Annotated in this window: 51 protein-coding genes (1 of these 51 running past the window's edge); 21 read left to right on the plus strand and 30 right to left on the minus strand. The window is 39.1% G+C overall.

Going from position 1 to position 57,671, the window contains the following annotated elements; all coding sequences use genetic code 11:
* On the plus strand, window positions 1–795 hold the 3' portion of the coding sequence (gene yibB / locus M1F17_RS20205) for a protein YibB (protein ID WP_180312246.1). Its footprint begins 66 nt before the window's first position; the window shows 795 of its 861 coding nt (coding positions 67–861); the start codon falls outside the window, past its left edge; the stop codon is at window positions 793–795.
* Between the two features lie 102 nt (window positions 796–897).
* On the opposite strand, the gene M1F17_RS20210 is transcribed toward yibB, so the two are convergent.
* Entirely contained in the window at window positions 898–2,358 is a 1,461-nt protein-coding gene (locus tag M1F17_RS20210) for a glycosyltransferase family 39 protein (RefSeq protein ID WP_180312247.1), read from the minus strand.
* A 199-nt stretch (window positions 2,359–2,557) separates the two neighbouring features.
* Window positions 2,558–3,838, minus strand: coding sequence for a lipid IV(A) 3-deoxy-D-manno-octulosonic acid transferase (gene waaA, locus M1F17_RS20215; protein ID WP_318837150.1), 1,281 nt, complete (start codon window positions 3,836–3,838; stop codon window positions 2,558–2,560).
* A 191-nt stretch (window positions 3,839–4,029) separates the two neighbouring features.
* Here waaA and coaD point away from each other — a divergent pair, with 191 nt between their 5' ends.
* The gene (gene coaD, locus M1F17_RS20220; RefSeq protein WP_036959128.1) at window positions 4,030–4,515 is read left to right on the plus strand and encodes a pantetheine-phosphate adenylyltransferase; all 486 of its coding nucleotides are present in this window, start codon (window positions 4,030–4,032) and stop codon (window positions 4,513–4,515) included.
* A 10-nt stretch (window positions 4,516–4,525) separates the two neighbouring features.
* Here coaD and mutM read toward each other — a convergent pair whose 3' ends face one another.
* A complete protein-coding gene (gene mutM, locus M1F17_RS20225) occupies window positions 4,526–5,335 on the minus strand; it encodes a bifunctional DNA-formamidopyrimidine glycosylase/DNA-(apurinic or apyrimidinic site) lyase (protein WP_004265140.1) in 810 nt (269 codons plus the stop codon).
* 244 nt (window positions 5,336–5,579) lie between these two features.
* Between mutM and M1F17_RS20230 the strand changes: the two genes are divergently transcribed.
* Window positions 5,580–6,812 (plus strand): O-antigen ligase family protein, encoded by a 1,233-nt coding sequence (locus tag M1F17_RS20230; protein ID WP_318837440.1) that lies wholly within the window; start codon window positions 5,580–5,582, stop codon window positions 6,810–6,812.
* 5 nt (window positions 6,813–6,817) lie between these two features.
* Here M1F17_RS20230 and M1F17_RS20235 read toward each other — a convergent pair whose 3' ends face one another.
* Window positions 6,818–7,798 carry a glycosyltransferase gene (locus M1F17_RS20235; protein WP_180312249.1) on the minus strand — a complete coding sequence of 327 codons (981 nt, stop codon included), beginning with the start codon at window positions 7,796–7,798 and terminating at the stop codon, window positions 6,818–6,820.
* 450 nt (window positions 7,799–8,248) lie between these two features.
* Here M1F17_RS20235 and M1F17_RS20240 point away from each other — a divergent pair, with 450 nt between their 5' ends.
* Window positions 8,249–9,796: a phosphoethanolamine transferase gene (locus M1F17_RS20240; RefSeq protein WP_272515012.1), complete on the plus strand. Its 1,548-nt coding sequence runs from the start codon at window positions 8,249–8,251 to the stop codon at window positions 9,794–9,796.
* Window positions 9,797–9,941: 145 nt separating this feature from the next.
* Here M1F17_RS20240 and M1F17_RS20245 read toward each other — a convergent pair whose 3' ends face one another.
* From M1F17_RS20245 to radC, 8 genes are all read right to left on the minus strand, one after another.
* On the minus strand, window positions 9,942–10,988 hold the full coding sequence (locus tag M1F17_RS20245) for a glycosyltransferase family 9 protein (protein WP_180312251.1): 1,047 nt from the start codon (window positions 10,986–10,988) through the stop codon (window positions 9,942–9,944).
* Window positions 10,989–11,031: 43 nt separating this feature from the next.
* Window positions 11,032–12,042, minus strand: a complete 1,011-nt coding sequence (gene waaO, locus M1F17_RS20250) for a lipopolysaccharide 3-alpha-galactosyltransferase (protein WP_180312252.1) — start codon at window positions 12,040–12,042, stop codon at window positions 11,032–11,034.
* 24 nt (window positions 12,043–12,066) lie between these two features.
* Window positions 12,067–12,864 (minus strand): lipopolysaccharide core heptose(I) kinase RfaP, encoded by a 798-nt coding sequence (rfaP, locus tag M1F17_RS20255; RefSeq protein ID WP_004265130.1) that lies wholly within the window; start codon window positions 12,862–12,864, stop codon window positions 12,067–12,069.
* Window positions 12,861–13,982 (minus strand): glycosyltransferase family 4 protein, encoded by a 1,122-nt coding sequence (locus M1F17_RS20260; RefSeq protein WP_164456230.1) that lies wholly within the window; start codon window positions 13,980–13,982, stop codon window positions 12,861–12,863. Before M1F17_RS20260 ends, rfaP begins: the two co-directional genes overlap by 4 nt.
* A gap of 1 nt (window position 13,983) precedes the next feature.
* Window positions 13,984–15,048 carry a lipopolysaccharide core heptosyltransferase RfaQ gene (gene rfaQ, locus M1F17_RS20265; protein WP_144140344.1) on the minus strand — a complete coding sequence of 355 codons (1,065 nt, stop codon included), beginning with the start codon at window positions 15,046–15,048 and terminating at the stop codon, window positions 13,984–13,986.
* 198 nt (window positions 15,049–15,246) lie between these two features.
* On the minus strand, window positions 15,247–15,414 hold the full coding sequence (gene rpmG, locus M1F17_RS20270; RefSeq protein WP_004265124.1) for a 50S ribosomal protein L33: 168 nt from the start codon (window positions 15,412–15,414) through the stop codon (window positions 15,247–15,249).
* A gap of 11 nt (window positions 15,415–15,425) precedes the next feature.
* A complete protein-coding gene (rpmB, locus tag M1F17_RS20275) occupies window positions 15,426–15,662 on the minus strand; it encodes a 50S ribosomal protein L28 (protein ID WP_004265123.1) in 237 nt (78 codons plus the stop codon).
* A 274-nt stretch (window positions 15,663–15,936) separates the two neighbouring features.
* The gene (radC, locus tag M1F17_RS20280; RefSeq protein ID WP_318837441.1) at window positions 15,937–16,602 is read right to left on the minus strand and encodes a RadC family protein; all 666 of its coding nucleotides are present in this window, start codon (window positions 16,600–16,602) and stop codon (window positions 15,937–15,939) included.
* A 183-nt stretch (window positions 16,603–16,785) separates the two neighbouring features.
* Here radC and coaBC point away from each other — a divergent pair, with 183 nt between their 5' ends.
* The 3 genes from coaBC to slmA all read left to right on the plus strand — a co-directional run bounded on the left by coaBC (window position 16,786) and on the right by slmA (window position 19,256).
* On the plus strand, window positions 16,786–17,997 hold the full coding sequence (gene coaBC, locus M1F17_RS20285) for a bifunctional phosphopantothenoylcysteine decarboxylase/phosphopantothenate--cysteine ligase CoaBC (protein WP_318837151.1): 1,212 nt from the start codon (window positions 16,786–16,788) through the stop codon (window positions 17,995–17,997).
* The gene (dut, locus tag M1F17_RS20290) at window positions 17,984–18,439 is read left to right on the plus strand and encodes a dUTP diphosphatase (RefSeq protein ID WP_094962911.1); all 456 of its coding nucleotides are present in this window, start codon (window positions 17,984–17,986) and stop codon (window positions 18,437–18,439) included. The genes coaBC and dut overlap by 14 nt, the downstream gene beginning before the upstream one ends.
* 217 nt (window positions 18,440–18,656) lie before the next feature.
* Complete coding sequence (gene slmA, locus M1F17_RS20295) at window positions 18,657–19,256, plus strand: nucleoid occlusion factor SlmA (RefSeq protein ID WP_004265112.1); 600 nt, start codon at window positions 18,657–18,659, stop codon at window positions 19,254–19,256.
* A 49-nt stretch (window positions 19,257–19,305) separates the two neighbouring features.
* On the opposite strand, the gene pyrE is transcribed toward slmA, so the two are convergent.
* Both pyrE and rph read right to left on the minus strand, forming a co-directional pair.
* Window positions 19,306–19,950, minus strand: a complete 645-nt coding sequence (gene pyrE / locus M1F17_RS20300; RefSeq protein WP_004265110.1) for an orotate phosphoribosyltransferase — start codon at window positions 19,948–19,950, stop codon at window positions 19,306–19,308.
* A 111-nt stretch (window positions 19,951–20,061) separates the two neighbouring features.
* Window positions 20,062–20,775 carry a ribonuclease PH gene (gene rph / locus M1F17_RS20305; RefSeq protein ID WP_004265108.1) on the minus strand — a complete coding sequence of 238 codons (714 nt, stop codon included), beginning with the start codon at window positions 20,773–20,775 and terminating at the stop codon, window positions 20,062–20,064.
* 123 nt (window positions 20,776–20,898) lie between these two features.
* On the opposite strand from rph, the gene M1F17_RS20310 reads away from it, so the two are divergent.
* The 5 genes from M1F17_RS20310 (at window position 20,899) to M1F17_RS20330 (ending at window position 25,854) form a co-directional block, all read left to right on the plus strand.
* Window positions 20,899–21,762 (plus strand): YicC/YloC family endoribonuclease, encoded by an 864-nt coding sequence (locus M1F17_RS20310; protein WP_036959080.1) that lies wholly within the window; start codon window positions 20,899–20,901, stop codon window positions 21,760–21,762.
* Window positions 21,763–22,261: 499 nt separating this feature from the next.
* Window positions 22,262–23,572 carry an MFS transporter gene (locus M1F17_RS20315; protein ID WP_004906166.1) on the plus strand — a complete coding sequence of 437 codons (1,311 nt, stop codon included), beginning with the start codon at window positions 22,262–22,264 and terminating at the stop codon, window positions 23,570–23,572.
* 48 nt (window positions 23,573–23,620) lie between these two features.
* The gene (locus tag M1F17_RS20320) at window positions 23,621–24,268 is read left to right on the plus strand and encodes an RraA family protein (RefSeq protein WP_094962910.1); all 648 of its coding nucleotides are present in this window, start codon (window positions 23,621–23,623) and stop codon (window positions 24,266–24,268) included.
* Window positions 24,269–24,277: 9 nt separating this feature from the next.
* Window positions 24,278–25,069: a carbon-nitrogen hydrolase family protein gene (locus tag M1F17_RS20325; RefSeq protein ID WP_094962909.1), complete on the plus strand. Its 792-nt coding sequence runs from the start codon at window positions 24,278–24,280 to the stop codon at window positions 25,067–25,069.
* Window positions 25,070–25,230: 161 nt separating this feature from the next.
* The gene (locus M1F17_RS20330) at window positions 25,231–25,854 is read left to right on the plus strand and encodes a GntR family transcriptional regulator (RefSeq protein WP_004906170.1); all 624 of its coding nucleotides are present in this window, start codon (window positions 25,231–25,233) and stop codon (window positions 25,852–25,854) included.
* Window positions 25,855–25,931: 77 nt separating this feature from the next.
* Here the strand turns inward: M1F17_RS20330 and M1F17_RS20335 are convergent, their stop codons facing one another.
* The 3 genes from M1F17_RS20335 to M1F17_RS20345 all read right to left on the minus strand — a co-directional run bounded on the left by M1F17_RS20335 (window position 25,932) and on the right by M1F17_RS20345 (window position 28,987).
* Window positions 25,932–27,188, minus strand: coding sequence for a nucleoside permease (locus M1F17_RS20335; protein WP_004906171.1), 1,257 nt, complete (start codon window positions 27,186–27,188; stop codon window positions 25,932–25,934).
* Window positions 27,185–28,102, minus strand: a complete 918-nt coding sequence (locus M1F17_RS20340) for a DMT family transporter (RefSeq protein WP_180312254.1) — start codon at window positions 28,100–28,102, stop codon at window positions 27,185–27,187. The genes M1F17_RS20335 and M1F17_RS20340 overlap by 4 nt, the downstream gene beginning before the upstream one ends.
* Before the next feature lie 66 nt (window positions 28,103–28,168).
* Window positions 28,169–28,987, minus strand: coding sequence for a purine-nucleoside phosphorylase (locus M1F17_RS20345; protein WP_094962905.1), 819 nt, complete (start codon window positions 28,985–28,987; stop codon window positions 28,169–28,171).
* A gap of 318 nt (window positions 28,988–29,305) precedes the next feature.
* Here M1F17_RS20345 and M1F17_RS20350 point away from each other — a divergent pair, with 318 nt between their 5' ends.
* Together M1F17_RS20350 and thiM are read left to right on the plus strand one after the other, a co-directional pair.
* Window positions 29,306–30,379 (plus strand): ROK family protein, encoded by a 1,074-nt coding sequence (locus M1F17_RS20350; RefSeq protein ID WP_257468757.1) that lies wholly within the window; start codon window positions 29,306–29,308, stop codon window positions 30,377–30,379.
* A gap of 77 nt (window positions 30,380–30,456) precedes the next feature.
* Window positions 30,457–31,227, plus strand: coding sequence for a hydroxyethylthiazole kinase (gene thiM, locus M1F17_RS20355; protein WP_004906177.1), 771 nt, complete (start codon window positions 30,457–30,459; stop codon window positions 31,225–31,227).
* 67 nt (window positions 31,228–31,294) lie between these two features.
* On the opposite strand, the gene M1F17_RS20360 is transcribed toward thiM, so the two are convergent.
* The 7 genes from M1F17_RS20360 to fdhE all read right to left on the minus strand — a co-directional run bounded on the left by M1F17_RS20360 (window position 31,295) and on the right by fdhE (window position 40,573).
* Window positions 31,295–31,999 (minus strand): lipopolysaccharide core heptose(II) kinase RfaY, encoded by a 705-nt coding sequence (locus M1F17_RS20360; RefSeq protein WP_180312255.1) that lies wholly within the window; start codon window positions 31,997–31,999, stop codon window positions 31,295–31,297.
* A gap of 189 nt (window positions 32,000–32,188) precedes the next feature.
* The gene (locus M1F17_RS20365) at window positions 32,189–33,355 is read right to left on the minus strand and encodes a nucleotide sugar dehydrogenase (protein WP_318837152.1); all 1,167 of its coding nucleotides are present in this window, start codon (window positions 33,353–33,355) and stop codon (window positions 32,189–32,191) included.
* A 44-nt stretch (window positions 33,356–33,399) separates the two neighbouring features.
* Complete coding sequence (locus M1F17_RS20370) at window positions 33,400–34,401, minus strand: NAD-dependent epimerase (RefSeq protein WP_036959200.1); 1,002 nt, start codon at window positions 34,399–34,401, stop codon at window positions 33,400–33,402.
* 226 nt (window positions 34,402–34,627) lie between these two features.
* Window positions 34,628–36,289 carry an LTA synthase family protein gene (locus M1F17_RS20375; RefSeq protein WP_110592776.1) on the minus strand — a complete coding sequence of 554 codons (1,662 nt, stop codon included), beginning with the start codon at window positions 36,287–36,289 and terminating at the stop codon, window positions 34,628–34,630.
* Window positions 36,290–36,358: 69 nt separating this feature from the next.
* A complete protein-coding gene (gene selB, locus M1F17_RS20380; protein ID WP_180312256.1) occupies window positions 36,359–38,227 on the minus strand; it encodes a selenocysteine-specific translation elongation factor in 1,869 nt (622 codons plus the stop codon).
* Window positions 38,224–39,615, minus strand: coding sequence for an L-seryl-tRNA(Sec) selenium transferase (gene selA / locus M1F17_RS20385; RefSeq protein ID WP_144140294.1), 1,392 nt, complete (start codon window positions 39,613–39,615; stop codon window positions 38,224–38,226). The genes selB and selA overlap by 4 nt, the downstream gene beginning before the upstream one ends.
* Before the next feature lie 22 nt (window positions 39,616–39,637).
* Window positions 39,638–40,573, minus strand: coding sequence for a formate dehydrogenase accessory protein FdhE (gene fdhE, locus M1F17_RS20390; RefSeq protein WP_112308441.1), 936 nt, complete (start codon window positions 40,571–40,573; stop codon window positions 39,638–39,640).
* Between the two features lie 750 nt (window positions 40,574–41,323).
* Between fdhE and M1F17_RS20395 the strand changes: the two genes are divergently transcribed.
* From M1F17_RS20395 to M1F17_RS20405, 3 genes are all read left to right on the plus strand, one after another.
* Window positions 41,324–41,494: a helix-turn-helix domain-containing protein gene (locus tag M1F17_RS20395; protein WP_112308442.1), complete on the plus strand. Its 171-nt coding sequence runs from the start codon at window positions 41,324–41,326 to the stop codon at window positions 41,492–41,494.
* Window positions 41,495–41,508: 14 nt separating this feature from the next.
* Entirely contained in the window at window positions 41,509–42,153 is a 645-nt protein-coding gene (locus tag M1F17_RS20400; RefSeq protein WP_094961968.1) for a hypothetical protein, read from the plus strand.
* A 210-nt stretch (window positions 42,154–42,363) separates the two neighbouring features.
* Window positions 42,364–43,974 (plus strand): metallophosphoesterase, encoded by a 1,611-nt coding sequence (locus M1F17_RS20405; protein ID WP_318837153.1) that lies wholly within the window; start codon window positions 42,364–42,366, stop codon window positions 43,972–43,974.
* A gap of 121 nt (window positions 43,975–44,095) precedes the next feature.
* Here the strand turns inward: M1F17_RS20405 and uxuA are convergent, their stop codons facing one another.
* A complete protein-coding gene (gene uxuA / locus M1F17_RS20410) occupies window positions 44,096–45,289 on the minus strand; it encodes a mannonate dehydratase (protein WP_094961970.1) in 1,194 nt (397 codons plus the stop codon).
* Window positions 45,290–45,306: 17 nt separating this feature from the next.
* Window positions 45,307–46,053, minus strand: coding sequence for an FCD domain-containing protein (locus M1F17_RS20415; protein WP_004906196.1), 747 nt, complete (start codon window positions 46,051–46,053; stop codon window positions 45,307–45,309).
* 282 nt (window positions 46,054–46,335) lie between these two features.
* Between M1F17_RS20415 and manD the strand changes: the two genes are divergently transcribed.
* The 4 genes from manD to M1F17_RS20435 all read left to right on the plus strand — a co-directional run bounded on the left by manD (window position 46,336) and on the right by M1F17_RS20435 (window position 51,537).
* A complete protein-coding gene (manD, locus tag M1F17_RS20420; RefSeq protein WP_318837154.1) occupies window positions 46,336–47,550 on the plus strand; it encodes a D-mannonate dehydratase ManD in 1,215 nt (404 codons plus the stop codon).
* A gap of 24 nt (window positions 47,551–47,574) precedes the next feature.
* The gene (locus M1F17_RS20425) at window positions 47,575–48,597 is read left to right on the plus strand and encodes a Zn-dependent oxidoreductase (RefSeq protein ID WP_094961972.1); all 1,023 of its coding nucleotides are present in this window, start codon (window positions 47,575–47,577) and stop codon (window positions 48,595–48,597) included.
* Window positions 48,598–48,659: 62 nt separating this feature from the next.
* The gene (locus tag M1F17_RS20430; protein WP_004906200.1) at window positions 48,660–50,069 is read left to right on the plus strand and encodes an MFS transporter; all 1,410 of its coding nucleotides are present in this window, start codon (window positions 48,660–48,662) and stop codon (window positions 50,067–50,069) included.
* Entirely contained in the window at window positions 50,050–51,537 is a 1,488-nt protein-coding gene (locus tag M1F17_RS20435; RefSeq protein WP_318837155.1) for a mannitol dehydrogenase family protein, read from the plus strand. The genes M1F17_RS20430 and M1F17_RS20435 overlap by 20 nt, the downstream gene beginning before the upstream one ends.
* Before the next feature lie 61 nt (window positions 51,538–51,598).
* Here M1F17_RS20435 and M1F17_RS20440 read toward each other — a convergent pair whose 3' ends face one another.
* The 4 genes from M1F17_RS20440 to oxc all read right to left on the minus strand — a co-directional run bounded on the left by M1F17_RS20440 (window position 51,599) and on the right by oxc (window position 57,620).
* Window positions 51,599–53,332 carry a nitrilase-related carbon-nitrogen hydrolase gene (locus M1F17_RS20440; protein ID WP_180312259.1) on the minus strand — a complete coding sequence of 578 codons (1,734 nt, stop codon included), beginning with the start codon at window positions 53,330–53,332 and terminating at the stop codon, window positions 51,599–51,601.
* 202 nt (window positions 53,333–53,534) lie between these two features.
* Window positions 53,535–54,791 carry a formyl-CoA transferase gene (gene frc, locus M1F17_RS20445; protein ID WP_110592769.1) on the minus strand — a complete coding sequence of 419 codons (1,257 nt, stop codon included), beginning with the start codon at window positions 54,789–54,791 and terminating at the stop codon, window positions 53,535–53,537.
* A gap of 75 nt (window positions 54,792–54,866) precedes the next feature.
* Window positions 54,867–55,811, minus strand: a complete 945-nt coding sequence (gene yfdV, locus M1F17_RS20450) for a transporter YfdV (RefSeq protein ID WP_094962016.1) — start codon at window positions 55,809–55,811, stop codon at window positions 54,867–54,869.
* Between the two features lie 105 nt (window positions 55,812–55,916).
* Entirely contained in the window at window positions 55,917–57,620 is a 1,704-nt protein-coding gene (gene oxc, locus M1F17_RS20455; RefSeq protein ID WP_318837156.1) for an oxalyl-CoA decarboxylase, read from the minus strand.
* Window positions 57,621–57,671 lie beyond the last annotated feature (51 nt).

The raw sequence follows: 57,671 nt of genomic DNA on the forward strand, positions 1-57,671 counted from the left end.
AATGGCTATTCCGATAGACTAGAAAGAACTGTAGACACTTATTTTTCTTATTTCACTCAGCTAGCGAAATTAAATAACGAAATAGTTGTGTTCACTTCACCTGATTTGAAGGAGGAAATCCTTAAAATTAGAAAAGGAAAACCAACACATGTCATTACCATTAATTTATCTAATAAATTCAAACATATAATCAAAAAAATCTCAACCCTACAGCATAGCGAATCGTTTAAAAAATTAATCAAACCAGAACAACTAAAAAATCCTGAATATTGGTCTGCTGAATATGTCTTAATTAATAACTTAAAACCTTTTTTTGTTAATAGGGCTATTAATATGGGACTAACTAATAGCAAGCTTTTCGCTTGGGTTGACTTTGGCTATGTTCGAAATGAAAAAACACTTTATGGGATAAACACTTGGTATCATCCTTTTGATAAAGATAAAGTACATTTTTTTACTATCAAAGATACTTTGGACTTATCAAATGAAAAAGCTGTATTACATGCTGTTTTAAATAATGACCCCCATATTATTGGAGGCGTACTCGTTGCGAGTAGGGAAAAATGGCCTGAGTTTTATAAACTCGTATCTAAAACACAAAAGGATTTTATAAAATCAGGCATTATTGATGATGATCAAGGCATTTTTTTAACCTGCGCAAGTCGAAATGCTCATCTTTTCCAACTAAATTTTCTAGGACGAATGAAATGGTTTAGGACTTTTAGATTATTCCATAAAGGCTCAAAAATTAATTACTTAACACGCTTAGGTATCTTACTAAGAATAATTAAATAACGAAATATGAATGGCTTATGAAAAACCACCTAGAAAATTAATGAAGTGACCCCATAAAGTTGGACAATCAATTACTGGGAGTCACTTCACTAAGCGGTATTTCTATTTCTCTGGCGCAATAAACCCAAAGCACATAGTTTCAGGTTCTGCATCTGGCTCAGAACGATAAATCACATCTTCTTTTTCTATCGTAAACTGTGGCCAGAACTTACGAACCTTAGCGAAGTTTTCATGGGCACAATCATCGTATTTTTTACCCAGTAATAAAGCACCATGTTGACGAATTTCAGCTTCCGTAATCTCACGGTTATACACATTCGGTGGCATATGCTTTTCCATAGACCAAGGCTGAATGACATGTGGTCTGTCCTTGCCATAAATAATAAACCATTGATACTGATTATCTTCGCCACCGACATATTTTACAGGTGTGTTATAACGTTCATACCAACGCTGTTCCCCATCTGCAATTAAGGTTTTAACACCAATAAATTTTTGCCCCGCTCCACGAATATTCGCAGCCTGAACGGTAATATAACCAACTACCACTAAAACACCAAAAATTGCAAAACCCACTAATGACTTCTTAAACGGTTTTCTTGGCATTTCTATTATTGAGCCAACAAATAGCGGTGCGCTGATAGCCATAAATGGCTGCAGCCATTCAGTTATTCGACCACCATCGTGGAAAGAGAACCAGCCATATATCACCACTAATGGAAATAAAATAATGAAGTTAGCCATGCGGTTAGGCAAAGCTTTAGGCCACCCTAGCTTTCCACCACAGCTATAAACGACAATCGCCGCAATCACTAATGGGTAAAACACGCTTAGTGCCGCTTGTGTGGTGTGAAGATTAAACCCAGGGTCGATTTGTGAATCCACCCATTTGAAAGCCGAAAAGTCCGTTGCCATCAACCAAAAGAAATTTGGCAATACCAAAGCAAACCACAATGCAATCGCAAGGTAAAAAACAGGATGACGGTAACTTTGGCGAACTTGTTTCACAAATATAGTTAACAAGAAAACAGACCCAACTAGCGCCAATGTTGAATATTTTCCCATTGTTGCAAGGCCTGCAAATAAGGCAAATGGTAACCACCATACTGGGTTATCATCAACCGCACGTAAAAAGAAATAAATAACCCAAGGCCATAATGTCACTAAAATATAATTATCATTATAAGGAATGATATCGAAATTAATGACACCTGATAAATTCAACATTAGCATTGCAAACCAAGCGAAATCGCGACGCCCAGTTAAACGGAAGGCTAGTTTCCATACCCCAAGTAAACCAAATGCAATACCGACAGAATGGCTAAAATACCAATAAAAGCTATAGGGGATATCGAGGTAAATTGCAGGCCACATCATTACGCCAACAAACCATGGGTTTTTAGGTGATCCCCACTCCCCATTCATCCCCCAATTCACTGCTTCTACTGTGTCATAAGGTACGGTAGGGTCGAAATAAAAACTCGCTAAGATCCAAACGATGGCATAGCTTATGACCCATACATAAACATATTTATTTGAAATTGATTGATTAATGGCTGGCATATAGTCTTAGAAAGATAAGCAAAAGTTCCAACATTCCATTTGGATACTACCCTAATAGTAATAAACCAAATCGAATGACTCTATAATAAACGAGGCAGTGTACTATAGTTTAAATGCAATACTAGGATGTGCCAGAAAATATTCACAATCTATTGTTGTAATGTTCAAGTTAATATTCAAAAAAAGACATTACTTGGCATTATTGCTCTCGCGGAGGCAAATAGGGTTGCAATAGTTTTAATAATCTTTGAAGGGCACCTTGGTTCTCATGAAGAACTTCGGCGGCATGACGTCCATAATATAACCGGTAATCTTCATCAGAAAGCAAACTCGTCACGGCTTGAGCCATCGATTCACTATCTGTCACCGTAATTAAGCCATCTGCTTGAGTCAGTTTTCCGCAAATATCTTTAAAATTAAATGTGTGAGGCCCCATTAACACGGGTAGCGCATGGGCTGCTGCTTCGAGTGGGTTATGCCCCCCAGTTTCGACCAAGCTTCCCCCAACAAAGGCAATATCCGCAATTCCATATAGCAACATCAATTCGCCCATGGTATCGCCAATCACCACTTGGATATCTGCAGTAGGGATCGTATTGGCACTACGACGAATAAACGTTAAACCAGCTTTTTGAGTTAGCTCTTCTGCTTTTGCAAAGCGTTCAGGGTGGCGTGGTACTAAAATTAATAATAGATCAGGAAATCGTTTTAATAACTGTTGATGTGTTTCTAAAACAATGGCTTCCTCACCCTCGTGAGTACTGGTCGCTATCCAAACTGGGCGATGTGCAGCCCATTGGCGGCGTAAAGTTATTGCCCTGACAGCGAGTTCAGGCGTTACAGAGATATCAAACTTCAGGCTCCCTGTTACACTCAATTGCATCCGCCGTAACCCTAATTGAACGAAACGTTCGCCATCTTCCTGATGTTGTGCTGCAACCATAGTAACATTACGTAGCATACGTTTCACAAAGCTACCGAGCTTTTGATACCCAGCAGCAGAGCGCTCAGAAAGTCTCGCATTTGCAATAACCAATGGAATTTTACGTTTATACAATTGGTTAATCATGTTTGGCCATAATTCAGTTTCCATAATGATCACAAGTTTTGGGTCGACTTGTTTCAGGAAACGACGCATAGAACCAGGGAGGTCATAAGGTAAATAGACGTGGTCAACATCGTCGCCAAATGCAGAAAGAACACGCTCTGAGCCAGTTGGCGTCATTGTTGTTACTGTAATTGGCAGAGACGGATAGTGATGGCGAAGTGCACGGACTAGTGGAACGGCTGCAAGAGTTTCCCCGACAGAAACTGAATGTAATAAAATGCCTTGAGGTTTTACTTTTCCTGCACAAAAGCCGTAACGTTCGCCCCAACGTTTACGATACGCAGGCGCTTTACGGCTGCGCAGCAATAGGCGAACCCATATAAATGGCTGGATAAGATAAAGAAGTACCTGATATAAACGCAGCAATAACATTCGATCTGATTCACTTACCAAAATTGGCGCTATCTTACCATAAAGCTCAGATAAAAGTGTGCAGAATATGCACCTAAAAATAGCAGTAAAATCTTATCTACAGTTGCAACCATGCTAGATAGCCGATAATGTTAGCGCTTATTCATGCTATTTTTTCGAATAGAAAATACAAACAACGAGATACTATCGCCATGAAACATAAGGCTATTTACCCTGGTACGTTTGACCCTGTGACATCAGGACATGTTGATATTGTTACCCGAGCAGCAGCAATGTTTGACCATGTCTTGTTGGCTATTGCAAATAGCCAACGAAAAAACCCGATGTTTTCCCTTGATGAGCGCGTTGCCCTTGCTAAAGAGGTGACTTCTCACCTTGATAATGTTGAAGTTGTTGGGTTTTCTGAATTGATGGCTAATTTTGCACAAAAAAATGGCGCTAATATTCTTATTCGTGGCGTTCGTTCTGTGGCTGATTTCGAATATGAGTGGCAATTAGCGAATATGAACCGCCATTTTGTTCCTGACTTGGAAACCGTATTTTTATTACCATCGCAAAGTTTGTCCTTTGTTTCTTCTTCTTTAATCAAAGATGTTGCCCTTCACGATGGTGATATTTCGTCTTTCCTACCCCCAGTGGTTGCTGAGGCAATGCTAAAGAAACTCAATAAAAAATAGCAAAAGCACACTATTTTTGACACTGCGGACAAAAGAAAGTACTGCGTTGCCCCTGTTTAATGCTTTCTATTGGCGTACCACACATTGAGCAGGGTTCCCCCTTTTTCCCATAGACAAACAATTCTTGGGCAAAGTAACCCGGCTTACCATCCGACTGTAAAAAATCTTTTAGTGTCGTGCCGCCTTGCTCAATGGAGCGTTGTAACACCTTTTTGATCTGTTGCACGAGTTCAGTAATTTCAGCCAATGTTAATGTATTAGTGATTTTTTCAGGTGATATTTTCGTCGCAAATAATGCTTCATTGGCATAAATATTACCCACACCAACAACCACTTTGTTATCCATTAACCACGGCTTAACGGCCACTTTTTTCTTTTGCGCTAATTCATAAAGATATTGGGGATTAAAGGCATCTGATAATGGCTCAGGTCCTAAGTGTGCAAGTACCGAACTGTTTTCTAAATCATCACACCAGAGCCATGCGCCAAAACGACGAGGGTCCGTATAGCGCAGCACTTTGCCATCTCGCATAACTAAATCCACATGGTCATGTTTTTCTTCAGGTAATTCTTCGGTCAAAATACGCACACTACCAGACATTCCCAAATGAACAATAATCCAACCTGTTTGCAATTCAATCAGTAGATATTTGGCCCGACGTTGGACACTCAGAACCGCTTCATCTGATAAGCTCTTAATTTGTTCACTGACTGGCCAACGTAATCGACTGTTGCGTACAACTGCGTAAGAGATTGTATTTCCGACTAAATGTGGCTCTATTCCACGGCGGCTGGTTTCAACTTCTGGTAGTTCTGGCATTATCGTATCCATATTGACCTAACACGATACACTGTATGACATATCTACCCTTACAAGCAACAGGTTATAGTATGAAATGAATCTATTAGATAAATGAACAAATTAGATTGTTTTATAAGCAAGAATTGTTCTGAAGTGTTTACATTTAAACGCCTTTCCCGCATGATAATTAAATCATACTTTATGTATACCAATTTATAATGAAAACATATAAATAATGTAATAAAAAGGCAAATTTGTGAGCATGAACAATAAAATTACCCAACAACTTCCTTTTATATTATTATTTCTTGTTACTTTGGGAATGTTCACCAATGATACCCAAGGTGTATTAAACATTTCTATTTCCTTGCTTTTTTTGTATACTATTTATGCTATCTTTAAATATAAAATAAATATTAAAGATGACCTTTTTACGCTAATTAAACAGAGAAAATTACTTTTTTTATTTGGCGGTTGGGGTTTATTGTGTAGTGTATTTTTTACCTATTCTAGTTTCACTTTAGCGGCTATAAAAGCATTCTTTGATGACTGGCGTTATATTGTAGTTATTTCCATATTTTTAATTACGTTTAAAAGCGAAACACCAAAATCAAGGAAAACAATCACTTATGCCTTAATAAGCACCCTTGCCTTCACTATATTTATCATTCCAATATTAAAGCAATTTAAAAATAGTGATTTACCACTTTACCTACAGCTTAGGTATGGGTTTGCTCACTATATTACATTACTATTTCCTTTTACCTTCAGTGCTATTTTTTTATTTAAGCAAAATATTATTAAATTACTAGTGTTATTTCTCTCCGCTTGTGCATTTCTATTCTTACTCTATACTGGTAGCCGTGGTGGTGTACTTGCCGTCGTCATTGAATCTGCTATTATTTTATTTTTAATTTCAGGGAATTACAAAAAATTCCTAATTAACATTGTTAGCCTTGGCGCATTAACCACTGCTATTATATTTACTTCTTATAACTACATTCCGCAAGTTAAAAATAAAATAAACCAGTCATTATACTCTCAAAATTTAACATCTCACCGTGATAAAATTATTGAGACACGTTACCCCATTTTCACCCAAAACATTTATCATCAACTAACTGGTATTGGCTATGGTTCTGTCGCGTATAACCAATTTTTGGTTGATAATAAGGCACCTACAAACCAAGGTGGAATGGGATATTCAAAGAAAAAAAAAGAATCCTTTTATAATAATGATGAACCGTTCTTTTTAAATATTATCTATAACATAGGCTTTGTTGGTTTGCTTTTATTCTTAGGCGTATTTTTTGTTAATATGAAGGACCTATTAAAAGATATAAAAAAAGAAAAAGATATTCTTAATGTTGGAATTTTCGTATCATCTATTGGCTATTTTTTAGTATATTGCCTATTTGAATTTATCTTTATAGATATATTTATCTTATATAATATATTAACAGCTATTTTAATAAAAAAGGTTCTAGACAAATAACTTATTTACATAGAAACTTTCTTTATTAAATATCTAATGCTAGTCATTAAAAAACCAAGATAATCACCATTTTTTCTTAAGTGTGACTTTTTCCTTGACAGCTGTTTATAGCTGGTAGGTTTTATTAATGGAACGTTTATCCATGGAGAATTATCCCTAGCATACTCAAAATAAATACATTCCCTATAAAAGCTTGCCCATTCATGAAATGGCTTAGTTAATCCAACAAAATGAATAAACACAACGTCATCCTGAATATTCGGGATTTTTGCTTTTTTGGCAATGTACCAATCTAAAGAAAACATAAAATTAAAATTCTCACTTATATTAGTGACTTTATCATTTAATAATATATTTAGCGCATCTTGGTCTGGGTGTGTGAAATCACTTTCCCCTACTAATTCAATAACTTGATTGGGAACATCGCACTCCGCTAAATGCTTAGTAGACATATATAAAAAGCCAGAATTAAAATACTTTGACATATCCATGGGTAATAATTTTTTATTACTTCTAAATTTATCTTTGACTGCATATAGGTAGGTACTTTCATTAAATTCCAACGAATCTAAATATGATAGATTACCTTTGCAAATAATATCAGCATCTAAATACAATAACTTATCAACCCCTTTTCCCGCTAAATAAGAAATGATAACCAAGCGGAAGTATATTGCGGAACTCCAACCTTTTGAGGGAAGTGGTAAGGAATTAAATTTTTTATTATCAATAAGATATATGGTTAGCCTATGTTGCGTTCTCTCAATAAGCTTGTAAAACAGCTTGTTATCGCTCAAATTATCAACAAAAAGATGAAAGTGAAAATAGTTCTCACGATTATTTACTATAATGGAGGAAATAGATGTGCCTACGCCATATAGAAAATTTTCGTCTACCCCATATGAAATATGGAAGTACTGTTCATCAGCAATGTTAGTATCTAAGTTAATTTCTATTTTTGACTTTACCATATCATTGCTTAGCATTTTATTATTCCTACCCCTAACATTTTAACTGTTACAGATTCACTAATCTTTATTAGTATTTTAGCATTATATCAATAGTATAAACCATTCTTTGTTTGATTTAAGATAATTCACTCATTTTTACACTTTAACTTTCTGCCACAATAAATTTACTAACAGTTAGTTGTGAATTTTAGTAACGAATATTGATTACAGTTAAACCGAGTACAGACTCTTTTTAGACGATAAAGTTTTATTTTACCAACCGTAAACATACAATTTTTTGCTATTTTTTTATTAAAAAACAGCAAAAAACTCCGTCAAAAATTAATGTTTAATTTTATTAATCAAATTTGCATCTTACCTAATGTTTTCATTATACTCATTGGTAGATTTATAGATAAAATTACAGGAAATTGAACTAATCGGAATTATTACAAATAATTTGATTTTTCACTACACGATACTTTAATGAAAAAAAAATTTGAATCAGCAAAAATACTATTAATAGCTATTACATTAGTTGTTTTAGCCACACTATCCAAAATTATGTTGCTTGGATCGGGTAATGCACATCCAACAGTAAGAGAAATCACACTAGTTTGCTTTTTAATTATCATATTAAGCTCATCGAGAAAAGCTTATTGGTATATCGGTTTCCCTATTATTGTCATTAATGCATGCTATACACCGTTTGGGCTCAACTTTGGTGAACCAAGTTACCAATACTTTTCATCTATCATCGCGACTGATGCTTTAGAGTCAAAAGAATTTTTCACTCAAATACCAATTAAAAATTATCTCTTTGCTATATTAATTATTATTGGTTTTATTTATTACCGAAAAATAACTATAAAATATAACATTCAATTTTATAAAAACAAAACTTTGCTTATTTTACTAGTAGTTTTTGCATTAATTAACCAATCTCCTTTTAAGCTTTTTAATGATTTTTATCATTCTATAGTAAATGTAAAAAATGAAGTTAAACGTTTAAGTGAATTTAATAAACAAAGTGAATGGGGAATCTCAGAGTTAAGGCAGGACAGCCAACAGTATGATGATTATATTTTAATCATTGGTGAAAGTGTAAGGCGTGATTATATGAATGTCTATGGTTATCCCATCAAGAATACACCTTTTGCCAACCAGACTAATGGAATAATTGTTGAAGGGTTGACTTCGGGAGGCACAAATACCATATCTTCTTTAAGAATAATGCTGACCCAATCTGATAAAAATGGATGGGAGCCTAATTATGGTTTAAACTTTATCGACTTAGCAAAATCGGCAGGGTATAAAGTATACTGGCTCTCGAATCAAGGGTTCATTGGTAAATTCGATACTCCAATTACTTTTATTGCCAACCGAAGTGATGTAAAAAAATTTAATAAAATGGGAGCTTTTAACTCCCAAGATACTAGTGATTTTAGTTTAGTCGATATCTTCAAACAAGAGTTAAACCAACAGGTCAATAAAAATCAGAAAAGATTATTCGTGATACATTTATATGGTTCACACCCTAATGCTTGTGCTCGCATTGAAGATTATAAGAATAATTACATACCAAAAAATAAAAATTTACATAATGTTTCTTGTTACGTAGCTAGTATTGAAAAAACAGATAAAATACTTAACTCAATTTATGATTTATTAACTGAGCAACAAAAGAAAACTGGCCGTAGTTTTTCCATGCTCTATTTTTCTGATCACGGAGTATCCCACTCACCTACTGATGATGAAATTAAGTTAAATCTAAGTAATATTTCAGCAAAAGTATTAGATATACCATTGATGATATTTAACTCTGATAGTCATAGAAAGAAAAATATTAGAGCTTATAAATCAGGTAAACTTTTTATTACAGGCTTAGCGAACTGGTTAAATATCAAAAATCAGAAAATAGATTCAGATTATAGCCTATTTTCTGAAACAGAAGATGATCACAGATTAAAAGAGCATTTCAGTACACTAAGAAATGGTGATGATGATATACCTATAGATATACAAAATAAGTAAAAAATATAAAACTCCTTGCCTATTAACCAATAGGCAGGATGAAAAAATAGCTCTCATTCTACAATGTATGAGTTTTACATAATGACTAACTAAATAACTTTTTAGCTACACCTTCATTAATACAAGAACGATAAAACTCCATTCATTATTTTTTCATCTCTATACTATAATATTTATTTAGCTCTTGATTAATAGAACTCACAACATCGATAACATCAATATTTTTAATACCTTTTGGTTCTATTATTTGTTTAGATTTTTTATAATTCGGAGCACAAAGAAAATCAGTATTAAACCCATCATTATAAACTGAGCTATAATATGCTAATAATGGAATATTTTGACTATTAGCCAAATGCACAAATGATGTATCTGATGAGACACACAAATCACAAAGACTTAATATAGCAGCGGAAGACATGATGGTATCTGTTTTATAAAAAAAACTATTGCCAGATATGTTTATATTCTTTGCCCTATGACTCTCACACAATATAATAATACTTATATTCTTAAAGTCATTTAATGTATTCAATATTGAATTAACTTGAGCGTCACTAAAACTTCTTTCTTGTGTTGATGCAAATGGACAAAATGCAATTTTTAAATTTGATACTGGAATATTTTTCAATAGTGACTTTGCATTTATTAGCTCATCTTCAGGTATATTAACAATATACTGACCAGTAATTTTACTACCAAAGAATTTTTTTAATACATGCTCATAGAAATCAGTTATGTGAATACCATTTTCAGCAAGGTAATTATCACTATATTTACCAGACCTTTTTACATTAAAACCACTTAAGTAACGATAACTCATTTTACTCAGTAAATGGTAATATTTATAAGAAAAGAACCATCCGCAGTGGCTATACGGGTCAACAACTAAGTCATACTTAGCTTTTTTAATATCTTTATCATTAATAAAAATTATATCCCTAACATCTTGATTATTACAAAATATATCAAAATTTTTCTTTGCAATAACAACATCAACAGCCTTATTTTGTTTTTTTAGTTCATGAATGAATGATGTTGCCATAATTGCATCACCAATCCCAACATTAATCAAAACAAGACAAACTGAATTAATGTTGTTTATTTGGTCATTTTTTATATCAATAGGCCTTGGCATATTAATTTGTTGAATTATTGATTTGATTTTATATTTAAATTCACTAAAATTCATACCGGTCACCTAGCATAAAAGCACGTCTAATCAGTTAATTATATCAAACTATCTTTTTCAGTAAATATTGGAGATAACTTTGCATACCTAATAAATATCTTTTTTTATGGTTCATATGCTTCGCACAATAACGCAAATGATTACTGCTTTTAGCCTTCAGTAACGGAATATCTTTCCAAGGCGATGCGTCCTTTGCACTAATAAAGGGTTGAGCTGTTGGATAATTCGCCCACTCATGCCAAGGCTTAGTTGGGCCAATATAATGAATCAATACCGTTTCAGGCGTGATTGGGTTTTCTTTTTTGCCTTTTTGCAGCTCATAATTGATGCTGTATTGAGTGTTATATTTGCCATCAAGGTAAATGACTTTCCCTGTTAATAGCATATTTAAAATGTCTTGGTCTAAATAGGATAATTTTGCTTTCACAGCATCTTGGGAAAGTAAATCCATTGCTTTAGTTGAGATATCAAATTTTGACCAATTCACTAAATTTAAAACTAAAAACCCTGCATTAAAATACCCCGAAGCAATACTTGGGACTCCTAGAGCATCAGCTCTTTTTTGCCACCAATTGCGATCCCTTTCAGGCACAACAGCAGCGATTTCATCATCTTTAAATTGAATATTTAGCAATGGCTGCAGCGTTCCTTGGCACATAATATCTGCATCCATATAGATCATTCTATTTAACTGGTTTGAAAAGTAGTCCGCAATAATAAACCTAAAATAAGTTGCATATGACCAATTTTTGGTACTTGGAAGCGATTTAAGCTGTTCACAGTCAACTAAATAAACTTTAATACTCGTCTTATATTGCTCAGCGAGCTGTTTAAATAATTTATTTTGCTCATCATCAAAATAGTCAGTAAATACATGAAATGAAAAAGAGATATCAGGATTGGTTTTCAATAAAGAAGCAATCGAGATCCCACAACCATATAGAAAATTACGGTCAATCCCATAGGAAATATGTAAGCTATCATTATTAACAATCGCATCAGATGACGATAAATCAATTTGTTGTGTAACCGCATTTTCTTTATTGAAGAACATTTATATCTCTCTTCTTTCTTTGACTTACAATGACTTTCTAATTGTACGTTCTTTAATTTGTGCAGCTTTGCTTTCCGCTTTAGCGATCAATGACGCTTCCTGTTGCAAAATATCTCGTAGCGATAAGCCAAAGTAGACTTTCATAAAACGAAGAACATCACGCTGAGTGAGCCCAATATTTAATGATGAATAATATAAACCAATTAAGTCTTTATTTCGCCAACGAATTGGAACAGAATTTCTGAGTTGTGCTCTGTGCAAATCAATAACCGATATTTTTAGCTGCTCTTCATTTCCCGTAAATGGCAAATGCAGTAAAAAATGGCAAATATAACAATCACGATGGTTAATACCCGTTGCGTGCATTTTACGCACCATTTTCGCGACCCGACGAATAATCATTTGCTTGGTACTGAAAGTTGGCGGGTTATCTAACCAATTTGCACAATAATCTTCCAAACTCACCGTCGGGGTCAAATCTTCAGTAATAATAAAGGAGTGGCGACGAAGAGGATTAACCCCTTTTTGCCCGAACGCCCGGCCATTCATAGTATCCACTCCAACTTGGGTAAGTTGATGAATAGCATTCCACTCTCTATCAGCCCCTAATACCGGCAACCGAAAAGATAATAAGTTTTTAAGGACTTCTTTCAGTGTAGTCCCATAATGAATTTTTATAAAATAGCTACGCCCTTCAAGTTCAAAACGCAGCGTTTTACGTGTCTCTAACGCACGAAAAACTTCACCTTGTAACTTATCAGCTTCGATAAAGGGATCTTTATTTTTCCATAATTCACTAAAAGGGGTTTTTAACTCAATCATTTGCTTCCCCCTAAAATAATATCTGCGGCTTTTTCTGGTAAACTATACAAATCTTCTGTATCCGCAAAATAGCGCGCATTACTTGCCCATTGTGCTAATTGAGCCGGACTTTTTAAACTATTTTCTAAAGCCACGTTTAAAACGGTTTGCTCAAAAGGTTCGTTTACCACAATACCGCATTGAGCTTGGCTAATAAATGAAGCATATCCACATACTTCTGTGACAATAATCGGTAAACCTGCAGTAATCGCTTCTAATAACACGATACCTGCGGCTTCTTGATAAGCTGGATGCATTAATATATCGGCTGCTGCCATTAATTCTGCAATATCATTACGTCCACTAAAGAAAGAGACTTGTGAGCCGATTCCTAGCGTTTTCGCTAACTGCTGGTATTTCACCGGTTTATCTTGGCCAACTACCATCAATAACGTGTTTTTCTTAATGTCTTCGGGCAACGCCGCAATGGCTTTTATGGTCCGGTCAACACCTTTACGTTTGAAGTCAGAGCCTACCTGCAATACTAAAAATGCAGATTCAGGTATTTGATTTTTTTCACGATAAACTCTTTTGGCGTCAGCAATTTGTTTATCATATTTTCTATCTTGGGCAATACCGGGAGGTAGCATATGAAAACGCTCATTTTCAGTTCCATAATGCTTTTTAAAATGACTAATTTGATGTGGCGTTAACATTAATAGCTGTGTCGGTTTCCCCACTGCAAAAACCGCTTTTTCAAATGCGGCATAGTGTTTATAGCGAGGTGTCAGCTTATACAAAAACCCTTTTTCTTCAGCGACTTTTTGTGCATAACAGACATCAGCTGCATAATAAACATCCAACCCTGGCATTTTATTGAAACCAATTATCCGCTCAGCAGGATGCTGCTTTAAATGAGCTAACACCCAGTCGCAATATTGTGCATTTCGCCCATGATTCGTCTTTGAAGTTACCGGCACGATAATAATTTCAAAACCACTAGGCTTATCACCTTCCCATGATTGGGTATAAACACGGACGTGATGACCACGTGACTGGCATTCAGTTGCAATACGTAGGAAATCCCGCTGTAACCCACCAAACGGAAAGTATTTATATAAGCAAAATGCCAGATTCATGTTAATACCTTGTCATCATAGAGCGAATATTCATCGGCAACATTTTCTCTGTTGCTTTAATTACATCAGAAGCTGGAATAATGGATAAATACTTTTTATCACGATCTAGCTCTTCTCTCGGTGGCATAGTTTCATAATCACCCGCCCAAAACTGAACGACATTATCGCTCCAAGGCCGCCAAAAAATATGATTTGTCGCACCGAAAAGGCACACTATTGGCGTTTTAACTGCAGCAGCAATGTGCATTGGTGCCGAATCAACACCAATAAATAAAGCGGCATGAGCAATCAATGCGCCTAGCTCAGGAAATGAAGTTTTCCCTGCAAGCTCAGTAACGGGCTTTGTTCGGCAGCCATTTGCAATATCACTGATACATTCCAAATCTTCTTTACTCGGCCCCGAAGTTAAAACCACTTGATAACCCCGAGACTGCAATGCATCAATGACGGCTGAGAATTTTTCATTATCCCAACACTTAAAGGCTTGGCGTGCTGTTGGTTGGATGACGACATAGCTACTATGGACACCAAGGCTTAATAACCTTTCATCAATATTTTTCCAATCCTGCTCTGAATAAGACATCGTTAGATGTGTTTTTAGTTCTTTTATTTCTAACGGCTTGAGCACTGATAGGTTATTTAGAACAACATGTTCGCCTTCAGGTTCTGTCAAATGCGTAAAACTATTACACCAATATTTAGAGTCTCGGTGGGCAAACTGATGGGAAATTTTTGTACTAGCAGGAATTGCTCGAACCAATACACTCACCATCCATTGGTCTGCTAGATTAACAACTAAATCATATTTATTTTTACGCAGCTTTAGCAGTAATTTAATAAAATTACATGCTTTACTCAGCCCACCACTTTTTTTCCCTGCCATGCCGTACAAAGCGTTAATTTCAGCATTTTCAGAGAGGATAGGGATAGTATCCTGATAAAGCAAAACATCAATTTCAGCATCAGGATATTGGTGTTTTAATGAGCTGATAACCGGTGTTGTCAGCAGCATGTCCCCATGAAACCTCATCTTGATCACAAGAATTTTTTTAAACTGTTTTTTCACCAGGCACTCTTAATCAAGTCTATATGTAAAAGACAATAGTCATTCGACAACAAATATCATTATTAATTCAATGAATACTCTCTATGTTACTACTTTCATTATAATGGTCATAGCTTCGAATGCGCATATCATCGATAACCCAAATTTTAGGTAAAAAAAAACTCAGCCGAAGCTGAGTTTTTAACGCAGAAAGCAAAATTATTTAATTTTTGCTTCTTTGTAGATCACATGCTTACGAACAACTGGATCGAATTTTTTCAGTTCCAGTTTTTCTGGCATTGTGCGCTTGTTCTTCGTAGTGGTATAGAAATGACCTGTACCTTCAGAAGAGACTAGCTTGATTTTCTCGCGAATACCTTTAGCCATTTTTTAGCTCCTTAGTACTTCTCACCACGGGTACGCAGTTCAGCAAGAACAGCATCAATACCCTTTTTATCGATAACACGCATACCTTTAGCAGATACACGCAGTGTTACGAAACGTTTCTCAGACTCAACCCAGAAACGGTGAGAGTGCAGGTTTGGCAAAAAACGACGTTTGGTCGCGTTTAATGCGTGTGAACGGTTGTTACCGCTCATTGGACGCTTGCCAGTAACTTGGCAGACTCGTGACATGTCTATTCTCCAAAAATCTAATCAGCTCGAGCTTTTTTGTTCTGGGTATGGCCGCCTCGTCAGGCTTAGGAGCCCATCTCAGCAAACTTTCATTGACTGAAAAAACCGTTAATACCTGAATAAAGATTTACTTTACTAAGACGTAAAAATTTACTGAGATAGGCCCTTCTCGCCAAACCCAAGATCCTTAAAGGTGGCGTAGTATACGCTTTCAATCGTTTTCACTCAAGCCCAACACAAAGAAAGTTGTCATTTTTTAGGCAAAAAAATAATTTTATAACCACCCTCGTTCTACAAATGAGACACATTGCTTATGCCCGACGACAAAATGGTCAAGTAGTTTAATCCCCATAATAGCGCAAGCTCGCTGGATTCGCTCTGTCACTTGCCTATCCGCAGTGCTGGGTTCTGGGTTACCCGATGGATGATTATGGGCTAATATAATGCCGTTCGCATTCATTTTTATGGCAAAGCGAATAATTTCTCTAGGGTGGACTTCAACTTTGTTCAAAGTACCTTTAAACAACTCTTCATAGCAAATAATTTGATTTTTATTATTTAAAAATATCACGACAAAAACTTCACGCTCTTGCCCTGCAAATAAATCCAACAACTTTGCTTTCAACTGTTCAGGCCCAGTCATCACATCTTCATATAAAAATTGTTCAGAGAAAAAGCGTCGAGCTAGTTCACTGACGGCCTGTAGTTGGGTAAATTTACAACTCCCCATTCCTTTACAGTGTTTTAGTTTTTCGTAGTCTGCTTGTAGAAGCAAATACACTGAACCAAACTCCTGTATTAAACGCTTCGCAAGCTGCAAAACAGGTTCACCTTGGCTCCCTGTACGCAAAAAAATAGCGAGTAGCTCAGCATCAGATAACGCAGCCGCCCCGTATGCGAGTAGCTTTTCTCTTGGTGGTAAATCTAGATGTTCACTCATCATATTCTTTGTCCCTAAATCCCTTGCATCCTTTTTATCTAGCCTAAAAAACATTCACAACCCCTCACATATGGGTTTGCGTAGCGCTTCGCAAAAATAGTACTGTGACGAAAAATCGAGCGCGCCACCTCTAGCTTCTCTGTGGTAATATGCCTCCCATGTTGACCGAATTGGATAAAAATAATGAATCAACTATCACTATTAGGTAAGCAGATAGTTATTGGTATTAGTGGGGGCATTGCCGCTTATAAAATCCCTGAACTTACCCGCCGTTTGCGCGATAAAGGTGCGATTGTGCGTGTTGTGATGACTCAAGGTGCAAAAGCCTTTATTACACCTTTAACCTTGCAAGCCGTTTCAGGGCATCCTGTTTCCGATGACTTACTCGACCCAGCCGCTGAGGCTGCTATGGGACATATTGAACTCGCTAAGTGGGCAGATATCATTATTCTAGCGCCTGCTACTGCGGATTTAATTGCTCGCCTCAGTGCAGGAATGGCAAATGATTTACTCACAACAGTTTGTCTTGCTTCCGCTGCACCGATTGCACTTGTGCCAGCAATGAACCAACAAATGTACAAAGCAAAAGCAACGCAAGAAAATTTAATCAAACTGCAACAACGCCAATGTATGATTTGGGGGCCGGACGCAGGTAGCCAAGCTTGCGGTGATATTGGTCCTGGTCGCATGATTGACCCACTAGAAATTATTCGTCTAACCAGTGAGTTTTTTACCCCTAAACTCGACTTACAAGGTATCAAATTAATGATCACTGCTGGCCCAACACGGGAAGCACTCGACCCCGTTCGTTTCATCAGCAACCATAGTTCGGGGAAAATGGGTTTTGCCATTGCTAAGGCAGCCAGCCAACGTGGTGCTGACGTCACTTTGATTGCGGGCCCTGTAAATATTGAAACACCAGAAGGGGTTAAGCGGATTGATGTCACGAGCGGCCTAGAAATGTATGAGCAAGTTCATCAAACCATTACAGAGCAAAATATTTTTATTGGTTGCGCCGCAGTTGCAGATTACCGAGCAAAAAACATTGCTGAAAACAAAATAAAAAAACAAGGTGATGAAGTTTCGATTACACTTATCAAAAATCCAGATATCGTGGCTAGTGTCGGCAACCTAAAACACAATAGGCCATATGTTGTTGGGTTTGCAGCTGAAACCCAAAATGTGGAAGAATACGCACGCCAAAAACGGCAGCAAAAACAACTCGATCTCATTTGTGCCAATGACGTCTCACTAGCAGACAATGGATTTAATAGCGATAACAACGCGTTACATATTTTTGATGCTAACGGTGATACACGTTTGCCTCACTGCAATAAAAACGAATTAAGCCACTATTTACTTGACGAGATACTTCAACGTTATGAAAAAAATTGACCTAAAAATCCTTGATAGCCGTATCGGTAATGAATTTCCTCTACCAGCCTACGCCACTACAGGTTCTGCTGGTTTAGATTTACGTGCATGCCTTGATGCACCTATCGATCTGGCGCCAGGTCAAACAGAACTTATTCCAACGGGTTTAGCCATTCACATTGCTGATGAAAGCCTTGCTGCTGTCATCTTACCTCGTTCAGGTTTAGGACATAAACATGGCGTCGTACTTGGTAACCTAGTTGGGCTCATTGACTCTGATTATCAAGGGCAACTTATGGTGTCTGTCTGGAACCGTAGTGATAAAACTTTTACTATTGAACCCGGTGAACGTATGGCTCAAATGGTATTTGTCCCGGTTGTTCAGGCGGAATTTAATATTGTTGATGATTTTGACGCAACAGAGCGTGGGGCTGGCGGTTTCGGCCATTCCGGCCGTCAATAAATAGAATATCCTGATAACAAATATGCTAGATAGAACCTGAATTAGGTTCTATCTTTATGAATAAAAACAATCAGCCACATATTTTCTTTCAGGAAGCTTGCTCAACATTACTTATATTTTAAACATTTTTTAAATCCATTTTGCTTTGTAAGTCTCTTTACTAAGAGCAAAATTTTGGATAGTTTGTTTTGCTGTTTTAGCAGGGGTCTTATTAGACATGGCAGAAAAAGCGACAACACAAAAGCGTAACAGACGTGATGAGATTTTACAGGCTCTTGCGTTAATGTTAGAAAGTAGTGATGGTAGCCAACGTATTACAACAGCAAAACTTGCTGCTACGGTTGGTGTATCAGAGGCTGCGCTGTATCGTCATTTTCCGAGTAAAATGAAAATGTTCGATAGCCTCATTGGGTTTATTGAAGACTCATTGGTTTCGCGCATTAATCTGATTTTAAGTGATGAAAAAGATACGATAATTAGAATTAAACTCATACTTGCCCTAATACTTGGTTTTTCAGAAAAAAACCCTGGGCTAACGCGTATAATGACAGGCCACGCTCTGATGTTTGAGCAAGATAGGCTTCAAGATCGTATTAATCAATTATTTGAACGTATAGAATCCCAATTGCGGCAGGTGTTGAAAGAGAAAAAAATACGTGATGGTCATGGGTTTATTCATGATGAGTCACTGCTTGCTTCTCAGCTATTAGCCTTTTGTGAAGGGATGCTCTCACGTTTTGTACGTTCTGAGTTTCGTTATCGGCCAACCGTCGAGTTTGAATCGCGCTGGCCTTTAATTCTAGCTCAGTTACAATAACCGATTGTTTATACTACTCACCCCGCCCATTATTGGGCGAGGGCTTTTTTTACTCGATTCCGTATTGTTCGCGGTAAGCCTTCATAGCCGCTAAATGTTCCTGCATACCTTCCTGTTCAGAGAGGTAAGTGATTAAATCGCTCATGGTAATAATTGAGTAAACTTTACAGCCATAATCACGCTCAACCTCTTGCACTGCTGAAATGTCACCTTTACCTTTTTCTTGGCGATCAAGGCATAGCAAAACACCATTCAACGTCGCTTGTTGTTGTTTAATAATTTCCATTGACTCACGAATTGCCGTTCCTGCAGTAATGACATCATCAACTACCACAACACGCCCTTTCAAAGGACTCCCAACTAACACGCCACCTTCCCCATGGTCTTTAGCTTCTTTGCGATTGAAGCAATATGGCATATCGATGTCATGGTGTTCAGAAAGTGCTACCGCCGTCGTCGTTGCGATAGGGATCCCTTTATACGCAGGACCAAAGATGACATCACACTCAATTGCACTATCTTGTAATGCTTGTGCATAAAAACGACCGACAAGTGCCAGATCACGCCCTGTATTAAATAACCCCGCATTGAAAAAATAAGGGCTTTTACGACCTGATTTCAGCGTAAACTCACCAAATTTAAGTACCTGTTTTTTCATGGCAAGTTCAATAAAATCGCGCTGATAGGCTTTCATTGGTCATTCTCCTCGTTGATGATTATTTATCTATATTCAAAGCTGCTAATTGGTTGATGAACCAGCAGACATAAAAAAGGCGACTATTTAGCCGCCTAATTAATGATTAACTTACTTCAGCGCTTCTCGCTGAGCTTCAAAAATGGTATTTAAACCTGTTTTAGCTAATGCCAATAGAGCAAGTAGCTCTTCATGACTAAATGGTTCGCCTTCTGCGGTGCCCTGCACTTCAATCATTCGGCCATCATCCATCATGACAACATTCATATCTGTTTCAGCTGCAGAATCTTCAACATATTCAAGGTCACATAGGGCTTCTTGATTTACAATTCCGACAGAAACGGCTGCAACCATTGATTTTAGTGGACTTTTTGCAATTTTACCTTGCTCAACCATATTGTTCAGTGCATCAACTAGAGCTACACAGGCACCAGAAATCGCTGCTGTACGTGTACCGCCATCCGCTTGGATAACATCACAGTCTAAAGTAATGGTGTATTCACCTAATTTTTTAAGGTCAACAGCAGCACGTAAAGAACGTGCGATTAACCGTTGGATTTCCATCGTACGACCCGTTTGTTTTCCTCGTGCAGCTTCACGTTGATTACGTGAATTTGTTGCGCGCGGTAACATACCATACTCCGCTGTAACCCAACCTTGCCCCTGCCCTTTTAAAAAACGAGGAACACCTTCTTCAACAGTTGCATTACATAACACCTTCGTGTCGCCAAACTCAATAAGAACAGAGCCTTCTGCATGCTTAGTATAGTTGCGCGTGATGGTAATCGGGCGCATTTGGTCTGCTTGTCTATCTGCTGGGCGCATGGTGTTATCTCCATTATCAACTCAAATTGGGACGCATTATACGTTGTTCAAGCGATAATGCCTATCCTGTCATCCTGCATAGCGTTATAATCTCCTAAATCTTTACGATAATGGGAACGAATTATGATCCGTAGTATGACCGCTTTTGCCCGTCGGGACATCAAGGGTGAATGGGGGAATGCGGCCTGGGAGCTGCGTTCCGTGAACCAACGTTATTTAGAAACGTATATTCGCTTACCTGAGCAATTCAGAAGCCTTGAGCCCGTCATTCGCGAGCGCCTGCGTTCTCGCTTAACTCGTGGAAAGGTGGAATGTAGTCTACGCTTTGAGTTAGATGGCGCAAATCGTGGCGAGTTAATCCTAAATGAGCAATTAGCCCGCCAATTAATCAGTGCTGCGAATTGGGTTAAAAATTACAGCCATGAAGGTGAAATCAACCCATTAGAAATTTTGCGTTGGCCTGGAGTAATGTCAGCTGGCGAGCAAGATTTAGACATAATTAGCGAACAACTAATGGCAGGGTTAGATGAAGCGATTGATGCCTTTATCCAAAGCCGTGAAGCTGAAGGGGCATCCTTACATACACTTATTGAGCAGCGACTTGACGGTGTGCTAGCAGAGGTCGCCAAAGTACGTCAACACATGCCAGAAATTCTACAATGGCAACGTGAACGCTTACAAAACAAGTTAGAAGAAGCTGACATTCAAGTGGATAACAACCGCTTGGAACAGGAACTTATTCTATTGGCTCAACGTGTTGATGTTGCAGAAGAATTGGATAGATTAGAAGCACACGTTAAAGAAACACGTAATATCTTGAAGAAAAAAGAGGCAACTGGCCGCCGTCTTGACTTTATGATGCAAGAATTTAACCGTGAAGCGAATACGTTAGCGTCAAAATCAATTAATAGCGAAGTCACAACTTCAGCAGTTGAGCTCAAAGTATTAATCGAACAAATGAGAGAACAAATTCAGAACATCGAATAATCACTCTGTTACGATTTTAATCCATAAAAAAGCCAACCGATGAAGTGAGCTTATTTATCGTTTGGCTTTTTTCTTTGAAAAGATTCTCAAGTTAACTCGAAATAGGTGCTAATTGTCACGATTTTTGAACCTGCATTCCACAACAACCCTTCGAAGATATTAAAAAATTTTTACCCAAGAAGTATTCGGGGAAAAATAGACTATTACCACGATATTCATTATTTCTTTCCAAATAATGAATAGAAACGATTAAATCAATTTCCATAGAAATACATAATCATTTGATTTTTAATCATAAATATTATTTTCTTCCTGTTTTTTCCCAAAAATAAGATCTCGCTCATAAATCAATCAAATGTTTTGAGTTCAATCACAGATAACAAAACAGATCTTTGACACCACAATAACTGCTTATTAACATCCATCTTGTATACAAGTTGAATTCAATATAAATACAATAAGGTTGATTACCTCGACAAACCAATAAAAAGGTAACTCTATGTCACATAATGATTCTGTTGTAACACCAGCAACAAAAGACTCACCAGGGCGTTTACGTTGGGGATTAGCAGCAATATTTTTTATTATCGGTTTGATTGCATATATGGATCGCGCCAATATTTCCATTGTTGCCGAACATATGATGACCGATTTAGGAATGAGCAAAGTTCAATTTGGCTTTTTGGGTGCGTTATTTTCGCTTGGCTATGCACTTGCCCAAATTCCAAGCGGAATACTTGCAGAACGGTTTGGTAGCAGGCTTATCGCAACCATTAGCCTTTACGTTTGGTCCGCATTCACAATATTAACGGTCGTTGCCCCTACCTATATTTGGCTATGCATCGTACGCTTCCTATTTGGTGTTGGAGAAGCGCCGCTCTATCCTGCGAATGCCGTCTTTAATACATGGTGGTTTCGCCAAAATGAAAAGGCACGAGCCGCTAGCTTCTTACTTGCCGGTTCCTATTTCGGGCCTGTGATTGCCCCCACCCTTACCGTATTTATTATGATTTCGTTCGGGTGGCATGCCGTTTTTTATATCTTCGGTGTGATTGGTATTCTTATCGGTATGGTCTGGTATTTCTTTGCCAGAAATAAACCTGAACAACATCCAAAAATTTCTCAAAGTGAAATTGTATTTATTCAAGGAGGCCGAACAATTAGTGAGCAAGGAGGTGCTGACGTTAAAGCTCCTTGGCGAAAATTTATGAAAGAACGTCCGTTCTGGGCTGTTGGTTTCCAATACTTTTTTGTCGCCTATATGACCACCTTATTTATGATTTGGCTCCCCACCTATTTACAAGAGGCTCGTGGTTTCTCATTAACCCAAATGGGCGTTGCCGCCAGTTTTCCTTGGCTAGCAATTTGTATCGCGGTACTCACTGCAGGTTCAATTTCTGATTGGTTACTCAACAAAGGATACTCACAGTTAGTCGCTAGGGGATATATCGCCATTACCGGTTTTATTCTCTTTATTGTGGGTATTTGCGGCGCTGCTCAAACTGAAAGTGCCATTGCGAGTGTTGCATGGCTAACTCTTGCACTCGGTTCTCTAGGATTACCAGTTGTGACCTCTTGGGCAATTGCAGCAGATAAGGGCCGCCAATATGCAGGCTCTGTCAGTGGATGGATGAATTTATGGGGCAATCTCGGTGGTGTTATTTCCCCCATTCTATGTGGCTGGCTTGCACAGCATTTCGGCTGGACCGTCGCTTTACTTTTCAATGTGATACCTATCAGTTTAGCGATTGTTTGCTGGTTTTTCATTCAGCCAGATAAACCATTAGCTGCTGCAGTTAATCCTGATTAATTTTCACCCATATACATTATGTTCAATACAATAAATAAAGGTGTCCCTATGTTTACATTAAATCCTCGTGTTGCTTGTTTTAGCTCGGAAATTATCGAAAGTTGCCGTGATGTTTGCCCGTCAACTATTGGACACATGACTGACTTCGGTTTTCTCAAAACATTACGCCCACAAATTGAACAATGCCAATTTATTGGTAATGCTGTAACTGTTCGTATTCCACATATGGACTCATCTGCCGTACACAAGGTTTTCGACATTGTGCAAGAAGGCGATGTTGTCTGTATCGATATGTCAGGGGATTATGATCGTGCTTGTTGGGGGGAAATGGTTTCTTATATGGCACGGGCAAAGAAAATTGCTGGTGCTGTCATTGATGGTTGTGTCACGGATATCAAAGCATTACGTGAGATTGGCGTTCCTATTTATGCACGTAAAGTGAGTCCGTTAACAACTCGAATTTTAGGTATTGAAGGCGCAATTAATGTGCCGATTAGCATAGATGGCGTAACGATCCATCCTGGTAACTTAATCATCGCAGATGGCGATGGCATTTTAGTCGCTGATGAAGTTACTCTGCAAGAGTATCGCCAACGAGCCCTTAATGCTCAACATGCTGAAATTGATGTTAAAAAGCGCATTGATGCCGGTGAAACATTAGCGGCAATTTCAGGTGCTGCGAAATTTTTTGAATAAGGAGGCTCTATGAAGATTGCAATTGCTCAGCTAGCCAGTAGCTCAGATAAAGCTCTAAATTTAAAAAAAGCCTGTGAAGCTATACAAAAAGCCGCTCAAGGTGGTGCCGACCTCGTCCTATTGCCGGAAATGTTTATGGCTTTTGTTCCAGCGGATAGTGGCATTAGCTATGCCGATGTCGCAGAGCATGTTGATGGCCCTTTTGTCTCTCAGTTGGCAAAAGCCGCTCAACAATACGGTATTTATGTGACCTGTGGCATTTATGAAAGTGCCCCGAATGAGCCGAAAAGAGCTTTCAACACGACAATTATGTTGAACCGCCAAGGTGAGCTTATCTATCACTACCAAAAAACACACCTGTACGATGCCTTTTCATATCAGGAATCCCTTAATATCATTCAAAGTAATAATGAATTAAAACCTGTGGAAACGGAATTTGGCAAAATTGGCGTTTTAGTCTGTTATGAACTGCGTTTCCCAGAAGTTGCTCGAAAACTAACCTTAGCTGGCGCTGACCTTATACTCGTTCCCACAGCATGGGTTAGCGGGCCACTAAAAGAGGAGCATTACCAAACATTAGTTAAAGCACGTGCTTTGGAGAACACGATCCCTGTCTGCGCATGTGACCAAACGGGTAATATTTTTATTGGTCGCAGCCTTGTTTGTGATGCACTTGGAGTAACTATCGCATCTGCTGGCTACGATGAAACACTATTTTTTGCTGAAATATCAACACAGCATACCGCAGAGACACGAGAAAAATTACCTTGTATGCAAAACCGACGCCCTGAGCTGTATTAGTCTAAAAACTGGCAAGGATGCCGGTTTATTCAACAAGCTAAGTTCAATTATCCACCCAAATTTAACAGCATCCTAAATAATATAAAACTAGTGTATTACTTGTATACCAATCTATTCCTTTCTATACTCACTAAAATTTCTATTGTTAACACAAGATCCTGATGAAAGATAAACCACTAAGCCAACAGGCCTATACTGCAATTAAACATAAAATTCTCAGCAAGCAATTTGGAGAGGAAAGTTACACCTCTGAAAATAGCTTAGTTGAGGAACTCGGTATGAGTCGTACTCCAATTCGTGAAGCCTTATATCAATTACAAAATGAAGGCTTAGTCAAAATTATCCCTCGTAAAGGTGTTTTTATTCAGAAACTATCGTTAAAAGAAACCAGAGATAATTATGATTTACGCTTAGCAATTGAGTCCCATGCAATTAAATTAGTTCGTGAATATTTAACTGATGAACATTTTTCTATCTTAAAGACGATTATTGAGCGGCAAGATGAATTATTGAAGAAAAATGACTATCAAGGTTGGATAAAAGAAGATGAACGCTTCCACCGTTTCTTCTTGGAATTACTGGATAACTCGGTTTTCTTAGATTTAGCGGATAATATTCGCCAGCGAGTCTATTTCCAGCCTGACCCTATTTATCGCAATGAATATTATCATGAGTCTACACGCCAACATCAGCAATTAGTTGAACAACTCAAAGCAAAAGAATTTACCCTTGCGGAAGAAACGCTAACTGAGCATATATTGCGCGGCAAGCGTAATTATGTTTAGTATTAAAACCAACAAAAAAAGAGAAAACCAAATTGATGGTTTTCCCTTAGATTAAATGTTATTTCTAACAACTTATCTTAGCTAGACTTAGCCTCTTTCAGTGCGGCGTCTTTATCGTGATGATAATGGAAGGTAAATTGGAAGATTATTGCTAATACAACAGTATAAGAAGCAAAAACTAACCAGATCATTTGCCAATCTTTAATACCATCCACCGTGTAATAGTCGACAACCAATCCACTTAATATCGCACCAAAATAGGCACCAACACCATTAACCATCGTCATAAATAAGCCCTGAGCACTCGCGCGCATACGCGTATCCACTTCTCTTTCAATAAAAATAGAGCCTGAAATATTGAAGAAGTCGAATGCACAGCCATATACGATCATCGACATTATTAAGAACATCAAGCCAATTGCTGATGGGTCACCAAAGGCAAAGAATCCAAAGCGTAATGTCCACGCAAACATGCTTAATAGCATGACAGTTTTAATGCCATAGCGTTTCAAGAAAAATGGAATTGCTAAGATAAAGCACACTTCTGCCATCTGAGAGATCGATAATAATATCGATGGATACTGAACCACCAAACTATCTTGGTATAACGGATTCAGACCGAAGTCATGCAAGAATGGATTACCAAACGTATTGGTAATTTGTAAAACCGCACCAAGTAACATAGCGAATAAGAAAAATACCGCCATAATAGGTTTTTTAAATAACACCAGAGCATCTAAACCTAGCTTACTGATCCAGCTACTTGAAATCGCTTTTTTATTAACATCAATTTTTGGCAAAGTTAATGAATAAAGCGCTAAAAGTAATGAACAGCCACCTGCAATATAAAGCTGCATACTACTTAGCTCAAATTTCATTAAGCTAATACTCCACATAGCAACAATAAAACCTACCGTACCAAATACACGAATAGGTGGGAAGTTACTCACTGAATCGAGCTGATATTGGCTTAATGATGAATAACTGATGCTATTTGAAAGTGCAATAGTTGGCATAAAGGCCATTGCATTAATTAACATCACCCAGAACATCACTGTTGAACTCGTGACTGTTGCAGCATAAAACAATGCGGCAGCCCCAATCAAATGACAAATCATATATAAACGATTTGCTGGAATATATTTATCTGCAATGATTCCGATAAGCCCGGGCATTAGAATGGCAGCAATACCCTTTGAGCTATACACCATACCGACTTCTGCACCTGAAAAACTCAATGTTTTCATCATGTAGGAGCCGAGTGTAACTAACCAACTTCCCCAAACAAAATATTGCAGGAAAAGCATGATTTTCAAGCGGGATTTAATATTCATACAAGGCTCCGTTTGGAGTTATATTTATTTGTTTTTATTTTCAACTCAGCAATGGCGACACCCATAAGGATGACAGCAACGCCAACAAACTGAATGAACTCAAGAGGTAACTGCAATACAGTCACAGATAATAAAATCGTGACGGGCAACTGCATTGAGCTAACAATGGTCGCTAAACTGGTACCGATCAGTGGAGTACCTTTGGCAAACATCCACATACCAAAGAAAGAACCAAAGAAAGCTAGGGGTAAGCCATAAGAGAAAAATAGGGAATGAAACGTTGATGCGCTCAATAAGAATGTTGGAGGAACGACAATCGATGTCAAAATTGCGCCCCCTGTTACCATAATTGCAGAACGCATCATAGGATCTGTTTTAACCGCTAATGCACCACTGACATAAACACGAATAGCATTCGATAATGCCGCACATAGTCCTAATAGCACACCAAGCCAGTGAAATACGATCCCTGAACTATTTAATAAACCTGTCGCTAATACTGTCCCAATTAATATCACCACAACCGATACCAGGGTCATTATGGGAGGAGCTTGGCGGCTGACAACCGCATTAATGGCAACCCCCATCCATGTAAATTGCAAAAATAAGACGACACCAAGCGCCGGAGACAAATATTGCAATGATGCATAATATAAGAGTCCGGTTAGCCCTGTTGTCGTCCCAGTGAGTAACATTAATAGGCCTTGTTGTCGTGTTGGCCATACTAGACGTGCTTTTTTAATTAATGCGCCTGCGGCAACAAAAAACCACAGTAAAATCGCACCTAATACCGTTTGGCTACCGATGACATCATTCAAGGAATATCCTGCGCGGTAGGCCAACACGACGAGTGTTGAAAGAATGCCATAACTGCAAGCGCCTAAAGAAACTAAAATTAGACCTTTAAATTTCATTTCAATATTCACCTTATTTAGCGTTATGAACATCTTTATATTGTTTTGAGAAAAAGAACCTAAAAACTAGAAGCGAGCGATCACACCCGTTACCAATTTCAAGAAGGTGGCTTTAACTTTCTCTGCAGTTTCAATAACTTCGTCATGGCTAAGAGGTTGTTCTAAAATACCACAAGCCATATTAGTTAAACAGGAGATGCCCACTGTCTTAATTTGTGAATGATGAGCGACCAGAGCTTCTGGTACGGTAGACATACCAACAGCATCAGCGCCTAAGGTTCTGATCATGCGAATTTCGGCAGGTGTTTCATAAGTTGGACCAGTCCACCATGCATAAACACCTTCACGAACAGAAACACCTTGTTCGGCCGCTACATCCTTGATTGTTTGGCGTAATTCTTTGTTATACACCTCACTAACATCCAAGAAACGCACCCCTAATTCAGGGTTATTTGGCCCCATCAATGGGTTATTTGCAGTTAAATTAATATGATCGGTAATAATCATCAGGTCACCTGGGTTGAAATCGGTATTTACTGCACCGCAGGCGTTGGTAATAATCAATTTTTCGACGCCCAATGCTTTCATCAAACGCACAGGGAAAGTGACTTGGTCGAGGGTAAAGCCTTCGTAGTAGTGGAAACGGCCTTTCATCGCAACCACATTTTTACCTGCGATGGTGCCAATCACCAATTCATTGGCATGCCCTACGGCTTCAGATTTGGCAAAATGTGGAATTTCGCTATAAGGAATATGTACTGCATTTTCTAATGTGTCCGCAAACGGGCCTAATCCTGAACCCAGAATAATGCCCACTGTTGGTTTAATATCTGTGCGAGACTGAATAAAGCTTAAGCTTTCTAGAATATCTTTTGTATGATGCATGGTTGTCTCCAAATTGACATCGACTAAAAATTGTTAAAATCGATCATAAAGCAATTTAGAAACAGAACAGCGATCTTAATCTCATTTTAAGAAAAAGAATTTAGATATGATGTGTCACATGAAGCAGAATCTTATGCGTATATTTGCTAATCTTTAGCGCAAGAGTCGGAATGAAAAGGAGTGAGGCGCTTGTTACATACACTATTAAATGAATTTCGCACCTCAAAAAATTCAAAAACACAAAAACTCAAAACGCTTTACCGGTTAATTTTAAACCATGGTCCCATTAGGGCGGAGACGTTGACATCACTGGCTAGCATGAAACCAGCAACTTGTGCTCGGTTACTCGACGAACTGGGGAGAAATCACTTAATTTCGACTTCTGAGCTCGGAGAGTCGACCGGTGGCCGCAAACCTATCCTCTATAATATCAATGCCGCTGATGGCTACCTAGTTGGCATTGAAATGAGTGATATATATTCGACGATAGTTTTACAAAACCTAAAGTTGGATATTTTAGGAATGGTAAAAGTCAAATATGAGCACCTAGAAACCGCAGAAAATATGGTGGATCATCTGCTCAATAAATTAGATATTTTATTAGCTGAACATGGACTTAACATAAAAAGTTTGTTGGGTATAGGCATCGCCATCGACCATATATTAGAACGCGATAAACTGCCATATCATCAATATAACTCACGAATAAAAGAACTTCACGACTATATATCCAGTAAAGTCCCTTGCTTCGTATTACTCGGAAGTGGGATCAGTTTTGCAGCTTTTGCTGAGTATCGTTTACGCTATACCTCTGATAGCCAAAGGTTTTTATTCACAACCTGCGATACCGATATTCGCAGCTGTACCATCATCAACAATCAATACGCTCCAGCACCCATTAGCACCGCTCAAGCCTTTGGTCATACGACAATTGATATTAATGGTCAACGCTGCGAATGCGGGTCATTTGGCTGTTTAAAGCAATATAGTTCACTGTCTGCGATTAAGTCACGGGTGATCCAGCAACTCAGGTTGGGTAAAAGCTCAATAATCAATGAATTAGTTAATAATGAGTCTGAAATTAGCTACCATACTATTTTCCAAGCTCTCACATTGGACGATGCCCTGTGTCTCGAAGCACTTGGCGAGGCAGCCTATTATTATGGTATTGCCATCGCTAATGCGATTTTAACGACTCAAGCAGATGTGGTGGTCTGCGGCGGAACCCTAACACCTAAAAATCACTTTTTTGAGATGACCAAAAAGTCTATTGAAGAAAAACTCTCTATTTTTCCTCATATTAAGACACGTATTTACCCCGCCAATGATTCATACGAAATTGTTGCTCAAGGCGCTGGTGGAATGGTCATGGAGAAATATCTTGCTGATTAAGTGGTTCTTTCATTAAAACAGATAGAGTGTAGAATAAATCAACGAGCCTATGCTCTATCACTATTAATGAGGGGATCATGTTAGAATTTGAACACATCAGCAACACGACAAAATCATTGGTACTACAACAGCTTACTTCTCAATCCCCTCTTGTTCATTGCATGACAAACGATGTTGTTCAGACCTTCACTGCCAATGTCCTGTTAGCGCTCGGCTGCTCTCCCGCCATGGTCATTGAACCCGAAGAAGCAGAGCAGTTTGCCGCTATCGCACATGGCTTGCTGATTAATGTAGGCACATTAACCACTGAGCGCCGACATGCAATGAAATGTGCGGTTAACAGTGCGAATCAAGCGAAAAAACCTTGGGTACTTGACCCTGTTGCCGCAGGTGCGCTTAGCTTTCGCACCCATTTTTGCCATGAATTGCTGACTCTCAAGCCTGCCGCTATTCGCGGTAATGCCTCTGAAATTATGGCATTGGTAGGAAGCAGTGCTGGCGGCAGAGGCGTTGATTCCCTTAACACCACTGATGACGCTCTTCCCGCAGCACAATTATTAGCGAGACAAGCTAAGACAATTGTTGCGATAAGCGGGGAAGTGGATTACATCACCGATGGAATACGCACCTTTGCAGTTACTGGCGGCCATATTTTAATGACTCGAGTCGTCGGTACAGGATGCGCTCTTTCCGCGGTGGTTGCTGCATGTTGCGCTCTACCTGGTGATAGGCTACAAAATGTTGCCGCTGCTTGCGCTATCATGAAACAAGCTGGAGAAACCGCAACCCAGCGTTGCCATGGGACGGGCAGTTTTATCCCTGAATTTTTAGATGCGCTTTATCAATAGTTTTGTTGTGATCGATAACTTTGTTTTTTTCGGTAGTTTTGTGGTAATGAAAACTTGGCATAGCGAACTAGAGCCGAGTTTTCTTCCCTCTTATCTTTCTTGACCAATGACGAAAGTGATCTCTAAAACGAATAAAACGATAAACAAAATTTTTGCTATCGGGTTCAATACCGTAAAAACGCTGTAATGCAATTAAATCATTCGCTTTGCAAATAGCAAAATTACCATAATCTGATAAATCAATAACCTTAAGTCCTTCATTGGTTATAACAAAGTTCCCTGCATGGATATCATTAGAAGATAAACCATACCAATGCAATTGGTTGATAATGACTTTCATCTCTGCATAATAAGGCTTGATATCATCAACTTCAGATAAAACAGTTCCTTCCACATACTCCGCAATAATCCATGTTTCTACTGACTCACGACCGACCATTTTTTCTGCAACAAAGTAAATATCATTCGTTACGGTACAACCGTTATTTTGTGCAGTCACTAAACGTTTCAATAAATGTGAATAAAAAGGGCCAGAAATAATACGCATCAGCCGTTTTTCAATACGCTTATCGCGTTCTTTTTCGCATTTAATAATATAACTTTGTCCATTTACATGAATACGAGCAACACTTCTCTCAATATTTCCGCTACTTAAATTCTTACCCGCGATCTTCCCATCAATATAATCATTAACAATTTGCCAAAAATCTATCTCACCTTCTTTTTGAAAGGTGATAAAACCGTCTCTTTGTTTTTTTATTATTTTCTGCATAACAAAATAGCCAATTTTTAATCAATTGACGGATGCTAGCAAATGGCAAACAACATTTCTTAGCGATTGTTGCAGAGTAGCGTTTAAAAATAGGTAACTTGTGCACTATGGCACAAAATAGATAGGGTTATTAGGTCTTAATATACAGAGATAGGTTAGCACGATACCAACCTACCCAATAAACGAGTTTTAATCGTTACCAAATAAATCTCGGGTATAGACTTTCTCTGCCACATCTTCCAGCTCAGGCACCATACGGTTGGCTAGAATAATGTCGCTTTCTGCTTTGAAAGTGTCGAGATCACGGATAACCTTCGAACGGAAAAACTCTTCTTCTTTTAAAACCGGCTCATACACCACCACTTCGATGCCCTTGGCCTTGATGCGCTTCATCACACCTTGTACCGCAGAGGCACGGAAATTATCAGAGCCCGCTTTCATGACTAAGCGATAAACACCGACTTTGCATGGTGCTTTAGCAATAATTGCATCGGAAATAAAGTCTTTACGGGTGCGGTTTGATTCCACAATGGCGTTAATAAGGTTATTTGGCACGTCATCGTAGTTAGCTAACAACTGCTTGGTATCTTTCGGTAAACAATAACCGCCGTAACCAAATGATGGGTTGTTATAATGGCTACCAATACGTGGGTCTAAAGAGACCCCTTCAATAATTTGACGTGCATTTAAACCGCGGCTTTCTGCGTAGGTATCGAGTTCATTAAAGTACGCCACACGCATGGCTAAATAAGTGTTGGCAAACAGTTTAATGGCTTCGGCTTCGGTTCCATCGGTAAATAACACGGGCACATCTTTCTTAATTGCGCCTTCCAGCAACAAATCTGCAAAAATTTTCGCGCGCTCTGAACGCTCTCCCACCACGATACGGGAAGGATGTAAGTTATCCCACAAAGCACGCCCCTCACGTAAAAATTCAGGAGAGAAAATCACGTTGGTATAACCAAACTCTTCACGTAAACGGGTGGTAAAACCGACTGGAATGGTAGATTTAACGATAATGGTGGCAGCCGGGTTAATTTCGTTCACGTCATGAATGACGGATTCGACCGATCTTGTATTGAAGTAATTGGTTTTTGGGTCATAGTCGGTTGGCGTTGCGACAATGACGTATTGTGCACCGGTGTAAGCTTCAGTTTTATCTTCTGTGGCACGGAAATTGAGGGTCTTTTCCGTTAAAAACTGTTCAATTTCTGCATCAACAATCGGTGATTGATGGTTGTTTAGCATCGCCACTTTTTCAGGGATGATGTCCACCGCAACCACTTCGTGGTTTTGTGACAGCAACATGGCGTTAGATAGGCCGACGTAGCCGGTTCCTGCGATTGCTATTTTCAAACTTGCCTCTCAAATCCTGCTAAAGATGTTACAGCTTATTGATATTATTGGTGGTAATAAGAACGGTACCAATCCACAAATGCCTGAACACCCTGCTCAATAGAAACTTGTGGGCGATAACCTGTCACATTAAACAAGTCTTCCGTATCCGCCCAAGTGGTGTACACATCACCCGCTTGCATAGGTAAAAAGTTTTTAATCGCTTCTTTACCCAGTGCCTTTTCCAGTGCAGAAATAAATTCAATCAACTTAACAGGCTGCCCATTACCAATATTATAGATTCGATATGGCGCGCTGCTTTCTGCAGGTGATGCCGAATGATTATTCGGGTTCGCTTGTGGAATTATATCTGAAATACGGATCACACCTTCGACAATATCATCAACAAAAGTGAAATCACGACTGAGATTGCCGTTATTATAGACATCGATAGGCTCGCCCGCCAAAATAGCTTTCGTAAACTTAAATAAAGCCATATCTGGGCGCCCCCAAGGACCATAAACCGTAAAGAACCGCAGCCCTGTGGTCGGTAGCTGGTATAAATGTGAATAGGAGTGCGCCATTAATTCATTGGCTTTCTTTGTTGCCGCATAGAGTGAAATCGGGTGATCGGTTGCCATGTCAGTAGTAAATGGCGTCTTATCGGTTACGCCGTACACCGAACTTGAAGAGGCATAGACTAAATGCTTCACTTTTGCTTGGCGACAACCTTCTAAAATAGCGAGGTGGCCAGTCAAATTACTATCTGCGTAAGCAAATGGGTTTTCCAACGAGTAACGAACACCCGCTTGTGCCGCTAAGTGAATGACTCGGTCAAATTGTTCTTGTGTACACAATACACGGACAGTCTCACGGTCTGTGATATCAAGATGAATAAAACGAAATAACGGAAACTGCTCCAATAAATGTAAACGGGATTGTTTAAGCCCCTGATCGTAATACGCATTTAAGTTATCAATCCCGACAACTTCATGCCCACTCTCTAATAAACGTTGGCAAAGCGTGAAACCAATAAAACCCGCACTTCCCGTGACCAAATATTTCATATTCATTGTCTTCTAGCGTTAAACCATTCTAAAGCTCGAAATGAGCACCTAATTTCACAGAAAAATTAACTAAAATTAAGACAAAAAAAATAACGAATGGTTTTGTTATTAAAACAAGAAAGCGTAAAAAAATAATAAATTTTAAGAAAATATTAATATTTTAGGCAGGAAATAACAAAAAAGAGGGTATCAGCCGTAAATATCTACGGCTGATAATAACATACTCTTACATATCACCTTTATTGGCATTAGCTGCTTCTAAAGTTCCATAAACATAGTTGCGATAGCTATCAAGTAACTTTTGGTCTTCACAATCATTCAATTTGCCATCACATAAGTGACGCATTTTGATGTTGGCTTCATAAAATGGGGAAATATTTAAATTTGCCCTTTCTAATAAGATTCCGCCTAAGAAGGAAATATCTGTTAACTGGCCCGTTGTTATTGCAGTTCCTGATTTCAAGTTATCCCGCAAAGTAAATTGTGTTAGGTAAGCGGGTGATGAAAATGAAGAATTATACTGATTTAAGCTAATTCCTGGTTGATGGTCACCAAAATATAAAAACATCAACGGACGCTTACGTTTTTCAATGAATTCTGCGAAATCACGTATTGATGCATCTGAGGTTACGATTTTGTCCATATAATGGCTAAATTCACCTGCAGCATCTGAGTTTTTAATTTTGTCTTTTATACCGTAGTCATCACTATGGCTCTCTTTGTAAGGACCATGCTCATACATTGTAAGAGAGAAAATAAATACGGGTTTATCTGTTTCTTTCGCTAAGATTTCTTTTACATATTTCAGCATATCATCGGTGCTGATTGTCCATAAGTTATCTTGCAGTTTACCTGGATAGCCGAGCTCTTGTGGTTGAATAATTCGATCAACCCCAAGCGTTTCATAGGCATGCCCTGAATGGTATGCGCCTTTATTAAAGGGGGTAAGTACCACAGTATAATAACCGTTGGCCTTCATTTCTTTGAATAAGCTATTTTTAAGGTGGTCAACGATAAAATAAAAGACACCGCTTTTTTGCGCACCAAAATCATCACTATTTAAGCCAGTTAGCGCTGAGAATTCAGATAACCAAGTTCCTCCCCCAAAAGTTTGTACCCGCATCTGACTATGCGCACTTACGCCACTATCTTGCTGGAACATAAATAAATCAGGAAGCTTAGTTCCTTCAGGTAAGTCATAAATATGTGGGTCAACAGTAGACTCTTGCAGTAATAAAACGATGTCTGGTTTTTCTGAGACTGCATTATTTTCTAGGGATATTGCTGCTGCTTTTTCCATAAAATAATCAGCTGAGCCTGCAAATTCAGGGGATTGATAACTCGCATTTTGTGCCGACATAATAATATTGGTCACTGTCCCTCGGCCTTTTGGCAACGTCTGAGACCATCTGTCATAATAATGTGAGCTTGTGAAGTTAATACCAAAGTAACCCGCAACAATAAGAACAACACCAATAACACGAGTCATTTTTGATTTACTCGGCTTGAGCAATCGCCAGCTAATAACCCCATTAATGACTAATAATATAAGCAACCCAACCAGTGCGACACCTGCTAACCAATAATGACCCAAGGTCCCCATATTGGAAGTGTCTGTCATAATATTGATATCACTAAAGAAGAGTTGTTCTTTGTAATAATGAACTTTTAACTGATTCAGGAATTTTATGATGATAAATAATGTGCTGGTAATAATAGCGGAAAATAACCAGCGAGCTGTTAGCACCATTAAAATACCGAATAAAACGGCATATACACTGACCGATATGAGAGCAGGATAAATTACGCTACCTTTTTCAAAGACTAAGAAAAGGGAGCCAATAAAGATCAATGCCAGATAAAAGCCTGCAAATAACTTTTTCTTCATCAGTTTTACCACAAGTTTAATATTGGAGGTTGCTATGAGGCACTACTATAACGGATTAAAACACTCAATTTATTCAACGAAAATGCCTTTATCTCGTAAATGGTGACCATCGCCTTTACGACGAGTAAAACCGCTTTTATCAAAAAACTCAAGAATTTGAATCGCAAGTTTCCGACCAATCCCTAATTCGTTACGGAAATCAGCCGCAAAAATGACTTCATTTTCCATGCAATAACGGTGAATAAGTGACGCAAAATAATTAATTTGCTCATGGCTATAATAGCGGTCACGAACTATCGCCGTAATTAATCCCATTTGCGCCGCCTTTTTTAGAACGCGACGCATCGTATCTTCTTCATGGCCACTTTCTAATGCTAAATCACGTACCCACCACGCCTCATTACGTGAAAATAATGGGTGTATTTGCTGCCAAATCAATTGCTGTTGGGCATCAAACACCAGCCCATGTTGGGGCATATGCAACCAACCGCGAGTTTGCTTAATAACATTTTCACCAATGAGATCATCAATGAATTTAAATGCTAATGCCTCGCTCATTGAAGGCAGAGCCATACGTTTTAAACGTGCTTTGCCTACACCGATTTGGTCACTGTGTATTTCATTGAATTCTTCAAGGGTTTGAACGATACGTTCTTTCGCTATTTGCGCTTTAAATGTGGATAAAACATGGTTGCCAACACGCTCCACATCCATTTGAGCCAATAAATTATCTAACACATCATGGGTGAGTTGCCGCGCCCAACTGTAATCCCGTAAATTAAGTTCACCTTGAGGAAGTTGTAGCTTAAAGTGAGCCAGTTCATCTTGTTCTCGGCAAAGCTTAGATAACCAATCCAAAAACTCCGGAAGCCTTTTACCTCGCCGTGGGGAAACCAAACGTATCACTCGAGCCCCACCTAACGTTTGACGAGCGCTAATATCACGGATAATTAACCGGTCATTTTCTACTAACCATAATGGGGTATCTAAAATTAACTCAGCAAGCACGGGGGTTTCCCCTTGCTCCACTAATAATGACACTCGCCCAGTGATGTGGCTTGCACCATGGTAAAGATGCACAGGTTGCCAGTGCTTAATTAATGCATCGCATTCCAATTCAACAATAACCCGTGTTGCAATAAACGCAGGTTGCTCTGCAAGTAACCAATCCCCTCGGGTAATATTTTCTTTATCAATATCGCCCACCAAGTTTAAGGCCACTCGATCACCTGCAACAGCGAATTCAGATATTTGGTTTTGCCGATGAATACCTCTGACGCGAACTTGCTTATCCGCTCCTGTCACCCATAGTGACTCACCAACTTGAATTTTTCCCGCTAATGCAGTGCCAGTCACCACTACCCCTGCACCTTTAACCAAAAAAACGCGGTCAATGGCTAAACGAAAACGACGTTGGATATTGGGATGTGAACCACTTTGCTGATGAAGTTGTTGCAGATATAAACGCAGCGCATCAATACCGCGCCCATCTTCAATAGACGTAATGAATAGTTTTGCATCTGGCCAACCTTGTTTAGCCAGCTCGGAGGTGACTTGCTCCGTAACCTGTTCAATTCGCGAATGATCGACTCGGTCAGCCTTCGTCAGTATAACACTGATATTTTCACAACCCGCTAGCCTTAAAATCGAAAGGTGTTCAAGGGTTTGCGCCATCACACCATCATCACAAGCTACTACCAAAAGCGCATGGTTTATACCACCAATCCCAGCCAACATATTGGCTAAGAATTTTTCATGTCCTGGAACGTCGATAAAACCAATAGAGCTCCCATCTGGCTGTGGCCAGTAGGCATACCCTAGGTCAATGGTCATTCCGCGCTTTTTCTCCTCAGGGAGGTGTGCGGTATTTACGCCAGTAATGGCTTGAATTAAAGAAGTTTTACCATGGTCAACATGGCCTGCTGTCGCAAAAATCATGAAAGTAAAACCTGTAATAACGCGTGTTCATCATCAAGACAGCGCAGGTCAAGCCACAATTTACCGTCTTTCATACGCCCAATCACTGGTTGAGGTAGCTGGCGCCACTGCGTAGCGAGTTGCTCTAATGTACTACCTTTTCCATTTAGCGGTGTGAATGTTACCGCAAAGCTAGGAAGGCGGTCGACAGGAAGTGAACCGCTCCCTATTTGTGAGAGACAAGGCTCAACTTCAACAATAAATTTGTCCCCATAAAAGGCTTGTAGAGCAACAACTATGCTTTCTGCGCTATCACGAATAGTTTCAGGATCTCGTGTTAGCCAACGTAATGTGGGTAATTCTGTTGTGAGTTTTTCGGGAGTTAAATACAGTTTTAGCGTTGCTTCAAGTGCAGCTAGAACCATTTTATCAACCCGTAAAGCACGTTTTAATGGATGTTTTTGAATTGCATCAATCCATTTTTTCTTCCCTAAGATAATCCCTGCTTGTGGGCCACCAAGAAGTTTATCTCCAGAAATCGAAACCAAATCAATACCTTGAGAAAGGTAACTTTGTGGCATAGGCTCTGCGGGTAGCCCATAAGCCGTCATATCAATCATCGAACCACTGCCTAAATCAATTGCCGTTGGTAATTGGTACTTTCTACCTAGCTCTGCAAGCTCTTCACCTTCAACTTCTGCAGTAAATCCTTCAATACTGTAATTGCTGGTATGCACTTTCATTAATAGTGCAGTTTGATCATTAATCGCATTCTCATAGTCACGTAAGTGAGTCCGATTCGTTGTACCCACTTCAACTAATTGGCAGCCTGCCTGCGCCATCACATCTGGCACACGGAAAGCCCCACCAATCTCAACCAATTCACCACGAGAAACAATAACTTGCTGGCCATTTGCAACCGTTGCTAGCAATAATAAAACTGCGGCAGCATTATTATTAACAATACAGGCATCTTCGGCGCCAGTGAGCTCACACAGCAAGTCAGCAATCGCACGGTCACGATGCCCACGCATCGCACCATCTAGAGAATATTCTAATGTGACAGGCGAACTCATCACTTGGCTAACTGCATTCACCGCCGTGGTTGACATGACCGCACGGCCTAAATTGGTATGTAGCACCGTACCCGTCAAGTTAAACACGTTTTTTAGGGCGCTTTGCCCTAAAGCTTGATGGCGTTGTGCTAACTCTTTTACCCAATCTTCCTGCCAAGCAGGTAATTTCCCTGCCTGTGCAATACTGGCTCGAGCTTGTTCTTGCATCTTACGTAAACATGCAGTGACCCAATGAGCCCCTGATTGTTCAACCAATATTTGCACTTCATCGAGCTGCAATAATTTATCAATAGCAGGAAGTTGGCGATATAAAGCCAAGTCTGATTCAGCCATAGTCACGATTCTCTTTTACCGCTTATTTTTCACCAGGGAACAAGAACGGATTAATACTACTACGCGCAAAGCCTTCTTCTTCCATGCGTGCATCTAAAATAATTGAGGCTAAATCATCCGCGACAGCTTCAACTTTAGCTTCTTTTTCTTGATAAAGGATTTTCAAGTAGCTACCGCAATCACCGCAGCTTTCTGCTTTAACTGCCGCATTTTCATCATCTAATGACCAATAATTCAATTTACCTGTTTGCTCACAGTTACTGCATTTAACGCGCACCATATGCCATTCAGTTTCACATAAATTACAGTGTAAATAACGTAAACCTTGTGATGTACCAATTTGCACAATACTCGACACTGGCATGCTATTACATACAGGACAGAAATGGCGATGGTCACCATGTTCTGCACGTGCTTTACCTGGGATATTTGCTGCCATTTGTGCCCAATACACCGATAATGCAGCCCAAATGAACATCGATTTGTCCGCAGGAACTTTTTCAAACTCTTCATTTAGCAACGCAGTTGCCATGGCTTCGAGTTCTGTTTCAGACGCTTTATTCAGGTTTTCTAACGCCGGGCGTACAGACTCAGGCACGACTGGCATTAATTCGGCAATAATAGCCGTTAATAATTTGTGCCAATGCATTGTCCGTGGAAATGCTTTTGCATCCAATGGCGAATTATTGGTATTTGTTGAGCGCTCAAGGATAGATGCCATATCCATTTCTAATGGATTATCATGCTGTGCATTATGTTGTGCGGTTGCCACTTCAGCAGCAAAATTCAGATAATCTGCAAAAGGATGTTCTCCCGCACCAAGTTCTTTGAGCCGCTCAGCACGGCGTTGATATAAACTTTTTAAGTTAGGAAACAGAACTGGTGGAATAAAACCAATTCCCTTTTCTTTCAATCTTTCTTGTCCTAACTCTTCTTTAGGAACGATACGAATACCCATTGCGTTCTCACTTTTCTATTTTCTATTTTCTATTTTCTATTTTCTGAACAATTTTTTGAGCATAGGGTAAACCTATACTCAAATTAATCATTCCTATTTTATGCCATCGGCGGAAATTGCTACCACTTACTGCTCAGGATAAAACAAAAACGGTTAGGTCGCTACCTTGATGCCCTTGTATCAAGACGGGTATTTGATCTGATAAGGGTTTTGTAGGCAACAAAGGAAAAAATACAGACAAATTTACCTTAAGCAAAGAACAATTATGATACAAAATCACCGATGATAAAGGCATTTTCAAAGGTGTAAATCAATCTATTTCAAGATCATAAATGACCGATTGTGGTGGCCTTAAAATCATCTATTCTTGTTAAAATATGTGGGGTTAATCAAACTTTAACGATATAAGAATAATTAATAAGCTAATAGATACAGCTAAATAAAGTTTTTATTGAAACATTAGCAAGGATATTTAAATTACTGCATTAATTTTCTTTGATATAGTTTTAAAACTAAATTATAGCGGAGACCGTAGAAATGAGAGAGTTATTAATCACACTAATAATTATACTTCCTATTTATTCAATTTTATTTATTAGCGAATTATAGATAAATGTTTAATTAGAATTCTAATAGCTGTATTTTATATTAATTTAACTTATAAAAACAACTTTTAGATTAAACTACCGTAATAGATTATTAATGGATTGAGATCCTAATTTAGAGTTTTCCAACCGACTAAGGACAGTTATGTTTTTCTCGAAACAATTAAACCAGTTTATTGCTTTGGCTAAAAATGGTTCGCTAAATCAAGCGGCAGAGTCTACCAATGTCACGTCTTCAGCGATATCACAAGGTTTGATTCTTCTCGAAAAAAAGCTAGGAAAGAATATTTTAGTTAAAAAAAAAATAAAATACTAATTTCCGATTATGGCATGGAGCTATTTAATAAAATAAACCCTCACTATGAAAGTATAAATAAAATATTAAACAACTTAACTGTGCCAAACAATGAAAAAAAAATTAAAATTCTTATTGATGGATTTCCATTCTATGGGATACATTCGATAATAAACAACCTATTGAAAAACAAGAGTATTAGCATTGAAGTTGAATGCAAGATCTCAAATGATATTTTGTATGAAATAAAAAACCACCACTATGACATCATAATATCACCTGTAGATATCGACGTTGACCATAAAAGTATACAAAAAATAAATTTAAAAACTGAAATATTAGGTTTAGTTTTTCATAAAGAATTAATGAAAAAAAGTATGAGCGTTGAGAAAATGATGAGTAATGAAATTCTTATTCAAACAAAATCATCATTCGAACATTGTACCATGATAGAATTTTTAAAAGAAATAAAAAAAATCGGTATAAACTTTAAAACACTTACAATAAACGAACTGGATTTATTACATTCATTAGAAAATAAAACTGGCTATTCATTCATGACTGAGGAATACTTTAATAAAAAATCGAATCCTGACTTGGTGTTTAAAAAAGAACCCTTTAATTTTTTTCTTAATAGGAGAGCTTATCTACTAAAAGAAAGTAATATTGAAATTTATTAATGAATAATTTTACTTTAAATAAAAATCAATTTAAATAATTCGAGACTAACAATGAAAATCATTTCTTTTTTTATGTTTTCTTTATTTTTATCTTCTTGCCAAAACAGTTTTATTAATGAAATTCAAAACAGTACAATTGAAATAAAAAACCCCAATCAGACAAAAAACAATGGACTATAATTTTCAACTCATATTAAAAGGAAATTTCGTATGATAATTGGTGTAATTAGTGATATTCATATAGGCTCAGATCATGATAAAGAAGTATTGGCAACGTCTATTAAAAATATTAATCACTGTGGAGCCGAAGGGTTATTAATGGCTGGGGATATTGGTGATTATCATCAACATAGAAAAGATTCTTTTGATATTTTCCTAGAACAATTTCCAAAAAAATATCATCAAAATTTATTATTGATGTTAGGCAACCATGATGTCCGAACTGGGGCCGAACCCCATGAGCCATTAGACCCCGATTTAGTCGGATTATATGACTCTTACTTAGAAAAATGCAATATTGACCGGCAAGAAGATACAATGTGCATTGATGCATGGATTGATGGTTATCATTTTATTTGTTTGAACACAGATGTTCCTTTAAAAAATCAAATGGAATTAAATGAAGCATCACTTCTCTGGTTAGAAAAAAAACTGGCTGAAGGCGCTGATGCGAATAAACCGATTTTTGTGATGACACATCAAGCATTCAATTGTTCACATTGGCGGTCATACTTATATGGCGGATTTGGACCGCAAGATGAAAGACTAAAAAGTCTATTTTCTCGTTATCCCCAAATAATTATGTTAAGTGGTCACATTCATAATGGCTTTGGGATTATTGAAGCTATTCAACGTCCATTTGGAACATTAATTGATATTCCAAGTTTAACATTAGGTGAAAACGGGGTTACAGATAAAGGCACTGGCTATTTATTAAAAATAGAAGATGATAAACTAACCTTTGAAGCTTGGAATTTTTATCAAAATATTCATTTATCTGAATATGATACGATAATATTATTACCTACTTTATCAAGTTTAGCCGCTGAGCTACCAGATTATGCTGACGAAGAAACTGATTCATTAATTTCAGAATCAAATCTCTTAATGAATAAAGAATACAAAGATGAATACATAAAAATCTATGACGAGAAAACATGGAAAGAAATTAATACCCTAAGAAATAAAATTATTAAATACAAATCTAAACCTAAATCTAAATCTAATGAAATTAATTACCATAAATTAAAATTTAATAATGACGATAATATCACCATTGAGGTATTGAATGCAGCACTAAATCAGCACAACCATATTCTTATTGAATCAAAAAATGGTCACTGGGCTGACCAAATTACAATACCGCCACTAAAAAATAATCAATCCATTACCATTGATCCTACTGCGGCCTATTGTAGTACACTGATCGTGAATAAAGAGAAGCATAGGATTTCAACAGGTGAAAAATGTACGGTTTCCTGTAAGTCTTATTGGCAGTTTGAAATGAAAAATGACGTAGATTCGTTGGAGCAAAAATCAGCTTATCAGCTTACGTTTAAGAATGAAGATTCTATTACACAAAAAATGATAAAGGATATTTTTAAAACCAACGATAGTATATATATTGAAATTAAAAATGACAAATGGCTAAATAAAATTTCTATTCCCAAACTGCCCCTCAGTAATAAAAAGATTAAAGTTAAATCAACAGCGGATCGTAATAGTTCAATAGTTGGTGGCTACTATACGTATATTATTAAGTCAGGCGACTTATTGACTATTTCTGCAAAACAGGATTGGAGTATTGATAAAAAAAATTAAAATAACTTAACAACTAGTTCAATACGCGACTAATTATAATTTAGTCGCGTATTTTTATGCATACTCAACCCTTTGATATCACATAAATACCAAATAATAAAAGCCAATATTGAAAAAAAAATTATACTTTTAATAATTCTGGATAATACATCCGTTTCAGCGCTAATTCTAACCCTCTCACCTCTGCTAAGCCTTTTAAGCGGCCAATAGCGGAATAACCAGGGTTAGTCACTTTCTTCAAATCATCCAAAATTTGGTGACCATGATCTGGTCTCATTGGAATTGGTGCAAGCCCCGCAGCATGGCGTTTTTGTTCAACCGCTAAAATGGCTTTGACCACTTCAAACATATCGACATCACCTGCAATATGATTTCCTTCATGGAAAGTATTTGGGTTGTTTTCTCTCACCGTTGAACGTAAATGTGTGAAATGAATACGATCACCAAATTCATTAATCATTTTTACTAGGTCGTTATCGGCTCGCACACCATAAGAACCTGTGCACATAGTAAACCCATTATGAATGCTATCGCAGCTTTGCTTAATAAACCGCATATCTTCAATGGTAGAAACAATACGTGGCAGGCCTAAAATTGGGCGCGGAGGGTCATCGGGGTGAATAGCTAAAACCACATTTTCTTCTTCACATACAGGAACGATTTTCTGCAAGAAATAACGTAAGTTCTCACGTAACTGATTTTCATCAATATTATTATACAGCGCCAAGCGCTCACGGAATTGGTCTAATGTATAACCTTCTTCTGCGCCCGGTAGCCCTGCAATGATGGTTTTAATCAGGTTTTCGATATCATCAGATGACATATTGGCATAATACTCAGCCGCTTCTTTAACTTCTTGTTCTGAATAACTCGCCGCCGCATTTTCACGTTTTAAAATATGAATTTCAAACGCGGCAAAGGCAATATTGTCGAACCGTAACGCTTTGGAGCCATCTGGTAGCGTATAAGCAAGGTCAGTACGCGTCCAATCTAGAATTGGCATAAAATTATAGCAAATGGTCTTAATACCACAGGATGCTAAATTACGAATACTTTGTTGGTAATTTTGAATATAGAGATCAAAATTACCTTGTTGAGTTTTAATATCTTCGTGAACAGGAATACTTTCCACGACAGACCAAACTAACCCAGCATCTTCAATGATAGCTTTACGCTTTAAAATCTCCTCAACACTCCAAACTTCACCGTTAGGAATATGGTGAAGCGCAGAGACGATTCCCGTCGCCTCTGCTTGCCTAGCATCACTTAAAGAAACAGGGTCATTAGGACCGTACCAACGCCACGTATGCTCCATGAGTACTTCTCCTGCGATTATTCAAAAATAGTCTGATAAGGAATTGTTTCAAATAAGTAACCATCAAAATTGGGGTCATCAAAATCAGAAAGCTGCATTAGCGTATTTTTGACATTCTCTAAATGCTGCCACATCTCTTTTTTAGCCAATTCAGGATCACGTTTTTGTAGTGCATTTAAAATATTTTCATGATCAATCAACCACTTCTTCCGGTAAGTCGTATTGTCGATATGCTCATGTAGCTTATCCCACATAGGGCTTTGTAACCGCACAGCCCAGATATCATCAATAATCTTCGCCATCATGTCGTTCTTGCTTGCGCGAGCAATTAACACATGAAACTTATGATCATTCGCATCGTCACTTTCATTATTCGCAACTTTGATTCGCTCATCCTCTAGTAATGCGCGGATCTCTTGGATATCGGCTTTTGTTGCTGACAAGGCCGCACATGCAGCTATCGCACTTTCAATCACTTGGCGAGCTTGCAGTATTTCAAAAGGGCCATGGTCTAAGCTTTTGACTTCATCAATTAATAGATCTGGGTGATTGATGACATAAACACCAGAACCTTTCTTGATAGAAACCAATTTTTCAATTTCTAACATGATGAGTGCTTCACGTACCAATGAGCGACTAACATCATATTTTTTAGCGATCTCACGCTCTGGCATTAAACGACTTCCTATCGGATATTCACCAGATGCAATGAGCTCTTTTAACTGCTGACCTAGGTATTGGTACGAGCGGTATTGAGTTTTCATATATATGTACAACGCGTTGTCGAATTAAATTTAGTTCTTCCATTGTAGATTATCGTCCCTCACCACAATGGTCAACCAATTTATCCACTATTTCCACAAAATTAGTTAACCAATTTGTGATCAGATTCACTTATTGTCGTCTTTTTAGTCATTGTTTTTTAATTTACCGATTGATAGAGTGAAAAAAAGAAAATTTGGTTAACCAATAAATAAACCAGTTTGAGTAATTCGGGGTGATTTGGTTGATCAGTTGGTTAACAAGTAATAGGGATTTAGGCCAAAATGAAAATCATAAAAGCAGAAGTCTTTGTATGTAGCCCCGGTCGTAATTTTGTCACATTAAAAATTACCACCGATGAAGGCATATATGGACTAGGTGATGCCACCCTTAACGGGAGAGAACTCTCAGTGGCATCCTATCTTCAAGATCACCTCTGTCCTCAGTTGATAGGCCGTGACCCACATAAAATTGAAGATATTTACCAGTTCTTCTATAAGGGAGCTTACTGGCGTAGAGGCCCAGTTACGATGTCCGCCATTTCTGCGATTGATATGGCACTGTGGGATATTAAAGGCAAAATTGCCAACCTTCCGGTCTATCAATTACTCGGTGGCGCTTCTCGTGAAGGAGTGATGGTTTATTGCCATACCACGGGTACCGATATTGCCGAAACACTAGATAACTACGCGAAATATAAAGAAAAAGGTTTTAAAGCGATCCGAGTGCAGTGCGGCATCCCAGGGATGGCAACCACCTATGGGCAGAGTAAAGGAAAAAACCTTGCTTATGAACCTGCCACAAAAGGCCATCACCCTGAAGAGCAATTTTGGTCAACCGAAAAATACCTCGATTTTATGCCCAAACTGTTTGAAGCCGTTCGGGACAAATATGGCTTCAATGAGCACCTTCTACACGATATGCACCATCGCTTGACCCCTATTGAAGCAGCTCGCTTCGGTAAAAGTATTGAAGATTATCGATTATTTTGGATGGAAGACCCAACACCAGCGGAAAACCAAGCTTGTTTTAGATTAATTCGTCAACATACCGTCACCCCAATCGCTGTAGGTGAAGTTTTTAATAGCATTTGGGATTGTAAACAATTGATTGAAGAGCAACTCATCGATTATATCCGCACCACAATCACGCATGCTGGCGGGATCACGGGTATGCGCCGGATTGCTGATTTCGCTTCACTTTACCAAGTCAGAACCGGTTCTCATGGTCCATCTGACCTATCCCCTATTTGCCATGCTGCCGCCTTACACTTTGATCTATGGGTACCAAATTTCGGCGTTCAAGAGTTTATGGGCTACTCCGAAGAAATGTTGTCCGTATTTACGACCAACTGGGCGTTCAACGATGGTTATATGCACCCAAGTGATAAGCCCGGTTTAGGTATCGATTTTGATGAAAAACTGGCAGCGAAATACCCGTACAACCCAGCTTATCTTCCAGTTGCTCGTCTCGAAGACGGCACGTTGTGGAACTGGTAATTTTTATTTTATTCGGAGTTAAATATGAAAGCTGTAAAATCGGTAGTAATTAAAGAACCTAATACATTATTGATTGAAGAGCGTTCAGTTCCTGAACCAACTGAAAATCAAGTACAAATAAAAGTCCGATTAGCCGGTATTTGTGGTTCTGACAGCCATATCTACCGTGGCCATAACCCATTTGCAAAATATCCACGAGTGATAGGTCATGAATTTTTCGGTGTCATTGAAAAAGTCGGTTCCAGCGTAGACAGTAAACGCATTGGTGAACGTGTCTCTATCGACCCTGTTCTCAGTTGTGGTCATTGCTACCCATGTTCAATTGGTAAACCAAATGTTTGCGAGACACTAGAAGTATTAGGCGTTCATACTGATGGCGGATTCACTGAATATGTTAATGTCCCTGCAGCAAACGCTTATACCATTCCTGATTCAATCAGCGATGAATGTGCCGTTACCGTTGAACCATACTCTATTGCCGCCAACGTGACTTCGCATGTTCATCCAACTCAAGATGATGTCGCATTAGTCTATGGTGCGGGTACGATTGGGTTAACCTGCGCACAGGTTCTTAAAGGAGTTTATCAGGTCAAAACCTTAATTGTAGTTGACCGCGTGACTGAACGCTTAGCAAGAGCAAAAGATTGTGGCGCTGATATTGTCATTGATAATTCACAAACCCCACTACCAGAGCAACTCAAAGCACTGGGGCTCCGCCCAACGTTAGTACTTGATGCAGCTTGCCATCCCGCTATCTTACAAGAAGCCATCTTGATTGCTTCCCCCGCGGCAAGAGTTTCTATTATGGGCTTTTCAAGTGAAGCAAGTGCCGTTACACAGCAAAGTATTACCAGCAAAGAGATTTCATTGTTTTCTTCGCGCCTGAATGCCAAAAAATTCCCAGAAGTGATTAGCTGGATAGAATCTAAAAAAATTGACCCAACAAAAATCTTAACCCATCAGTTCCCATTCACTGAAGCGCAAGAGGCAATATTAACCTTTGAAAAAGACCAGAAGACCTGCTGTAAAATTCTTTTAACCTTTTAATTTAATTAAAAAAACTAAATCCGATTTTGGATACTACTCTACGTGATTAATAGGATAATAATATGAATACTCAGTCAATTGATCCATCAGGGAAAGTGGAACGCAGCTCTGGCGATCTGACCAAAGCTGCAGTTTCAGGCTGGCTAGGAACCGCTCTGGAGTTTATGGATTTCCAGCTTTACTCGTTAGGCGCAGCACTTGTTTTCCATGAAATATTTTTCCCTGAACAATCCGCTTCAATGGCATTAATTCTTGCTATGGGAACTTACGGTGCCGGATATGTCGCACGTATTGTTGGTGCGATTTTCTTTGGTCAAATGGGCGACCGAATCGGTCGTAAAAAAGTACTCTTTATCACCATCACCATGATGGGGGTGTGTACTACATTAATCGGGGTATTACCAACCTACGCACAGGTAGGTATCCTCGCACCGCTATTATTAGTTCTTTTGCGAATTATTCAAGGCTTAGGAGCAGGCGCTGAAATTTCAGGTGCAGGAACCATGCTGGCAGAATATGCGCCAAAAGGCCGCCGGGGTATTGTGGCTTCACTCGTGGGTCTGGGGACAAACTGCGGCACATTAAGCGCCACTGCGATTTGGGCGGTTATGTTCTTCTGGTTAGACAAATCAGACTTGCTGGCGTGGGGCTGGCGTGTACCTTTCTTGGCAAGCTTCGTTGTGATGCTGTTTGCCGTGTGGTTACGACTGAATCTGAAAGAAAGCCCTGTATTTGAGAAAGTACAAAATACGGAAGAACAAGAAGCCAAAGTTGCGGTACAAACGCCACCGAAAGAAAGTTTCTTTGCCATGTTTAAATCTAAAGCATTTTGGTTAGCAACTGGTATTCGTTTCGGTCAAGCGGGTAACTCTGGGTTAATTCAAACTTTCTTAGCGGGATATTTAGTTCAAAGCTTATTATTTGATAAAAGTATTCCAACTGATGCGATCATGATCAGCTCCGTTGTCGGTTTCCTGACCATTCCTGTGATTGGTCTGCTATCTGATAAATTCGGGCGCCGTATTCCTTATATTATTCTTAGTTTATCTGCCATGTTGCTCGCCTATCCGATGTTATCTGTCATCGTCGATGGTGCGAACAGCGTTAGCTTAATTACCATCTGTATTATTATCGTTCATAACTGTTCAGTACTCGGATTATTTGCCTTAGAAAATATTACGATGGCTGAAATGTTCAACTCACGTAACCGTTTTACTGGTATGGCTGTGGCCAAAGAAATTGGTGGCTTAATTGCCTCTGGTTTAGGCCCAGTTCTAGCGGGTATTTTCTGTAGCATCACCGGAAGCTGGTGGCCAATTGCAATCATGATCATCATTTACTCTGCCATTTCATTAATCAGTGCCATTATCATGCCTGAAGTGAAAGATCGTGATTTAACCAGCACGTTGGATGCGGTTGAAGAGGCTGAACAACAAAAAGGTAAAGTGAAATATGCAACTGTCAACCAATAACCTAAACCAATTACCCGCCACAATCAAAGTACCAAGCTATGATAGGGAGCAGGTAAAGGTAAAAATGCTTCACTTAGGTTTCGGCGCGTTCCACCGCGCCCACCAAGCCATCTTTGCGGATATTTTAGCTACGGAACAGCAGAGTGATTGGGGTTTTTGTGAGGTCAATTTAGTCGGTGGCGAGCAACAAATTGAAGATTTACTCGCTCAAGACTGCCTTTATAACGTAGTTGAAATGCAAGGCGATAATTGGCAAACCCGTACTGTCGGTGTGGTAAAAGAAGCATTACACCCAACCATTCACGGAATTGATGCCGTTATCAATCGCATGTTAGACCCTAATATTGCCATCGTTTCCATGACGGTTACTGAAAAAGGTTATTGCTATGTGCCCGCGACAGGTTCGATTGATTTTGCGAACCCCGCTATTGCGCATGATTTAGCCTCACCAAATACCCCGAAATCACTACCGGGTCTGATTGTTGAAGCCTTAAAACGCCGTAAGGTACTGGGTATTGCACCATTTACAGTCATATCCTGTGACAATATGCCTGAAAATGGCCATATCACGAAAAATGTCATTTTAGCGATGGCTGCAAAACAGGATATTGCATTGGCCAATTGGATTGAAGCCAATGTCACCTTTCCATCTACCATGGTGGATAGAATTGTGCCTGCCATGACACCAGACACAGCGGAGAAAATTCAATCCCAGCTAGGCCCTGTCGTTGACAAAGTCGCCATTGCCTGTGAGCCATTTCGCCAATGGGTGATTGAAGACAATTTCGTCGCAGGTCGCCCTGAGTGGGAAAAAGCGGGCGCTCAGTTAGTCACGGATGTCGTTCCATTTGAAGAAATGAAGCTGCGCATGTTAAATGGTAGCCACTCTTTCCTTGCTTATTTAGGTTATTTGGCTGGTTACCAATATATTAATGAGTGCATGCAGGATAGCGCTTATGAAAAAGCCGCTTATCACTTGATGGTCAATGAGCAAGCACCAACGTTATCCATCAAAAATGTGGATTTACCAGCCTATGCTAATGCCCTGATTGAGCGTTTTAAAAATACGGGGTTGAAACATCGTACTTGGCAAATCGCGATGGATGGAACGTTGAAATTATCCCAACGTTTACTCGATTCTATCCAAATTCACTTGAAAAATGGCCAATCATTTGATTATTTAGCCTTAGCCGTTGCGGGATGGATGCGTTATGTCAGCGGAAAAGATGATCATGGCGCAGAAATTCAAGTCAGCGACCCACAGGCTGTAAAATTGGCTGAGCTGGTTGCAAACAGCACTGATGATGAAAGCCGTGTTCGCGCATTGCTGTCCCTCAACAGTTTGTTTACCGAAGAACTGGTTAATAATTCACTATTTACTGAAAAGGTGACTGCATTTTACCTTTCACTACGTGATAACGGTGCCAAGAAAACCATTGAAGCACTCAACCACCAGCACACCCTGTAATAACATACTAGTAGGCGGGTTTCCCCCGCCTTTTTCACTCAAACTTCGCTTAAACTATAATCTACTGTGTTAGCGGCGGAAACCAAATAGCTTGCTGACCACTCACCAACCGTTCTTGGTTAATCCAAGTAAAAGGTGCGGGTACCTGAGCTTGCAAACGCACATCTTCAGCCCCTCTTTGTGCTGTCAATGTGGGAGTAAGGACAACAGGCTCTGGCCCATAAATAGCCGCTGACGTAGAATCACGCTCGTTTCGCCCGCCACAAACCACCCATAACTGGTTTAATGTAGCAATTGCATAAGGGATAAAATCGACACGCCCTGTTGGCGGCTCTTCAACCGAAAAAAGATGGCTATCAATTTCCACTTTTAAATCACATGGGCTGCCCGCTGGTGCAGCAAGAATATCAGCACGTAACATACTGTATAACCCCCCTAATTCAGGAACGTCTAATTCATGTGCTGCCGCCAGTGCAATACGCCCAATTGGCGTTGCTGTCACACTCACAGCACTACCCGCTGTTGCCCAGCCACTATCCCGTTCATTAAGATGTGTAACACGATAGCGGGCTAATATTTCCCCTGATGGGCCCGCAAGAATGACGGTGTGGAACACTTTATCAATCTCAATTTCAGGATAACTTCCAACAATATAGCCTTTTCCTTGATGAGCAGCCTGACACAGTGTTTGTTCAAATGCTCCCCCTTGCTTTTCAGCATGGGACAAAATAAGGTTCGGGTCATTCGTATAAGGAAGCGCAGAGAGCTCGGGTAAAACCAGCAATTCATTTTCTCCCACTTGAATTGCATCTAACTTAGAAATAGATTTTTCCCACTGAGCAGCAATAAGCGTCGTTTGTATTACTGTTTCTGTCGCATTGATATCTGTTGGGCTGCGATGAAAAGCCAGTGTTGGGAAATATAATTCAGGGCGGCGCTTCGCGAGTAATGCATCACGTTGCTTATCTGCTTCGTCTAAATCAATCGTCGCACAGTATATGCCATTTAGCCCGGGTTCTAGCTCTAACGGGCTAAGCACGGGAGATTGAGCCACTTTATGCCCTGATGGCGACCACACACTTGAGCCCCCATTATAGTAAAGCTGCCCTTTAGTAATTGGGTTAGTTTCAATTCCACTTCGGGTAGCACAAATAACCCACAACCCATTGAATGCGCTCATATGTTGTACATGCGCAACCGTTGAGTGGTCGCCCAACATTTCAGCAGGGGTGGCATTTGGCATCATTCGGTCGGATACTGAATGCCAACCAATGATTTGCGCCCCTTCTAATGCAGCTAATCGAACGTATTGCCAGTAGGTATCATCATAACAAATCAATAATGCGATACGGCCAATCGGTGTTTCAAAAGTTTTGACACCAGTATTGCCCGGTGCAAATACTTTTTGATCTTGAGAATTCAGGCCTATTTTACGATATTTACCAATAATACCTTCCGGCCCCATCAAAACGGCTGAATTATAGGCGAGCCCTGTTTCGCTATCTCGCTCCGCGATACCGACACTCATATACATTCCTGTTCGAGCCAATACAGGCAGTATTGCAGCAGTCGTTTTGCCAGGGATAGTATCTAAATAAGGTGCTAATTCCGTAGAGTCCGAAAATAAATAACCACTCACTGCCGTTTCTGGAAATACGGCGTAATTTACCCCTTGAGTAGCCACTTTTTCTGTCGCTTTGACTAAACGTTGGATATTCCCATTTAAGTCTCCCCATGCAGGAATAAAATCAACGGCTGCGACCTTACTGCTTTTTTTTATTTCAGCAATACTCATACAATAATCCTTATTCAAAGAATTTATTAATAAAAAAATAAAAACTAAATAGGGAAAAATATTTCTATAATTCCAATTGATTGAGGTAGTAATCGCCTGAATTTAGCGGCTATATTTGAATATATCTAATATCTGAATATAGCCGCTAATATTAATTAGCTTTTTTAGAAAATCATATTAAGAGCGGGTTTAATATTATTAATTAAATAACATTATTTTTTTTCATTTCCATAATTTGTTCATCACTATAACCAAGCTCTTTTAATACTTCGCTATTATGTTCCCCAAGCAATGGAGCACTTTTAATTTCAGGGATAAACGCTGAAAATTTCATTGGGCAACCCACCGTTAAATATGAGCCTCGTTTTGGTTGTTGAACTTCGACAATCGAACCACTACGACGCAAAGAAGGGTCATCCATAATTTCTTTCATACTTAATACTGCAGAACATGGCACATCAAACTGATCAAAATAATCAGTTAGTGCATGTTTATCTTTGTCTTTAGCGATTTCTTCAATTGCATCCCATACATCTTGGATATGACTTGCACGTGCCTGTGTAGTGGCAAAAGCAGGATCGGTTTTCCATTCTGGGCGCCCAATAGCATCACAGGTATTTTCCCAATTATGGTCTTGATTAATAAAATAAATATAGGCATTTGGGTCAACATCGCTACCTTTACATTTGAGCATTGTTCCCGGCTGACCGCCACCACTCGCATTCCCCCCACGAGGAACCGCATCACCAAACGTGCCATTTGGGTATTGAGGGTATTCCTCTAAGAAACCGAGTTTTTCTAAACGTTGTTGGTCACGTAATTTCACACGACATAAATTAAGCACCGCATCTTGCATTGACATAGTAACGCGTTGCCCTTTACCTGTTTTTTCACGGTGTAATAACGCCGTCAGTATGCCTATCAATAAATGCATACCCGTATTACTATCCCCCAATGCCGCAGCACTTACGGTCGGAGGGCCATCAGGAAAACCCGTCGTTGATGCTGAACCACCAGCAGATTGAGCAACATTTTCATAGGCTTTCACATTCGCATAGGGTGAATTCTCATTAAACCCTTTAATCGACCCAAAAATTAATCGAGGATTGAGTTCTTGGATGTGCTCCCACGTAAACCCCATATGGTCGATAGCCCCCGGATGAAAATTTTCAACTAATACATCAGATTGACGTATTAGTTTCTCCATCACGGCTTTTCCCTCTGGCGTTTTGGTGTTGAGCTCTAAAGAGCGTTTGTTACTGTTTAACATCGTAAAATACAGCGCATCCACATCAGGGATATCTCGCAATTGATTACGTGTCACATCCCCAACGCCTGGGCGTTCAATTTTGATCACATCAGCACCGAACCAAGCAAGCATTTGTGTACATGATGGCCCTGACTGAACCCCAGTAAAATCAAGAACGCGTATCCCATCAAGCGGTTTTGAAGAAGTCATAATTCACCTTTTTACAAAACTGCCATGACGTCATTTCTCACGCCATGGCAACTCATTTAGCCCCATTGACTCTTTCTATGAAACGAGTCGAGAGATGTAGATCCACGCTGGAGCTGCGATGATAAAACCAAGTACACTCACCGCCAGCGACGCAGTTCCTGTCCGGGTATACAGATTAAAGCGACTCGCAATAATTATTCCAGAGAAAGCAGGTGGCAATGCCCCAGCTAATACCATCATTTGCAGTTGCTCTGTTCCCATATTAAACATCATACCCGCCAGCAACATTAACCCTGGCATTAACACTAGCTTTAATAACGTGTTATAGATAATCTCACCATCGAACTCGAACTTATTCGCGGCTAATGTCAGACCCGCAGCAAATACCGCAACACCGGAGTTTGCTTTTGCAATTAAATCAAATGTTGGGTCCCAAACGGTAGGAATTTTCACACCAACCAATACCAGTGCTGTAGCAAGTACCGGAGCCCATACGACGGGTTCTTTAAAGGCGGATATTAATGCATCCATACCGCCACCACCCTTTTTCCCTTCTGCATCAGATGGGTTCAGTAGGAATAGGCCAATAGGGATTGTAATGGCATTAACGATGATGGAAATAATAGCGACAACTAACCCAGTTGAAACAGTTTCACCATAAATAGGGTCTAGAACCGCAAACCCTAAGAAACCAATTGTCGGAGAACCTGCAATTAATGCACATACCGCAGCTTCGCCACGACTATGTTTAAAAATATATTTACAGCTAAAGAAAGAGAAAAAGAAACAAACGAGCAAGACCACAAATGAAATAATAGTCAATTTAGCGTCTGCAAATATCATTTCTCGATTAGCGCGTGCGATAGAAACAAATAATGCAGCAGGTAATGCGTAATTTAATACCAACTTATTAAATGCTTTCGCTTGGTCACTGGTAAACACATTTCGTTTACCACTCACATAACCTAATACCATAATAATAATGATAGGTAATAGGTCGCTCATAAAAATCTTATACATAAAATCAGCCATAAGACCCACCTATTTTTGGCAATAAGACCCCGTACGCCACTCATTAAAAATGAGCCGCGTAGGGTTATCTTTGTTAGTTAACGTTATGCTGCGTTAATTTTTTACGACAGACTTCGGATTTAAATTACCAATATGGCCACTTTCCGTTCCAACTGCAGGGTCAATAACAACATTTATCAAAGTTGGATGACCCGATGCTAAACCGGCCCTCAAGGCTTCTTGTACCTCAGCAGGTGTTGTTGCTTGGTAGCCGATGCCACCAAAAGCCTCAATCATTTTGTCATAACGCGCTCCGCCCATTAAAACGGTAGGAGAAGGGTCTTGATCACCATGGAGGTTTACGCCATCACCACGGTAAATCCCACCATTATTGAAAATCAAAATAGTGACAGGCAATTTGTAGCGACAAATCGTTTCGATTTCCATACCACTAAAGCCAAATGCGCTATCGCCTTCAATCGCTACAACAGGCTTACCACTAGTTACAGCGGCTCCCACTGCATAACCCATTCCGACCCCCATAACGCCCCAGGTTCCACAATCTAAGCGTTTACGTGGTTGGTACATATCAATAATATTTCGCCCATTATCAAGCGTGTTAGCGCCTTCATTGACGACATAAACATCTTGGTGATCGAGCAACACATCACGGATTGCACGTAATGCGTTGAAGTAATTCATCGGGGAAGTGTCAGTGTTTAACTTAACTGCCATTTTCTCGACATTGATTTTCTTGTGCTCATCAATACTGACAATCCATTCTGTTGGTGATTTAACAGGGATTGATTTAAGTCCTGCCAATAATGACTCAATACTGGAGTAAATATCGCCAACAACTGGAGCCGCTATTGGGCGGTTACTATCAATTTCGGAAGGTTCAATATCTAACTGAATAAATTGCGTTTCTGGTGACCAATGCTTACCTTTACCATGGTCAAGTAACCAGTTAAGACGTGCTCCCATTAATACCACAACATCTGCACTGGATAAGGCATATGAGCGAGCTGATGCGGCTGATAGAGGATGTGTATCTGGCAGCAGCCCCTTAGCCATTGACATCGGTAAATAAGGGATACCGGTTGTTTCAATAAATTGACGAATATTGTCATCCGCTTGGGCATAAGCTGCACCTTTACCCAAAATAATTAATGGTCGCTTAGCCGAGGCGAGCAACTTAAGGGCTTTATTCACTGAATCTGGTGATGGAATTTGTCTTGGTGCAGGGTCTTCAACTGTAAAAATGGTTTTATCCGCTGCGTCCTTGTCCATCACGGCAGACAACACTTCCGTTGTTAAATCAAGATAAACCCCACCAGGACGACCTGATACCGAAGCTCGGATTGCCCGGGCTAGTGCGATACCAAGATCCTCAGGTTTATTCACACGATAAGACGCTTTTACAAAGGGTTTTGCCGTGTTCATTTGGTCTAACTCTTCGTAATCACCCTGCTGCAAATCAATTATCGCTCTGTCGCTTGAGCCACTGATTTGAATCATTGGAAAACCATTGGTCGTTGCATTAGCAAGAGCAACCATACCATTCAAGAAACCCGGCGCCGAAACCGTTAAACAGATACCCGGTTTTTGGGTAATAAAACCACTGATTGCAGCTGCGTTACCCGCAGATTGCTCATGGCGGAAACCAATATAGCGAATACCTTCAGCTTGCGCATGCCTTGCCATGTCAGTCACTGGAATTCCAACAACACCGTAGATTGTATCAATGCCATTTTTTTTAAGTGCATCGACAATAATATGCATACCATCAGTCAGGTTTTGGGTTTGATCAGCAGACATGTCTACCTCATAAATAACTGATTAAAAGATTAAATGGAGTGATTTCTCACC

Origin of the sequence: Providencia sp. PROV073, assembly GCF_033688125.1 — a bacterium.
Taxonomy (GTDB): Bacteria; Pseudomonadota; Gammaproteobacteria; order Enterobacterales; family Enterobacteriaceae; genus Providencia; species Providencia hangzhouensis.

Bases quoted from the DNA above. Each gene is read 5' to 3' on its own strand.
- M1F17_RS20210 (WP_180312247.1), bottom strand. From the start codon at position 2,358: ATGCCAGCCATTAATCAATCAATTTCAAATAAATATGTTTATGTATGG.
- waaA (WP_318837150.1), bottom strand. From the start codon at position 3,838: ATGTTATTGCTGCGTTTATATCAGGTACTTCTTTATCTTATCCAGCCA.
- coaD (WP_036959128.1), top strand. From the start codon at position 4,030: ATGAAACATAAGGCTATTTACCCTGGTACGTTTGACCCTGTGACATCA.
- mutM (WP_004265140.1), bottom strand. From the start codon at position 5,335: ATGCCAGAACTACCAGAAGTTGAAACCAGCCGCCGTGGAATAGAGCCA.
- M1F17_RS20230 (WP_318837440.1), top strand. From the start codon at position 5,580: ATGAACAATAAAATTACCCAACAACTTCCTTTTATATTATTATTTCTT.
- M1F17_RS20235 (WP_180312249.1), bottom strand. From the start codon at position 7,798: ATGCTAAGCAATGATATGGTAAAGTCAAAAATAGAAATTAACTTAGAT.
- M1F17_RS20240 (WP_272515012.1), top strand. From the start codon at position 8,249: ATGAAAAAAAAATTTGAATCAGCAAAAATACTATTAATAGCTATTACA.
- M1F17_RS20245 (WP_180312251.1), bottom strand. From the start codon at position 10,988: ATGAATTTTAGTGAATTTAAATATAAAATCAAATCAATAATTCAACAA.
- waaO (WP_180312252.1), bottom strand. From the start codon at position 12,042: ATGTTCTTCAATAAAGAAAATGCGGTTACACAACAAATTGATTTATCG.
- rfaP (WP_004265130.1), bottom strand. From the start codon at position 12,864: ATGATTGAGTTAAAAACCCCTTTTAGTGAATTATGGAAAAATAAAGAT.
- M1F17_RS20260 (WP_164456230.1), bottom strand. From the start codon at position 13,982: ATGAATCTGGCATTTTGCTTATATAAATACTTTCCGTTTGGTGGGTTA.
- rpmG (WP_004265124.1), bottom strand. From the start codon at position 15,414: ATGGCTAAAGGTATTCGCGAGAAAATCAAGCTAGTCTCTTCTGAAGGT.
- rpmB (WP_004265123.1), bottom strand. From the start codon at position 15,662: ATGTCACGAGTCTGCCAAGTTACTGGCAAGCGTCCAATGAGCGGTAAC.
- radC (WP_318837441.1), bottom strand. From the start codon at position 16,602: ATGAGTGAACATCTAGATTTACCACCAAGAGAAAAGCTACTCGCATAC.
- coaBC (WP_318837151.1), top strand. From the start codon at position 16,786: ATGAATCAACTATCACTATTAGGTAAGCAGATAGTTATTGGTATTAGT.
- dut (WP_094962911.1), top strand. From the start codon at position 17,984: ATGAAAAAAATTGACCTAAAAATCCTTGATAGCCGTATCGGTAATGAA.
- slmA (WP_004265112.1), top strand. From the start codon at position 18,657: ATGGCAGAAAAAGCGACAACACAAAAGCGTAACAGACGTGATGAGATT.
- pyrE (WP_004265110.1), bottom strand. From the start codon at position 19,950: ATGAAAGCCTATCAGCGCGATTTTATTGAACTTGCCATGAAAAAACAG.
- rph (WP_004265108.1), bottom strand. From the start codon at position 20,775: ATGCGCCCAGCAGATAGACAAGCAGACCAAATGCGCCCGATTACCATC.
- M1F17_RS20310 (WP_036959080.1), top strand. From the start codon at position 20,899: ATGATCCGTAGTATGACCGCTTTTGCCCGTCGGGACATCAAGGGTGAA.
- M1F17_RS20315 (WP_004906166.1), top strand. From the start codon at position 22,262: ATGTCACATAATGATTCTGTTGTAACACCAGCAACAAAAGACTCACCA.
- M1F17_RS20320 (WP_094962910.1), top strand. From the start codon at position 23,621: ATGTTTACATTAAATCCTCGTGTTGCTTGTTTTAGCTCGGAAATTATC.
- M1F17_RS20325 (WP_094962909.1), top strand. From the start codon at position 24,278: ATGAAGATTGCAATTGCTCAGCTAGCCAGTAGCTCAGATAAAGCTCTA.
- M1F17_RS20330 (WP_004906170.1), top strand. From the start codon at position 25,231: ATGAAAGATAAACCACTAAGCCAACAGGCCTATACTGCAATTAAACAT.
- M1F17_RS20335 (WP_004906171.1), bottom strand. From the start codon at position 27,188: ATGAATATTAAATCCCGCTTGAAAATCATGCTTTTCCTGCAATATTTT.
- M1F17_RS20340 (WP_180312254.1), bottom strand. From the start codon at position 28,102: ATGAAATTTAAAGGTCTAATTTTAGTTTCTTTAGGCGCTTGCAGTTAT.
- M1F17_RS20345 (WP_094962905.1), bottom strand. From the start codon at position 28,987: ATGCATCATACAAAAGATATTCTAGAAAGCTTAAGCTTTATTCAGTCT.
- M1F17_RS20350 (WP_257468757.1), top strand. From the start codon at position 29,306: ATGAAACCAGCAACTTGTGCTCGGTTACTCGACGAACTGGGGAGAAAT.
- thiM (WP_004906177.1), top strand. From the start codon at position 30,457: ATGTTAGAATTTGAACACATCAGCAACACGACAAAATCATTGGTACTA.
- M1F17_RS20360 (WP_180312255.1), bottom strand. From the start codon at position 31,999: ATGCAGAAAATAATAAAAAAACAAAGAGACGGTTTTATCACCTTTCAA.
- M1F17_RS20370 (WP_036959200.1), bottom strand. From the start codon at position 34,401: ATGAAATATTTGGTCACGGGAAGTGCGGGTTTTATTGGTTTCACGCTT.
- M1F17_RS20375 (WP_110592776.1), bottom strand. From the start codon at position 36,289: ATGAAGAAAAAGTTATTTGCAGGCTTTTATCTGGCATTGATCTTTATT.
- selB (WP_180312256.1), bottom strand. From the start codon at position 38,227: ATGATTTTTGCGACAGCAGGCCATGTTGACCATGGTAAAACTTCTTTA.
- selA (WP_144140294.1), bottom strand. From the start codon at position 39,615: ATGGCTGAATCAGACTTGGCTTTATATCGCCAACTTCCTGCTATTGAT.
- fdhE (WP_112308441.1), bottom strand. From the start codon at position 40,573: ATGGGTATTCGTATCGTTCCTAAAGAAGAGTTAGGACAAGAAAGATTG.
- M1F17_RS20395 (WP_112308442.1), top strand. From the start codon at position 41,324: ATGTTTTTCTCGAAACAATTAAACCAGTTTATTGCTTTGGCTAAAAAT.
- M1F17_RS20400 (WP_094961968.1), top strand. From the start codon at position 41,509: ATGGAGCTATTTAATAAAATAAACCCTCACTATGAAAGTATAAATAAA.
- M1F17_RS20405 (WP_318837153.1), top strand. From the start codon at position 42,364: ATGATAATTGGTGTAATTAGTGATATTCATATAGGCTCAGATCATGAT.
- uxuA (WP_094961970.1), bottom strand. From the start codon at position 45,289: ATGGAGCATACGTGGCGTTGGTACGGTCCTAATGACCCTGTTTCTTTA.
- M1F17_RS20415 (WP_004906196.1), bottom strand. From the start codon at position 46,053: ATGAAAACTCAATACCGCTCGTACCAATACCTAGGTCAGCAGTTAAAA.
- manD (WP_318837154.1), top strand. From the start codon at position 46,336: ATGAAAATCATAAAAGCAGAAGTCTTTGTATGTAGCCCCGGTCGTAAT.
- M1F17_RS20425 (WP_094961972.1), top strand. From the start codon at position 47,575: ATGAAAGCTGTAAAATCGGTAGTAATTAAAGAACCTAATACATTATTG.
- M1F17_RS20430 (WP_004906200.1), top strand. From the start codon at position 48,660: ATGAATACTCAGTCAATTGATCCATCAGGGAAAGTGGAACGCAGCTCT.
- M1F17_RS20435 (WP_318837155.1), top strand. From the start codon at position 50,050: ATGCAACTGTCAACCAATAACCTAAACCAATTACCCGCCACAATCAAA.
- M1F17_RS20440 (WP_180312259.1), bottom strand. From the start codon at position 53,332: ATGAGTATTGCTGAAATAAAAAAAAGCAGTAAGGTCGCAGCCGTTGAT.
- frc (WP_110592769.1), bottom strand. From the start codon at position 54,791: ATGACTTCTTCAAAACCGCTTGATGGGATACGCGTTCTTGATTTTACT.
- yfdV (WP_094962016.1), bottom strand. From the start codon at position 55,811: ATGTATAAGATTTTTATGAGCGACCTATTACCTATCATTATTATTATG.
- oxc (WP_318837156.1), bottom strand. From the start codon at position 57,620: ATGTCTGCTGATCAAACCCAAAACCTGACTGATGGTATGCATATTATT.